Here is a 55,402-nt window from a genome sequence, read left to right as displayed (position 1 = left end):
GATATGGACACGTCGTCGTACCTGGGGAAATGGTTCGGCCGCTTTTTTGTGGATGGCGCGCAGAGCGCGCATCCACAAAAAGCCATAGTGTCGCGGGCCACGGCGGCGAAGCCCGTTCCTGCCCGTGCGGGAGCGCGCGCGCAGGCAACCCCCTTGCCGAACTGGGCCCGCGTGCAGTCCGTGGCAGAACTGCCCGCCATTCACCGCATCTACACGGCTGCAAAAGCGGACTTCGAAGTACCGGAATCGCTGAGGGCTGTGCTCGTTGTCACCGGGCACGAAGGCGGGACGGCCAGCATCCTGATTGACCCGGCTTCGTACAGGCAGGCGTCCATGCACGTGGACAGTCTGCGTGAGCGCTTGCGCAAGGCTCAGATCCGTGTCGTGAAATCGGCGTTCGCGGACCGAGACCTCATAGCTGCCATCTACAAGACCGAACATCATGAGGCGCTTGTAGATGACATCGCAACGAGTTCGTCGGAAGAGAGTCGCTTATTCGATACTTTCATTCGATACGGGATCGAGAACGGAGCAACCGACCTTCACGTCATCGTCAAGGGGCAGCATGGCGTCGTCAAGTACCGTATCGACGGCGAAATGGAAGTCATGAAGGGGCCGACGAAGGGTGTCTATACGCGCGAGCAGTTGCATGGTGCATTCGGCTACGCCTACAACAAGTTGATGGCAGATCGCACCGGTTCGCACTCCTCGTTCACCAGCGAGGATTATCAGTCATGCACGATTCCTTATCGTGTTGGCGAGAAAGCGATGAACCTGCGCTGGCAGTCGTCGCGCGGATTTGAGGGCTTCACGGTCTATATCCGATTCCTGATGAAGGACAAGACGTTCAAAGCGGACCGCTTCCAGGACTTCGGATACGAAGATGATCAGGCGGAGATGTTCGCTCGCGTCGCCCGCACGCGTAAAGGGATGATCCTTATCGTAGGAGAGACAAACTCGGGGAAGTCAACGGCGCTCACGCACTACATTGAGACGCTTCCCGATCGCGACAAACTCAACATCATCATGGTCGAAGATCCGACCGAGAAAGCTGTTGATGGAACGTCGCTACAGATCTCGTTGCAACGCACTTTGTCGGCCGAGTCTGAAAAGACGCCGTTCAGGGAAGTGCAGGGCGTGTTGATGCGTAGCGACCCTTGCATCATCGCGCAGGGCGAGATCCGCGACATCGACTCGGGAACCTGTGCAAAGACGCTTCTGGAATCCGGCCACCAGGTGCTCGCGACCTCTCACGCGCCGGGCGTAATGGACGCTTTTGTGCGGCTCACAAGCAGCGAAATCGGCTTTTCGATGGGGACGCTGACTCGCCCGCGTTTCTGGTCTCTTGTCGTTGCTCAGTCGCTCGTGCCGAAGCTTTGCTCCTGTTCGCGTGACCAGTATGCGGACGAAACGATTCCGCACATCACCGCATTCATCCGTGAGCGATTCCAGATCGACACGTCCAACATGCGCACGAAAAAAGAAGGCGGGTGCTCCTTGTGCGGTGGGCGTGGCACGAAGGGTTTGACGGTCGTTGCCGAGATGTATCAGCCGACTCGCAACTTCCTTCAGGCGATGCGCGGTAACGACGATTACGGGGCCGAGCGCATCTGGAGATCGGAGAGCGACAAGCGTTTCGACTCGCCCAATATGCGTGGGAAAACCATGTTCGAGCACGCACTGTACAAGGCGTACACGGGTCTGATCGACCCGCGCCATGTGGAGACGTTCGAACTGTTCGATCAATACGAAATCATGTTTGAGGCTGCTTAATGAGCATCGATCTGAAACGGCTAAAACGCGACGCACGCGAACATTTTGATCGTGTGAAGCTGGCCTTCACCATTCGTCGCTTCCGCAGCACGCGGGAGAAGTTCTACATCGATCTGGCGGAGGCAATCAAGGATAAGGAACCGACCGCGAAGTTTCTTTCTATCCGCCTCACCCGCGCTATCAAACAGAAAGACCCATACGGCCGCCTGTACCAGATCTTCCTCGAGCGGCTCGACCAGAAGGGCGGTTCACTGTCGCACATGATGAGCGGAATCGTGCCCGACAGCGATCTTCTGGTGATTGCTTCGATCGAGGCGCGCGGCGATCTCGATGAAGGGCTGCGCTTCCTTGCGACGACGATCAAGAGCCAACGCGCGATGACGGCAGAAATGGCCGCAGCCATGCTCGTGCCGGCGCTGGTGACGACCGTTTGCCTTGGCTTCATCGGCATGCTGAGCTTCTTCGTGATCCCGGTGTACGTGACGATCGTGCCGCCAGAAAAGTGGAATTCGATGGGCAAGTCCATTTATGCGGTCTCCTATGTCGCGCGGCACTACGGTTTGGCGATTTTCATCGCGGCCGGTACGCTTCTGTGGTGGTTCAAGTGGTCGATCCCGAACTGGCGCGGACGCCGACGTGCGAAAGCGGACAACTACATCCCTTATCGCGTTTTCCGTGACTACCACGGTTCCATTTTTATGGTGGCACTGGCGTCGTTGATGGTGTCAGGCGAAACGTTGGTGCGTTCGCTGGAGAAGCTGAAGCGTCGCGGCAAGCCGTGGTTGCGATGGCACATCAACACGATCCTGAATCGCCTTCTCACGAAAAACCTCAGCTATGGCGAGGCGTTCGCTACGGGAATCTTCGGACAGGAGTTGTCGAACCGGCTAATCGACCAGAGTCGCCGCAGTTCGGATTTCAACCAAGTCATCAAGAAGATGGGCGTCGAGGGGATCGAGGAGGCGCGTGAGGAGGTCAGGAAGTCTGCCAAGAGCCTGAATATTGCGCTGGTATTCGTTCTCGGTGGCGTCGTGGCCTACCTGCTGCTCGGCACGCTCTACACGGCGCAGGGCTTGAGTTCTGGACTTCGAGAATCCATTCGTCACCATCAGGTGCCAAAGAAATGACCTTCACAAAACATGATACTCGCGTGCGATCGAATGCGTATAATTGCATCGATACGCAACACAACGACGGATTTACACACCAAGGGGGCTTCATGGCTGCTCATTCGAACGGGAAACTCAAGCGTCTGCACAAGCAGAAAGGTTACACGCTGATCGAACTCTCGATTGCGGGGGCGATTATCGCGCTGCTGATTTACGGGACCGTCAAGCTGGTCAACGGCGTCATCGCCGATCATCGCGCGAACGCTGAATTGCAGGAGGTGCCGACGATCATCACGAAGATCCAGAAGATCTATGGAAACCGACCGAACTTCTCGGGGGCTACCCAGGCGATTCTGGTCAACAACGGGGCTTTTCCGGCTGATTGGGTGGTGACAGGTTCGACCAACCTTGTGAACCGCTGGAGCGGTGCGGTGACGCTCGGCGTGACCACGATCGGCGGTGTCTCTAACAATGCAATCACGTTCGCGACGGCGGGCGTGCCCGACTCCGAATGTCAGTCGATCGTACCAGGCATGGATGACTCGGTGCGCACGACGACAGTGAATGGCACGCTCGTGAAGCAGGACGGACAGCCGAGCGATCCGGGGCTGACCGGCACGTCTTGCACGAGTGGCCAGAACTCCATCACCTACGTTTTCAGCAAATAAGCGGAGCCGTCGCCATGCAACCGACCGAACTTGACGACATGCTTCTGCTGGAGGCTGCAACGTACTCCGACTGGCACGTGGACATTGCGAAGCCGGAGACCTCTGTGGTGTTTCGCGAGGTGAACGAAGACGGCGAGCGGCTGGCAGAGGCGAAGCCGTCGAAGGTGCCGCAGAGCATGCTGCCGGTGCTCTTTCATATGGCGACGTGGCTCAAGGAGCATCGCGACAATGGCGACCAGGACGCCTTCGCGCTCGATATCGGCAATTTGCGCTATCGCGGTCAACGCATGCGTGCAGATCGCTACGCCTTGCGGCGCAGTCGCAAGGAAGTGGAGAAGGTCAAGGAATTGGGCCTTGGTCGGGCGGCTGAAGAATTGCTGCTTGACCCGGAATTCCGTTCGGGCGGGTTGATCCTCGTGTGCGGTGAAACCGGCGCGGGCAAGTCCACGACGATCCGATCGGCTGTGAAGGCGCGACTCGAAACCTATGGTGGTTATGCGCTTGGCGTCGAGTCGCCTGTCGAGGTCGAATTCGAAGGCTTTCACGGCGAGGGCTACTTCGAACAGGTGGACGCGACTGCGATGGGCTACAAGTACGAAGTCGAGACCGCTATGCGGAAATTCCCTGCTGCCACGCGGAGCATGTTCATGTTCGGCGAGGTGCTCGGTCAGGACGCCGCTGCTGAGCTTGTACGCCTCGCGCCTCGGGGGCATCTCGTGCTGACGACCATCCATGCTGATTCCCCCGAGTCAGGAATCAGGATGCTTCTCACGCTCGCAGAGCGCGGTGGCGAGTCCTACGCTCGCCAATTGCTCGGCTCGTCGCTGCGCGCCGTCGTGCATCAGAAGCTGCAACGCGGAAAGCCCGTTGTTCAGTGCTTCAAGGCGGATGACGTGATCAGGAACGTCATTGGCAATCCCGAGACGTCGCTTTCCAACCTTGCCTCGGCCATCGATCAGGCCAAACGCCAACTCGCCTCGCAGGCGCTGCGTGCAGGCGCAGCGACGCAACCGCGTATGCATCTGTAAGGGACGTGTATATGGCTTTCCGTCTTCGTTCGGTTCTCGCTGGCACGCGCACGCGCCAGCGCGGTTTCTATGATCTGGTGTCGATTGGCATCGGCGCGACGATCGCAATCGCGTTCGCGACCGTTGGCCTGTGGGAAAAGCGACAAGAGATGCTCTCGGACCAGATGGCCGCGCAAGGCGGTGTCGTGCTGGATATCGGGAATCTGATCAACAGCAAGTATCTGTCTCTCTACTACTCGAACCTCGTTAGCGGCAACGCGATCGCGGGTGTTGCCAACGAATATGCGCCGACGATGGCGGAGCTTCAGGCGATCAACGTCATTCCGTCAGGTTTCTCAACGACTAGTGCATACGGCACGCCGTATCAGGTCGCGCTCGCCAAGATTCCTGCTGGTTGCATTGCGCCGGCATGCGATATCGCCGGGAAGGTGTACATCGGTGGGGCGATCACCGATCCCTCCACGGGAAAGCCGCTGACGCTTGAGGATGCGGCGGCGGCAATCGGAGGCGACGGCGGCTACTCCGACACCATCACCCCTGGCACGCTCACGGGGATGAACGGTTCTTGGACGGACACGAACCCCTTGGGGAACGTCGCGGGGGTTCTGGCGATGCGGGTTGGCTACGGATCGAGCGGATGGTCAGCCTACGTTCGTCGTGATGGGTCGCTTCCGATGGAGGGCGATCTGAATTTCCAGGGCACGACGGGGACGCTGCACAACATCGCGAATGCTGCGACGGTCAACGCGCAGAAGCTCGTCACGCCGTCTGGTAACAGTGTGCAGGTTGGCAATTCCTTCCTGTACGGTGACGGCACGAATTCAGCTATCCGGCAAAACGGCGCGCTGTACGTGCAGAACTCGGCCGGGACGGCAGCCGCTGACGTGAACGCGGGCAACGTCAATGCGTCGGCGAGCGTGAATGCGACAGGAAACGTCAACGCAAGCGGGAGTATGTGGTCGAACGGCCAGATCACGACGAACAGCAACGTTTCTCTGGCCACGAACGGTGCCTCGGTTACGGGCGGAGGGCAGTTGCAGATCAATGCAAATGGTCCCCTTTATCTGAACCCATGGTCGGGCGGACAGACGATCGTCGGCGGCGGCGGGGGCAGCGGTCAACTCGTCGTCGCTGGACGGCTCTACGCGAACGAATATATCCAGCCGAACGGGTATGCGACCCCCGGTGGAGGCTGTTCTCCCAACGGTCTGATAGCCAATTCTGGCAGTGGCCCACTGTTTTGCCAACGCGGCGCATCGGGGTGAGATCTTGTGCGAAGGGCTAGTGGCTAGAGAGGATCGATCAGCACGACGTGGGCGCTGTCCGCGTATTCGAGCGGTGGGGTAGGCACGGGCGCTTTTTTCGAATGGCGTACAAGGTTCACCAACTCGCGTAACAGCGCATCGCGTGCGCGTGTAGCGACATCTTCGAGGTCGTTGCCTTGCAGTCGAAGATGCTCGAAGTCCATGAACTGGAGGGTCACTTCGCCTTCGCCTTCAGAAAGCGCGGCGGGATACGGGACGATCGTCTGAGAGATTACCTGCTTGCCCTTGTTCAAGGTCTTGCGTCCATCGAGCTTTGCAACGAGGTTTGATGCCTTCAGATGCGTGTAGCGTTTCAGCATCTGCATCGACTTGTGCCCGCTGATCGTTGCGACTTCCATCATGTCGAGCGTGCCGAGTTCGAAGAGGCGCGAGACGGCTTCGTGCCGGAGATCGTGGAAGTGAAGATCCTGAATCGCGAGCCGCTTGATCATCGTGCGCCACGCGCTCTTGAAGCCGTCAGACGTGTAGTTGAATACAGGCCCTTGCGTGCCGACGCCTAGTCTCGTCAGGGCATCGACTGCGCGAAGTGACAGTGGTACGTCGCGTTTCGATCCGTTCTTGGTGATGGGCAGGTGTGCGATGCGTACCCGCAAATCGATATTTTCCCATTGAAGGCTCAAGATCTCGCCCTGGCGCATCGCGGTCTCCAGCGCGAGCACGACGATGGAGTAGATCTCGTGATTCCTGTGTTTTGAGGCCGCCCGCAATATGCGACGCTCTTCGCCCCAGGTGATCCGTCTATCGCGACCAGGGGGAATCTTGGGCTTGCGCACACGACTCACGGGATTGTCGGTGCAAGAACCCCATTCCACGATGGCGATGTTGAAAAGGTCGCTCAACAGCGCGAGTTCGAGTCGCACTGTGTTGGGGGAGACGGGGCGGTTTGTGTTGCGCGATATCGACGCCAGCCGCATGTCACGGTAATCCGCGACGTTGACCGTCGTGACCTGAGACAGCGACAGCTTCCCCAGGAAGGTCTTGCTGATCGTTGAAGCCCGATATTTTTCCTGCTTGCTGCCGCGTTTGTTGACTGAGATCCGCTCGTTGTACTTTTTCAGTGCCTGTCGGACAGTGAGGGAAGGGAGCGGTTGTTCGGCATCAGACAATTTGGTGTCACGCGTTTGGAGGCCCGGCCAGCAGGGATGCTTCTACCGCAGCGGAGATTTCGACTAGGGAGACATTCAGGCCGCGAGCAAGGGCGAGCATTGTGTCAAGGCTCGGTGAGCGTAGCCCGCGCTCGAGAAGCGAAATATAGGTGCGGTCAAGGTCAGTCACCCTCGCCAAGGTGTACTGCGACATGCCTCGTTCGTTTCGAAGCTTGCGCAGTGTGGCAGCAAATGCGGTGTTGGCTTGACTGTTCAAATTCCCGGCCCGGTCATCTGGGCCAGAATTTTGAGTTTGATGACAATAGTCATCAGCAGACTATTGTCCGATTTTTGTAACGGGTAAGGCACGGCAGCGCATTTTTAAGGGGCCAGGACGGTTTTTCGTCATCCAGACGCCGACTCTTGAGGCTCTGACAGGGTGGCCACATCCAGCAATTGAACTCTGGCGCATATTCGAATCCCAACAATATTGTTCCCTATGACAATCTATTGCGCTATATCGCAACAATAAGTGATTGTCTGGCACGGTCCTTGCCTTGGCGGATAATGTATGTATCATTACTACGATACGCAATTAATCGCGTATCTAGCGCGACGCCCTCCGGGCATTGCGTCCCTATCCGAGCCAGGCGTTGCGCCGGCTTCCCAATGAAGGAGTATGGAATGTCGAAACTGAGTGCAATTCAGGAACGTATCGGCGGCTCGAAGGGCGATCTGCCGGCGACCGAAAATTTCGCCCTCCAAGTGGCGGGTTACACGAAGGACTCGAAGGATCGTGATGCGATCATCGGCACCCGCCTCGATACCGGCGAGGAAGTGACCGTCGTTCTGCGCCCGTACAAGAGCGAAAAGCCGCTCAAGGCACCGCGCGCGGAAGTGAAAGATTTCATCGCCAAGGAAGGCGAGATCTCCACGCTGATGAGCGCTCTCCCGAGCGACGAAATGCGCAAGTCGGTGCTGAAGGGCATGAAAGCCAAGACCGAGCCGGGCGGCACGATCATCGTCCAGCGCGCATTCACCGAATCGGATACCGGTGTCGTCAACGCTGGTTGGCTCCAGTCGGCCGCCAAGTACGCCGAGCACTGCAAGGTCGTCAGCGATGTGCTGCTGCGTATCGATCCGGTCGGCTACGTCGAGCGTGACGGCCGTCAGATCGGCTACGCGAATGCTACGGCGCTGATGCCGTCCGCTGCCAAGCAGGTCACGTCTGCCGAGCAACTGAAAACGGCGTTGCAGGATGCATTCGCGGGCGTCGGCGGCATTCAGGGTCGTCCGCTCGCGCTCGTGCGTCTGTCGGACGGCGAGGTCAGCAAGGCCGTCGAATTCGCTCTTCCGGTCAAGAAAAACAAGGAAACCGGCGAGTACAAGCACGCGACGGCCGCCGAGGCCGTCGAGGCATTCCTGGCCTCGCAGTCGGGCAAACAGGTGGCGCAACTCGTCGGCGATCCCGATCTGTCGATCGAAGTCGTTCCGGGCCAGCGCGTGAGCCTCGGCACGCAGGCGAAGGCATCGTTCGAAAAGAGCGCGACCGGCCTGGAACAGGTCAACCGCGCATATCGGTTCAAGAAGGCTGAGCAGGATCAGACGGGCTTCGCGCAGTCGTACATGGTGCTGCACGCGGTCGAAGGCGGCCAGATCTTCTCGTCGGCCGAACCGTTGTCGAACAAGCCGTCGCTGTTCCATCCCCGCGACGTGCCCACGCCGTTCTTCAACGGCAAACCGACCGCGATCGCCGAGAACAAGGAAATCGCGCACACCGACGCAGCCGTCGTTCCGGCCAGCGTCGCCGACGATGCGGACGACGACGAGCCGTTCGAAATCGACGATGTTGTGCAGAACGCCATTCCGGCCGAAGCGATGGCATCCAGCGCGCCGCGCATGCGCATGTAAGCAAATGCCACGGCAGTTTCACGCAACCACGAAAAAGACCGCCTCGCGCGGTCTTTTTCGTTGGTGATGATGACTATAGTCTGCGACCCACGATCAAGGATAGAAGCGATGGCTGCGCCCGAAACAATGAAATGGCTTGACCTGTCGGCACACGGCGTCAAGTTGCGTCTTTTCCAACTCAACGACAAGACCGTCAACCTCGTCCTGACCGGCGTTATACCGGCATCCGCTGAGTGGACTGCTGTGCAGGCCCTCGGCTTCGAGCCTTCGCGATCGGGAAAGACGCTCATACGCAGCGGCACTGATATCCAGACGGGCGCGCTGCGCAAGCTCTTTCCTTCGAACGTCATCCGGGATCTGCCGCTCTCGGATGTCTGGATTCGGGTCACGGGGCAGGCCGCCGATACATCGGAGCAGCGCCAGCAGGACCGTGCAGTCATCGGGCGCAATGCGTTGGGGCATGTCGTGCGCCGCGATGACGACGGCACCCGTTTTGTGACGTTCGCTGATGGAACCGTGTCTCGCGAGCGCGACTTGCAGGCGGGCGCTATGGCGCGCGACGACGCTGCGTCAGCGGCCCTTGCGGCATCGTACCTTCGTGCAACGTCGCCGCAGGCATTGGCGCTTTGTGCGGACGCGTTCGTTGACGAAATGCTGGCTGGCAAAAACATGGATTCCGGCGATCTGAGGCACTTCGGTGGCTTGGTCTATGGCGAAGCTCGCTCGCTCGAAATATCGGATACGCGGCTCAGGACGGTGCAGGAAGCCGTCGAGGCGGCGATGCATCGCTGTCTGTTTGCCCGCCATCAGCAGGCGGACGCAGAAGCGTTCAAGCTCGCTGTCGCGCTCGCAGAGCATCAGCCGACGTTCGCATACCGGACTTCTACGTCGGTCGAGAACCAGCAATATTCGACGCCGCTCCCGATGTCGATTGCAGTTCAACACATCCTCGGCGACACAGCGGGGGCGAAGCTGTTCGAACCAACGATCGGGAATGGAAGCCTTGTTACGGCGCTTCCGCGTGGCACGGAGATTACGGGCGTCGAGATCGACCCGGCGAGATCTGCCCAAGTCGGCGTGCTGCGGAATGACATTCGTCTCGTGACGGGCGACGTGCTTGATATCGCGGGTACGCTCGATTCCGACTTCACGTTCGTTGCGGCCAATCCACCGTTCGGCGGTCTTTCAACGCCAGTGGCATTTGAAAACCTGCGTTGCAACCGCGTCGATCATCTGATCGTCCTCAAGGCGCTTCGCCAGCGCAAGGACATTGGTCGTGGCGTGTTCATCATTGCGGCGGATCGGGAAAGCCTGATCGAGCAAGGAAAGATCGCAGGCGGCAGCAAGAGCTTCTTCGCGTGGCTCGCAGACCACTACGAAATCGAAGATGCGATCGAACTTGACGGAGCGCTCTATCGCAAGCAAGGGGCTGAGTACCCAGTTCGGATGGTGACGGTTGGGCGGCGCAGATCGCCCGAGGAAGCCGCAGCAGCGCTGCATTCCAAGCAATACAGGCTTGGCGAGCGCCTACCGGTAATCAGTACATGGGATGCCCTCTGGAGGCACACTGAAGCGCTTACGCATCGTCTGCGCCAAGGGCCTTCCGTCAAGGCAGAGCAGACATCCTCGCCTCGACGGAACGATGGCATTAAGCGCATTCCACTCTTTATTTCACAGGCGCAGGATCTCGCTCAGGAGCGCAACCTGAGCCCCGTGACGGCAGATGGGATTGAAGGCGGGGAGTGGGAGCGCGGCACGCCGCAAACGGACTCTTTCGTGTCGTTGCGCGCCTATCGTCACGAAGGCGGCGATCCACGTTTTGTTGTCCAGCGCGTCTTCGGTGGCCAGCACGTAAGCGGCACGTATGAGTCCGACGAACTGGCTGACCTCGCTCTCGGTGTAGCAACCCGCGAAGAATTTGTGGCTGTGCCAGCGATCGAGCGCCAGGACGCGATCGCTGCGATCGGCGCGCAAGACGGCGAACCGACCGCAGCGCAGGCCGCCCCCGTTGCTGCTGATGAGCACGAGGCCGTCATCAACGACTACCAGGCCCCGTATATCCCCGCGTCGAAGCTCAACGAACCGAGCGCGATGATCCCTCGCAACCTCGAAGAGCCGGTGCGCCGCGCACTGGCGAAGCTGGTCGAGGAAATCGGCATGGACGTTGATAGCTACGTTGCCGAGAAGCTGCAACTAACCGTCGAGGAAATGGAACTCGCCTTTTCTGCCGAACAGGTCGATGCGATTGCGCTTGCTATCAAGCGTGCTGAGGAAGGTCGAGGGTTTATCAATGGGGATCAGACCGGACAAGGGAAGGGGCGTGTGCTCGCCGCGTTGGCTCGCTATGCCGTTCTCAATAATCAACCGGTCGTTTTCAACACCGAGAAAGCGAACCTGTTCTCCGACTTCTGGAGGGATCTAAAGGACATCGACTCGCACACGCTGTTCCGGCCGTTAATCCTCAACGACGGCGAGCCGGTGCGCAACATGGACACCAACAAGATCGAGATCCCTGCGACCAAGGCGACCGTCATCAAGCAATTGATGGACAACGATGTCTCGTTGCAGGATTCGGGCTACAACCTCATGTTCTCGACATACTCGCAGTTCAACCGCGAGCGCACCGCAAGCAAAAAAGCGGCATGGCTTCCCGCAGCAGCGAAGGGCGCGATGTTGCTGCTGGATGAGTCTCATGTTGCCGCAGGCGAGTCGAACACCTCAGACAACATCGGTCTCGCAGTCGAGCATGCAGGATCGTGCATGTATTCGAGTGCCACGTTTGCGAAGAACGCGAAGAACATGCGCGCCTATGCAAAGGTGTTTCCGTCCAGCGTTGCCATCGAATCACTTGCGGACACGCTGCAAGCCGGTGGTGAGCCGCTACAGGAGATCCTGTCGGCGATGCTCGCCGAAGAGGGAGTATTCATTCGGCGCGAACATGACCTTTCGAAGCTCGAATTCTCGACGGTCGTCACCGAAGAGACGCGCGAGCGCGATGAGCAATGGGCGGATGCGCTTAGCGCAGCACTACGATCGATGTCTTACCTGTCGGGTGATGTGAGCCGCGTCATGAGGCGAATGGACAAGGAGATCAAGAAGCGCCTCGAAGACTTGCCGGAGTCCGCGCGCGCGGGCAACCGCATGGGAGTGTCGTATCAGGGATTCGGTTCACGCCTGTACAACATCCTTCGCCAGTTTTCGCTCGCCATAAAGATCGACAAGGTTGCAGATCAGGCTGTCGTCGCACTAAATGAGGGACGCAAACCCGTCATCGTGCTCGAACAGACTTTCGAGTCGTTGCTGAAAGAGGCGATCACGGAAAGCCAGAAGATCGATTTGGAAGAGGGCGAATTGAGCGAAGACGGGGCTAAGAACCTCACTGCGACGCTCGACGGGCGCACCGTTGATGCACTCACGTTCCGCGACCTTATGCAACGCGTCGCCAGCAAGCTCGAATACATCTACGTGCGCGACGACTATGGCAACGGTCACTATGAGCACGTCACCGCGCAGGCGAAGTCGAAGGAAGAAGCAGAGGCCATTGACGATGCCATCAATGATATAGCCGCGAAAATCGCTCAACTTCCCGACATCGCGGTTTCGCCGCTCGACACCCTGCGTCAGAAACTTAACGAAGCTGGATTCTCATACGGTGAGATATCGGGGCGTTCGTTCCAGACCCGTCCATCTCCAGACGATCCCAACAAGATCATCGTCAGTATCCGGCCCGACCAACGCCTGCAAACACTTTCCGACTTCAACAGCGGCCGTCTCGACTCGACTGCTCTGACGCGGGCAGGTTCTACAGGTCTTTCGGCGCATTCGAGCGCCAAGTTCGCGGATCGACGGCAGCGCGAATTGATCGAGGCGCAGATCGCGAACAACGTCGCGGAGCGCGTTCAATTCTTTGGTCGGGTGAATCGACGTGGACAGGTGAACACTCCGCGCATTACATCGGTCGTGACGCCACTTCCATCGGAAGCGCGCTCACTCGCGATGCAGAATGCCAAGCTCAGAAAGCTGTCGGCTAACACGCAATCCAACCGGAACAACCAGGCGGAAATGCGTGACGTGCCTGACATTCTCAACCCGGTTGGTAATGAGATCTGCCGTAGATACCTGGAAGAAAACCCGGATATTGCCGCGCTACTCGATATCAATCCAGAGCATGAGACGCCGAGCGACGATGAGGCATATTTCGCGAACAAGTTGACTGGCCGCATTGCATTGCTGCCTGTCGCCAAACAGAAGGAGGCATACGCGGACCTGTCGCGCGTTTTCAACGAAACCGTGAAGGAAATGGAGTCGAAAGGTATCAATCCGTTCCAGACCTCCGTTTGGGACTGGCGAGGCAAGATCGTGGACCAGAAGGTCTTTCGCGCCGGCAAGCGAAATGGGTCGGTGTTCGATCTGCCTGTCTACATCTCGCGCGTCGAGTGGGAAGAAGAAGTTATTCCGTACTCCTCTGAAGACATGATGCGGATGATCGAGCGAGGTCGCCAGTTTCTGACGGAGCAAGATAACCGGTTCAAACTGGTCGAACATCGCTACGCGATCGGGCAGCATGACAAATGGCGCGTCAACTGCGAGGGCATGTTGAAAGATGTCGATCAGTGCTTTGAAAAAGTGCAGCAGCAGGCGTTGAAATCGCTTCCTCAGTTCAAATCGGTTGAAGAGGCGATTGCATCGGCGGAGGCGAACCCGGTCAAGAGTTCATCTGTTCGGCACCAATGGATTCGCCGTGTGTTGTCCACGGTCGTGCCGGGATGCATCATCAATTACACCGGCATGGAAGAGCAGGCCGAGAAGGGAATGATCATCTCGCTGTTTCCGCCCGAGAAGCGCACTCAGGCGCACCTCCTTGGTCAGTACAGCGTCCGTGTCATCACTCCGGGTAGCGACAAATGGCAGGAGTTCACCCTGAACCAGCTTATCGGCGATCCGTTGTTTTCGACCGATCATCTCCTCGGCAACGACTACACCAATCCGCTGAAAGCCTACGACGCTGCGAAGCCGGGCACGATCCGTTTCTCGCGGAACGTTCTGACCGGCAATATGTTCGCTGCCTCACAGTTCGTCGCGGAGCATCGTCTCGGCAACGCGGCAATCTTCACCGACGAAACGGGTGCTCGGCATCGGGCGGTTGTGCTGTACGCGAGGGTGACTCAGGAGGACGTGCTGAACATGCCAGTTGCGCTGCCGAGAAATCTTGCCTCGACCGTGCTGGAAAAAGCGTACACAGAAGGGTTTAGCGTCAAGCTGATCGCGTCGCCGTCATTGAACGACAAGCAGTGCCAGGTCATCTTCGATCGCAGCAGGCCCGCATCCTTGACGATCTCGACCAGTGGAACGAAGGCTGTAGGCGGCGTCGTCTTTGGCAACAAGGATCTCACGAAGATTACAGGCGACTTTGCAGGCAACCGGACCACGATGAGCGTGTCGGTGGACTTCCACAAGATGGATGCCATCCTGGATGTTCTGATGAACCGATGCGGGCAAGCGTTCTACATCGATTCCCAATCCGCCAAGCGACTTCTGCCGGAATTTGCGGGAGATGACGCGGACGAAAACGACCTGATCGAGGACGAGCCGGACGACCAGAAAAAGAGGCCAGGGATGCCGCCGCGCTTCGCCGCATGAGTGCATTGAAGTCGAGCACTTCAATACGTATCATAATATGGATACAGACAAATCGGAGTTGTCAACCATGACGCAAGAAAACGACAAACCGTCGCTGTCGCAATTGTCTCCCGATCTCCTTGGGGCACTCGTGAAGTTTCGATCTGAAAACGGTCGGACATGGAAGCATAAGCTGCTCTCCGGCTGGCTGCGAGCCGCATTTCCCGGTGAGCTGCAACGGTTGCGCAACGAGTTCGGGCCGGAATGGCTCACGCGCGTGAAGGACTCGGAGTTCGACAAGCTGGCCGAGGCCGCCCGCAAGCCGGAACCCGGCGTCGGAATTCGCGGTCACGAGGCCCCTGTGATGCTCTCCGAGGCCACCTACGAAGGCGAATTCGGCAACAAACGTCATTTGACGCGCAAGGAGACCGTCATCATCCCTGTGTCCGCGCTCGCGCAGATGCGTGGAGTGCGGGGCGAGCGTCGCGAATTTACCGAGGACGAGTCGGGCAAGCAGAGGTTTGGGAATTACGGCATCGCCGAGTGGGAGAAGTTCAAGGCGGATCTCGCGCAAAACGGCATGGCCGAGCCGGTGACGATCAACATCGATGTCGGTGAAGAGGTCTGCGTCTACGAAGGCAACCATCGTATCCAGGCCGCGTTGCAAAGCGACTGGAATGTCATTGCTGCCGATATCCGTTATTACGGGCATGCGGAGACGACTTTCGAGGGAGGGTCGTTTTTCCGGCAGATCATGGCTCGCCTCGAGGAAGGCAACGCACCCAAGGTGTCGTCAGCGCGTCCGCGCATGTAGGGAGTGTCGAAAATGTTCGTATCGGAATTCATGGCCGAAATCGGCCTGGCGGGGACTGACATTCCGCCGCGTGTCACCTGGTCCATGGAGACCTCCGACTCAACGGCCATCGCGAGACTGGACCGGGACGGCGCGCAGGTTGAATTCGGCGTGTATGAGACGTTGGAAGGTGAATCCACCGTGGCAACCGGCATCGCGCTGCTGCAATCGGGATCTGACGAGATACTTTTTCGTGACGAGGCCGACGAGGTTTTCTTCGAGCGGTTTGCTGAAACTGTCCGGCTCATGCGCCTGGAGCAACCGGAATGAGCGAACAACAGGTGAGTGAACTAAACGCCTCCACCGTACTGGTCGAGCCGGCGCAGATGGTGGCATTCGAAAAGCGGCTGGAATCGCTCAACAAGAAGGCGGTGAAGTTCGGTCTGTCGCCCATCAAGATAGTCAGCGCTACGGACGCGCTCTATGAGCGAAAAAGTGAAAACGTCGGCCGCGATTCGGACAAGCTGCTGACCTACCTCGTCCCTGTTTCACGAGTGCAGGATGTGGAGCAACCTGTGCTCATCAAGCGCTTGCAGATCGAATACCCGGAGATCAAGCTCGGGCACTGGCGCGTGGTCGGCAAGATCGAAGCTGTCGAAGGCGGGAATCTTGTTTTCGCCGTCTCCCGAGGCGCGTCCGACGTGGCGGCGCTCACCGCGCGCGCCGATTGTCCGATCGAGTGCGAGCACTGCAACACCAATCGTCGCAGGAAAGACGGCTACCTCCTGCGTGATGACGAGAGCGGCGACTACAAAGAGGTCGGAAGCAACTGCCTGGAGGACTTCACTGGTATCGATCCCGCTGCCGCTCTCTTTATGGCTCAGATGTGGAGCGTCATCAGACTCGCCGAGGACGAGTTTGCCGAGTTCGGCCGCTCGGGTCGAGTCAACGCGGTCAGAACGGACCAGTATCTCGCCGACGTGAGCTTCATGGCTGAAAACTTTGGCTTCGTGTCCGCATCGAAGGCGCGGGAAACGGACCTGTCTCCGACGTACAGTGACGCTCTTTCCTTGCCTGGTCTGCTTATACGAACGAAAAACACGGAGCTTCGCGAGAAATACCTTACACAACACGAGCGACACGTTGAGACGGCAAACGCAGTCCGCGCGTGGATTGAGGGCAAAGAAGAAGAATCGACCTTCGATCGCAATGTGAAGCTGCTGTTGATGCAGGATGCAATATCGCTCAAGAGCAATCATCTGGCGTTCGCGGCCGCGACGGTGCCGCTGTATCAGCGCGCGCATGCAGCGAAGGCTGAAAATCGTAAGCGAAGCGAACACATCGGCCAGCCGGGCCAGAAGGTGACCGGTTCGCTTGTCGTGGAGCGGGTGGTTCCGATCGATACGATCTATGGATCATCTGATCTCGTGTTGTTTCGCGATAACGATGGCAACCGGATCAAGTGGAAAACCTCGGCCTGCCCGCTTGAAATCAAGGAAGGCATCGGCCGGTCGCTAGAGGCGACTTTCAAGATCAAGGAGCATGGCGAATACAACGGAGCAGCGCAGACCGCCATTACACACCTCAAGGTGCTGCGCTGGATTGATGCTGTGGAAATTGGCGCGAACGACGCCAGGGCCGCGCCGGTCATCAGCGAGGGCGATTCGCCGGCGTTCAAATCCGCTAAGGCACGCTTTCTTTCCGAGCATGGGGCGGGTGACGTTGACGCGTCAGCCCCGCCGAGGGCGCGCTACCGTCCGTGAGCCGCAGGTTTTGGTGTATCCTGAAAAATGCGTATCATAACAACGATACACAAATTAAGGAGCTTGAAATGTCACTTGCAGCAATTGCTCAGAAAGAACGCGCCAAGCGTTTGATTCCGCGCCTCGACGCCTGCACCGGGCGGATTGACGAGGGAAGCATCGTCAGATCGCACGCAATGGTCTACGCAGCCTTCCTGTCGGACTACGTGGCTGGCCGGATCGACGCGGCCAACCCCGAGACGGTCGGCATGTTGAGCCTGGCCGACGAGTTCTGCGAACTGGTCGAACACGAATATCCCGTCATCAACTGAGGCCAGTCCATGAGCGAATTCCAGAAAAAGGCAGAAGGTATCTTCGCGCGTTTCGCTGAAAAGTTGTCGAAGGTCGATCTCAAGCTGGCCGTCAGCATTCCGGCAGTGATTGGCGCGACGGTCGCTGTCGCAGGCTGTGCGCTCGAAGCACACGGTGAGCTTGGCGTTCTCAAGCACGGCGGCATCGCTGCTGTGAATGCGTACAAGGACACACTCGTTCAATACCCGTTCGGTGAGTTTCTTCGCCGTGGCCTCGAAGGCAAGCTTCCTTCGTTCGGCGGTAACACCCAGGCGCGCGGCTTTGCCTTCATGGTCGCTGCGCCGATTGTCAGCGCGGCTTCGGTGTCGCTTGCTCGCGGATTCACCGGGCTGAAGAAAATGCTCGCGGAGCGCGGCGAGCGCCTGCGCGAAGACGCTCGCGAATCGCTCCATTCACAGGATCGGCTGGATGACTCGGGTCGGTATGAGTGGGCGCACGCGCGCGCGGCCGACACGACGGAAGGTTCGTGGCGAGAGCCGCCGCCTGTCGATCGTGCGATACCCGATCGCATCGGCACTGTAGAAATGCTTCGGCGGCTAGCACTGGCGCATCGTGTCAAGGTCGATGACCTCGTGCTGGAGAGCGGCGAGGTACGGCTCTATGGGGGCGCGGAGAACCCCTCTCGACCGATTTGCAAGGTCGGATCGCCGTTCTGGGTCGAAACCGAGCGAAATGCGATGGTACTGCATCGCTTTGCCCAAGAGCACCGTCTTGATCCGTCGCAGTTGTACATTCGGGAAGACGTTGTTTATGAGGAAAACAAAGAAGCATTCATCGATCGCACCGTGTGCAAAATCGGTTCGAAAGAGTGGGAAATTGCACAACGCGAACAGTTGTCGCACGAACTGGACAAGCTGTTCGACGTGAAGTCACCGGCCGCCACGGCGAATGTAGAACCCCATGCGGCAAACGATGAGCAGCCGCGCGCCCGATTCCGTCCCGCGTGAGGATGACCATGGCCGACCAAACCAATCTGAGTATGACCGGAGAACCGGTCCAGTTCGTTGACGACTACGGTATGCCGACTACGCGACTCGCGCTCGCGCAGGACTACTGGCTCAACGTCATGTCGTTGGGCGATCGTGTCAAGGTCATGAGCGCAATTCCGCAAGGCGGCGTGAGCGTTGAAGCACGCCATAAGGCAATCATTAGCCACGTGGCGGATAACCTGCTGGACTTCGCGGTGACGGACGGAAATGTCCTTTCCGCGCGCACGCGGCAAATTGCGAGTTCGGAGCCGACGCAGAGGCCAGCCTGGACAGTCTTCGAAGCCTTGGAGCAGGTTCAAGCTGCGCTGCCCGATCCTGGCTTTGCCGAGCGGTGTGGTCTGCCACGCGCGGCGGTAGCACTTGTGTCGGAGACCGTTGAGCGAGCCAAGGCCGGTCCTGCGCTGGAGGCGGACATGCTCGCTGTGTTGCGCCAGGGGAAAGATCTGCTTCCCGCTGCCTGGGCCGCGCACGGAGGCGTTTCAAAGGAACTCGCAGACCGGCTCGACGCGGCGATCGCCGCCGCTGAGCAACGGACGCAACAGGCCGCGCCGCAGGCCGCGCGGGAGCGTCCGTCGCTGACGTTCAAGGAGCAGGTCATCAAGGTTGCGTATGCAGGGAAGGGCATTGAACCCATGATGTCTGAGGGTTTTCTCGCGGCAAAGGTCGCAAAAACCGGCCGAGGCATCTTTGTCGTGCCAGCAACTCTAAATCGTGCGGTCTATCTGGACATCCTCGCGGAAGCCAGGAGTGCCGGTCTTCAAACGGACCGCGTGTATGTCTTCGCTGAAAGGGCGACGTATACGGGGCACGGGATCGAGATCATGAAGTTCGATGATCTTCCATCGCTTCACGACACGGATGCAGCGTCAGATCGCGCCGCGCCCCGTCGCATGAAGCTCGCGTGAGGTAGACCATGCCAAAGCGTACCTATCTCACTGAAAAGCCGGACGTTGCCAAGCACGTTGCAGAATTCCTCGGCATCGAGAAGCGCCTGAGCGGTGCATACCTGCTGAAGAACGGCGATTACGTTACGAATAACATCGGGCATCTGCTCGACCTCGGATCGCCCGAGGACTACATGGCCGACGCGCAGAAGAGCGCGCGTGGATTCGACCAACTGCCGATCCTGCCGCCGAAATTTCGGCACTTCGCTGACAAGGATAAGGCCGACCAGCTTCGAACGGTCGTGAAGCTGCTCAAAGAGGCCGACATCATCGTCAACGCAGGCGATATCGACCGCGAGGGGCAGTTGATTGCCGACGAAGTGATTGCGTATGCAGGGATCAACCCTGACGGCAGCGCAAAGCCCGTCGAACGCGTGCTGATCACGGCAAACAACGAGGCATCGCTTCGCACCGCCTTTGCTCCGCAGAATCGCCGTAAAAATGGCGAGCCGCAGTTTGTAAATCGGCGCTATGCAGGCGAGGCGCGCTCCGAGGCGGACTGGCTCATCGGTATGAACGGTTCGCGCGGCGTGCGCGCGGCGATCGGCGTGCGGCTCGAAGAGGCCCTATCGGTCGGTCGGGTCCAGACGCCGACGCTCGGTCTCGTCGTCATCCGTGAACTGGAGATCCGCAATTTCAAGGCGGTCACCTACTACGTGCCGGAGATCGAGTTGCCGGACGGTCGCGTGCTCGAATGGGCAGGGCGGCTGGAAGGCGCGGATCAGGCTGGCATCGACAGCGAAGGCCGGATCATCGATCGGCGCGTTGCAGAGGCGATTGTTGCGCGTATCAAGGCAGGATTGGCGGGCGTTGTCACGCACTACACGGCGATCGAGCGTGAGCAGGAGCCGCCGCTACCGTTCAACCTGGCGAAGCTGCAATCGGAAATGTCGGCCCGGCACGCCATGTCGGCTAAGGAAACGTCCAAAGCCACGCAGTCGTTGTATCAGACCCGCAAGATGGTGACCTATGTGGGCACCGATTGTCAGTACCTCCCTCAGTCCATGCATGAAGAAGCGCCCGACGTACTGAAGGGCATTTCCGGGCAGTACATGAAGCTCGCGAGTGGGACGAATCCGGGCTTCAAGTATTCGTGCTGGAACGATTCCAAGGTCTCTGCGCACCACGCAATCATTCCAACCGGCGAACTAGCCGGCGGCCTTACGACGGACGAGCAGCGCGTGTTCGATGCCGTCGCGCGTCGGTACATGGCGCAGTTCTATCCGAAGCACAAGTACGTCGAGAACAAACTGGAGGCCGAGTACGGACAGGACGTTTTCGCCTCTGGTTGGCGCAAGACGCTTGTGGATGGATGGAAAGTCGTGGATCAACAGGCGGACGAAGACGTGAAAGATGCCGAATCGTTGGAGAACAAGCCAGCGATGAGGATGCGAAACAAGTGACCAGTCAGTACGCATTCTTGAATAGGAGGAGAAAGTGAAAGAGCGATCGGATGCCGTCCGTATGGCCGTACAAGCGAATGTCTTTGTGGATGACGATGGCCGCAAGTCTGTCGAGGGCTACTGGGTCGTCGAAACCGAGGACGACGGAAGTGTGTGCGGAATTGCTTCCGGCACGCTGCATGACACGCGAGAAGGCGCTGAGGAGGAGATGGCTAAGCTGAAAGGCGAGAATATGGCGACTAATATCGTGGTCAACTTACCGGACGGCTACAACGGACACACCGCGAATTTTATCGGCGAGCCGGTCCAGCGGGACGGCCACCTCGTGAAGCTCAGATGTGCCGGGCGCGGCCGGGAGCACCTGATCCGCTGGATTGATGAGTCAGATCTTCAGGCGGCGATCGCCGCGCAGATTGCGAGTGCAAAGGCGTGGGAATACCGCGACGAGCGGGAAGGCGTCGAGTTCCTGTCGCTCGATCGGCTTCCTGCGGAAAAGCGCGGCCAGTGGACGAGCGAACGTCCGCTCGCTTCAGTGCCCGCCTCGTTGGTCGGCCTCGACGCCGACGTAGCCGACCAACCGCGTCAGTCCCAGGCGATGCAGCTAATTGCCCTGGCAGGCGAAAATCCGCAGAAGATGCGTGCTCTGGCTGAACTCCTTATCGTCAAAAAGGGTAGTCTGCTCTTTGGCCGGATTGCCGCAAGCCGGAGCAGCGGCGATGCATTGAAGGCGATAGGCATTCAGGTCGGTGGTTACGATGACGATGCCGAAAGCTTCTTTGTATGTATCGAGCCGGCGACGCTGAATCGGGACGCAGCGAGCGCCAGTGATTTCGATCTGTCCGGCCTCCACGTGCGCAACAGTGCGCGTATGGGCGCTGATGACTACCCGGCGACCGTCGATGAGATCGACGCGGAGATTGCGTGGTGCGAGTACATGCTGAGCACGCCGAAAGAGTTTCCGGTCGAGTCGGTTTCTCGCATCCAGCAGATCGAGAGTGATCTTGCCCCCCATCGGAATGGATGGGTGGGTTTGGATCGGCAGCACATTCAGGATCTGCAACGCGAGCGGGCTGGCCTTCTCAAGGCGCAGAGTGCGGTTCTCAAGCCAGAGGATCGCGCGGATCTTGAAAATGCCCTTTTTTCGCTTCGTTGGGACCGGCTGGAGCGTCACACGGGCGGCTCGCCGGCCCCCGTGACTGTCGTTGCATCACACGCATGCTATCCGGTTGAGTGTTCCGCCAAGGGACTGCTGTTGTCCGGTGGTCGCGTCGTGATCAACTATCCCTTCAAGTGGCAGGATGGCACCGATCCTTCGTTCGATACCGATGCACAGATCGACATCTCGCATGTCGTCCTTGCGACCGGCAACGAGTTGCCCCAAGGTTGGCGCGATATCGGTGTCGAAGACGTGACGCGAGACGATTACCGCGTGCTGGACGAGCGCCGACAAGCGCTGGAATTGTCCTTCGCGAAGGGCGAGGATCTGCCGGACACGATCGATCTTCACGAGCGGATCATTCGTGTGATGGACAGTTCACCGTGGATGATCGACAACGATACGGGCCAGGTCGCGGACAGGGCGGCACTTCTAGACGCTCACAAGCCGCGTATGCGGCTGTAGCGGGGTCGCGCCATGTCGAGTGTACTGGTAGCCGTCTCAGACCCGCTACGGTGCTTTGGGATCGAGGCGCTCGTGACAGCCGCTGGCGTCGCTGACGTGTGCGTTTTTGCCGTCTCTGCAAGAGACCTCGCCGAGGAAATGCGCCGTCTGCAAAACCACGCGGCCGTCGTTATTGATCTGGATCTAAAAGATGCGCCAGCGTTCGATCTGATCGGTCGCGCGCGGGCGCACTCGCCCACGATGGGCGTTCTCGCGCTCGATCTTGCCGAGGGCGCCGATCGCACGTTGCGGGCGCTGCGCAGTGGCGCGACTGGCGTCGTTGGGGCTATGGCGACGCGTCAGGAAATGCTGGACGCTTTGCGCGCGGTGGCCGCTGGCCGCAGATTCGTCCAGGCGAGTTCGCTCACTTCGCTGATCGACCAGATCTCGGGGCAGGCTTCCGAGCCTTCCCACGAAGATCTGTCGAATCGCGAGTACCAGACGCTTTGTCTGCTTGCGCGGGGAATGAGGTTGGTGGATGTGGCCGACGAACTGTCGATCAGCGTGAAGACGGCCAGCACCTACCGCGCGCGCCTGCTCGACAAGCTACAGCTTCGCACCAACGCAGACCTGATTCACTACGCGCTCATGAACGGCGTTGGTGTGACCGGGGCGGCGGCCCGTCTGCGCGGCGGCCCACCAACCGAAAGACAGTAGATGTTGCGCGCGATACCATGCCGAGGAGTATAATGTCAACCAGAAGGTGTCCAATGGAGTGGATCATGCCTGCTGACAAACTCGGCCGTTATATGACCAGCGACGTGTTTCTGGCGCGCGCCAATGCGGCGGTGAAGAAGGCCGTTCGTAACCTTGAAGAAAAGGGCATCGAACCCGCCTACGTCGTGCGTGAGCCGAAAGAGGCGGCAACGGAGGTGTCCGGCGATGTCGTCAAGGTGAGCGTCGGCGCGTCCAGCGCGAAGCGTAAAACCCTTAAAGTTGCATGACCATCACGAACGAAGAAGAAAAAGGCATTCCCGCAGTCATCATCTTCGCCGGGCCAAACGGCTCGGGGAAATCCACCATTACAGAGGCAGTCGTCGGTGACCCGGATCAGTTTTCGGGAGAATACATCAACGCCGACGACATCGCCCGCAGTCTCCAAGACCAGATTCCCGACTACCGCGAGCGTAACCTCAAGGCTGCGCAGATCGCGGAAGAGCGCCGTCTTCAGGCGCTGCAAGACGGTCGCGACTTCGCCTTTGAAACCGTTATGTCCACGCCTGAGAAGGTCGCGCTGATGACGCAGGCGAGGGCGCTTGGCTACCGCGTCTCTCTGTTCTTCGTTACGACGGAAGATCCTGAAATCAACGTGCTCCGCGTCGCCGGCCGCGTCGCGGACGGCGGCCACGCCGTCGAGCCGGACGCAATCCGCCGTCGCTATGCTGCGGCGATGGATCTGCTGCCGGCCGCGTTCGAGCATGCAGACCAGGCGACTGTGCTCGACAACTCGGAAGAGCCGGGCAACTTGCGCATCGTTGCGATCAAGGCGGACGAAGACGTGGAGTTCCCGGTGGAGGATGCGGTCCTGCCGTGGGTGGCCGAGAAGCTGACCGATCCCTACATGCGGCGGCTCGCATCACGCAAGCTGCTGTCGGCCGCGCTATCGGATGGTCGGCCTGTTCGCGTTGCCGAGGCCGCGCACGGCAAGGATTACACCGGCCTGGTGGTTCGAGTCACCGAGCACCACGCGTTGCAGGACGTGGCGGGCGAATTGCTACTGCACGATCGGCAACTCACCGCGACGACGGCGTATATGGTAGGTCGCGAGCAAACCGTGAGCTATCGATATGAGCACGGCAAGATTGTGCCCGTCGATGCGGTCTCGCCAGCAGCCCGACCGCAGACACCAAAGCAGAGTTAGGAATCGACGGCGCGGGCGCGCTTACCGGCCGCGCCGTATCGATAATTGTTGTCGATCCACTGCTTGGCCCATTCGATACCGCGCTCATACGCTTGCCATCGATAAACGCGGTTGCCAAGGTCGCAGAAGATAAAGCGCTCGCCGTCTTCGCGATGAATAACTACGCCAGATTGAAAAAGTCGCTGCTTGGCCAGAATGATCGGGGACGCCTCGATTTTCCAGCCTTCGTATTCTGCGAACCGATTCACACGTCTCATGGCAACCTCTAACGAAGCGGCACCCTTCCGATCTCCCTAGCCGAGCAGCGCTATGCGCAGCCACGAAGGACATTGTGTAGTTGACATGATAGTCAACACAGCAAGCGCGAAAAACATCGCGGTCAAGAAAATCCTATCAGACGTACTGAGCATTCAAGCCCCCTAGTGAGTGTGGAATGAGTATTTAAGCTGTATCTCTAGCTTCGTGCCACACTCAAACGCGCGCTATTCCGGGGGGCTTTCGTTACGTTAGTCGGTGGGATCGACAATCTTCAATTACTGTGCGTCGGATCAGCGCCCACAAATACGTTTTCGGGCGCATCGGGCCAGTCGCGTCGGATTGCCGAGAAATCGCCGTGCAACCAGGCGCGGAGAAATTCCAGCCCTTCTTCAGTTTCGAGTGCGAACTTGATCGCACCAATGGCCGCATTCGGCATGGTCGCGTCGCCGCTGGCCAGAGGCGGCCGAGGCATCAGTATCGAGATATTCTTCGCGCGACTCAGGCGCTGAAGCTCTGCCAGTTCAGTGCTTGCGACGGATTCAACGACGAAGTGCCTCGTAAGACCGTTGAACAGATCTTCGAGCGTCGGCCAAAGAGGTGCTTCGCGGACGTCGAACGACTGCTGAGAAAGGACGACCACGCGGTCAGCACACATATGCGAGATCGAACGATGCATTTCCTGAAGATCTGCGGCCGTACTCGCTTCGGTCACGACGAATCCGACCGTCTTTTCGTTGTCGGGGAAATTCATGCTAGGCAATCTCTCATATCCGGCTACCGGCCGTTGCGGAGCGCGAGGTGCGCAAAGTGTGTTTTCCGTGCCGGTTCGACATGACGCCGACACAGTAGCGATGGGCATTGCGTCGCTCAATGCGGCTTAAACACCCGGACGTTCGAATTCGCGAGAAGCGAGGCGTGTGCATCCTCGCTGCCGTATGCCTCACGAAGCTGTCGCATATCCGAACTGGCGACGACCACGCGAACCTCTTGAGAAAAAGCCTCATCAAAGCGTTCGCGTGCGTGCGTAATGCACTCTTGCGGGCTGGCATCACCCGCGCTTGCCGCTGCTTGCGCAACGGCCTTCGAAGCCAGTCCAAACGCAGCAACCGCGTCGTCCCACGCAAGTCCTGTTGTCATGGCTTGCTGGACCAGCATGCCAGCCACAAGGCCAATTCTTTCCTTCAGTTCGCTCATCTGCATTTCCCTGTCATGTTGTCTCACGACGCGCCTTCAGGATGGTCACGTAGGAGTAGATTTTCGCGGCTGAGATGCCGATCACGACCACCGCCAGTATCCATGGCAGACCTAACGCCAAATACGACGCAATTTGCCCCATGGCGTCGTGCATTCGGTCGAATGAATTGCCATCATGCGTTCCGCTATCAGCCGCTGCCTCCAGCATCGCTCGGTTGATCTGGACGAGGCCAGCCGCGAGCAGCAGCAACAGGGCCGATACGGGTGCATGGGCAATGCCCTTTATCCGCCCGAGGATGCACGCCATCGTTCCGGCTACCAGTGCGGCTGCTGTGATGCCGAGCACCCACGCCGGAAGACTCAGAAACGACTGCATACCACTAGCCAAGCTGTAGCCAATGACGCCGATCAGAACCGGCAAGCCGAGGTATACAAAGGGAAGGACCGGCGCGAGCAGTGCAGCAGTGCCAATCGCTTCTTTTTCGTCTTTGTTCACGTCTATCTCTCTCGATCGACCCTAGTGTTGGCAGTAAGCATCACGACGAGCTTTCCACAGGACCGTAATGGCGTCGAGATTGGTGGCAAAGCGTCCGACTTGCCGGCAGTCGCTGTCCGACACTTCGTCATATGGGGCGTTAATCGATGCACGCCATTCGCCGGATGCACAGCGCTCGTACCCACCGACGCACTCATATCCGCCTGGCGTCGAGAGAGAAGTAGGGCACCGGCGCAGCAGAAAGCCGTTTGCCGTGTCCGCGTCGCCGTTACAGTTACGCTCGATGAAGAACTCGCCGTCATCGAGCAGTATCAGGTGCTTGTCCATTGCCGCCTGGTTAGCCATTGCCACGATGCGCCTTGGGGCTGACAGGAATCCAGCGCAGCGGATCACTGCGTTTGCGGTCCAATGAACCGTCAGAGGCGGTCATATGGATGCCAGCTTCTTCGCAGACGAGACCGTCACGAACCGAGCCGAGCGAATAAGCCTCGTTCTTGAAGTAGCAGAACGAGAAGGGATCTTGCGAGGGCTGATGAGCCGACAGTTCGCCCGCGACCTGCTGCAAATCCTGGTGCAGCATGGCTAGTTGGGTTTGCGTCATCTGTTGTGCGGCGTCCGGCGCGGACGCGGATTGAGCGAACGCGAAGCTCGACGTAACGAGTGCCGCGACGGCGAAAATCATCTTCTTCATTGGCTATCCTAAACCGGCTACCGGCCGGTATGCGGGGCGCATGCGCGCCATTGGATTCCATTTGCTCGATTCGATACGGTTAGCCGCGCGCACGCGGTGCTCATTTTTCGTGCGCAACGAAATGGCATTTGCCCGGCCGCCGCAACGGGGGCACTCCCATTCAATGCTATCGCTCAGCCCTTGACCATCCGGGCCGATGTAGAAGCCGCCTTGACGCACTTTGTAGGTGATCGGCTTCGCATGACCAAAGATCCGGCACCACACGCTTTTAAGCATCGCTTCTCTCCGCGCTATTTGTTCGAGTAGTGGGCTTGCAGCACACTCAGATCCTGCGTCACCTCAATGACATGCGGGCGATAACGGCGTGCCGGCGAGGCGATGCTCGCAATGCCAGGCAGTTCGCCTGTGTCCATCGAAAGGGCCATGCGAAGCCGCGCCATCGCTGCGGAACGGCGATGACTCGCCAGTGAGGCGCGCTTAGCGCGTTGGGAAATCTTAGTCACGTCATTTCCTCTCGGACGCGTCGCGCATCGCGACCGTCACGCGTTCCATCAAGCCAGCGCGCATTGCAAGATGCAGAACCGCACGGGTATACGCCTGCACGTTCGTGCCCGCTTCCGTCACCTGAGCCTTAATAAATCGGTTCATCGACTCGGGTGCTCCGATCACCACCGATACCAGTTGGTCTAGGGGATCAATGTTGCTGTTGCCTGCTTTGGCGCGCTTGCGTGGCTGAGCAGCTACCACCGCTTCCGTCACGAGTGCATCGAGGTTGAGTTCCTCAGCGATTGCTCGCGTATTCCCCTCGTGAACCGGAATGGCGGATTTCAGCAATGCATCGAGTGCCTCTTTTTCGACCAGGACTTTCATATACCTTTTTCCTAACGTTAGCCGTCGAGCAGTGCTCACTTCCTAGCCGTTCACGTTGGCATCGGTTGCCACCGCTACAGCACCGAAGGCGACCAATCCAGCCAACGCGTAGTTAAGCAAATGCATTTCAGGATCGGCATGCAAAAACACGAACAGCAAGACTTCGAAGAACACTGTAAAAACGGTCGCAAAGAAAACCGGCGTGAAGTTGTCTTGCCGCTTTGCTTCAGTTTTGCTTCGTCGCAGTCGAAATCCAGTGATGCTTTTCATAGTCTCGTCTTCCCGCGCATTAAGCAGCAACAGCTTTTGCTATCTTCACCTCGTAAAGCTCTACAACCTTGCGGCCATAACCAGTGTTCGCGTCGTTATCCATGATCTCGCCGCGCACCAAGGCAAGCCAATGACCGTTCACGCCGACGATGTAGGTTCGGTCCGTGGGCAACTCGGAAATCAGCCTTTTCAACGTCGGCGCTTTACCAGAGCCGATGCCTTTCAGGCTGCGTAATTCAAGTTCAAACCCCAGTTCACGTGCAGCGTTGATCGCCTTCGACTGAGCCATGCCGCCGTGGCTCCAACCATGCCGCTGACACACATGCAAGACAGTGGAAAATTCGACTCCGCACGCCTTGCTAATGGAGAATGGAACGCAACCGCCTTGCACGTCGCGCCCATCATCGTCAAGCATCGGCTTCGTTGAATCGTTCGCGACTTCGGTATGCCCCCATTCGTGCCCGCATTCTGTACAGCGTTTGAATTCCGTTATGCGGTTCAGGCTTTTGCGAACTGCACCGTACTCTGGCTCGCCGCGCCCATTGGCACATTCAGGACACTCGGGCCAATGCTTCGGCACGAACGGATCTTCTAGGGACGCTCGGATATCGATATAAACGTCCGTCGTCTCGATAGACACGAGCGTCCCGTTGCTCAATAACCATGAGATGAAGTCGCCCTCGTCCACGTAACAAGAGTCTTTGCAAGCGGCTTCGGCAGCAGCATATCGATCATGGCGATACTTGACCGCAAGCACAGAAAAGTCCAAACCAGTAGCGCCGATGAATGGACCGCTCGTCGCTTTATCCGCGTACTCGCCCCAATGCAAGAGGTAGATCGAACGATTAGTGCCGGTGAGTTTGATCTGTGACGCAGCAACAGTCATTGCTCTGTCCTCGTTTTTCCATCAGATGCGGTTTTGACGTGGGCAAGCAGTGGGATCTGCCTCACGCATCGCGGCCGTCACGTTCCCTTAACGTTCGCCATCGAGCAGTGCTCGCCAGCGGCGTCCAATGTCCTCCATTTGGCGCAATAGCGCATATGCCGCAGGCGCAAACAGAAATACGAACGGAAGAATTAGGGCGACGGCCATGCCGACGCTGCCGCCAGGGAAATGCTCAGCGCCCGCGCCAAACGCAATCCCGGATTCTTTCGGGACTTGAACTCGAACATCCGGCCTGCCTTCCGGCGTCAGCCATCGAGTTCCGACGACAGAGTAAGAGAGTTTTCCGATTGCGTTGCAGTAGCCCCCATCGACTCTCTTTGCTGCTGCCGCATCGCACGATACGCCTTCCAGAACGACATGCGCAGGGTCAATGGTTTGGAGAGAGAATGCCAGTCGCACGATCGCGTAATACGCGAGCAATGCAGGGCCGATGTACCACCACGATCCGAAGAAACTACCTTTCATTGCACGCCTCAACATTCAACTCCTGCTGACTATTTTGAGCCGGAATTCCGGCGATTTAACCTCTCCATCGAGCGTCACAGCCTGTCCAACAAACTCCACTATGCGTTCGACAGCAGCGTCGATCTGGTTATCCAACGGACGCACTTGAAGGCGATCGCGCCAGTGGTCGATCGTGATACTCAGCCGACTCGGCCATCCGTCTTCCTCGTAGATCCGCATGGCGAATTCACTGCCAGATGCCCGAATTTTTACAGGATCGCGCGCTGATGCGGGCTGAACGACTTCAGCGCCGAACCGGCCGCAAATCGCTCCAAGGATTCGCTCGAAGGCAGCGGCTTCGCGTGCTTGGGATGGAGTGCTGTGTTTCGCAGCCATGCGTTTTCCTATACCGGCCTGAACCGTTGCGCTTCCATTTCTTCCCGTTCGTGCAATGCGCGAAGCGGATCATCAGGCCACGAAAAGGTATCCGCACCGCCTAGATTCCTGAACGCGTCGTAGTCGTACCCGGCACGAATCATCTCTCCGCATCGAACGCACTTGGCGCGTCGCAGCGACTTTGTGACCGTGAAGTGGCCGCACTCCAAGGCAACCAACCTTCCAACACGCAGGTTCGGATGCGCGCCGGTCTTCCAGACCATTGCGTTGCAGAGAAGCGCGCTGCCCTGGTTCGTCGCGATCTTTTCGACTGGATCGGACTCGCCCGCGAACAACCTGGCAAGCGCATCATCCACAACCGGAGCAGAGGTAGCCATGCGTTTTCCGGTGTATCAGCCGTTGGCTTCGCGTGCGCTCAGGACGACCGCGACAATCACCGCGCCGAATGCAAAAATTGAGCAGAGCAGCGGCACGCCCATTTTCGGACCAACCGACAGCGCCGCTTCTACAGAGAACCCAAACCCGAACGCCGTAAACGCGAGCGCGACGACCGGGATCAATCCGACCGAAATTTTCTTGCTCACATGCTTTCCCTGAATAGCTTCCATTGATGTCCCCCGTTTTCCGACGTTCCGACAGCGTTACAGGTTGCGATGGTTGTAGTCGTAGCCGGTGACAACACCGCGCGAATTGAAGCGGATGGTCAACTCGGTGTTCTTCTCCGAGTGACCGAGCAGGTTCAGGCCGGGCAGGAAGCCAAGCGCCGAGTTCTCGACGCGCTGGTAATGCCACGATGCGTTGCCCTTGTCGTCGCTCGTTTGGTCGCTCGGCTGGCCGAACTTGGCGAGCACGTCCTGTTTCGTCGTGTGACCCGCCTGAATGGTCGATACGGTTGCGTCATTCGTGACGGCGGGGGAAGCGCCAACGGCGCAGCCGTTGAGCAAAGCCGCTGCGAGGAGCATCGTCGCCGTGGTGTTCAGGATTCGTTTCATCTTGTTCTCCGTGCTGTGGTTGGGCTTCCGACGCTGTTTGCGCAGGACTATCCGGTTGGTCTGATTCATCGGGCATTTCGCCCTTGGACTTCTTGATGCCGTTCTCGGCGGCAATCTTCATTGCGTCAATAACGAACAGATCGCGCTTTTCCTTGAGCACTTTCCTGATCCACGAGTGCGGCACAAAGGCTTCGCCGTTGTACACGCCGATCACTTCCGGGGGATCGGAGAGAGAGCGCTTCTCTGCGCCGTCAGAGCCGTCAGGGTGAAGTAGGGCGGGGATCATTGCCTCGCTGATGGCTTCGCAGTAGCCCACCCAACCCATGTCAACGCCGCCATTGCTGACGATATGGAAGAACGCCACGGGCGTTCGACCACTCCTTGTTCGCATGGCCGCCATCGGTCAGAACGGTGCGTCGTCTTCGGGACCGGCCGTGCCCGATGCGGGCGCGGCACTACCAGCCGAGGCATCGGGCCGGGAGGAGGCCGGCGCGGACCGCGACACGCTGCGCTCACGCCCGGACTCGGCACCGGTCGCGAAAAGGACGTTGGCGACGACTTCCGTGATGTAGCGGTCCTGCCCGTTCTGTTGATACTTGCGAGTGCGGGTGCGCCCCTCGACGTACACTTCCGTGCCTTCCTTCAGCTCGCGAGCCTCTTCGGCTAGTTGGCCGAAGACCGAGACGCGGTGATAGTCGGAAAACTCTTTCCACTCGCCGCTAACCTTGTCCGGATAGCGCTCGTGGGTCACGATTTTGAGGTTCGCCACCGTGCCGCCGCCGTTCGGGATGCTGCGCCCCTCTGCGTCAGCAGTGAGGCGGCCAAGAAGGATCTGCTTGTTGATGCTACCCATGTTACCCACGGTTAAATTCCGTATCGTATATATGATGCGTGAAAATTGCCTGCCACGCAATAACGGTTTTTAGTTCGGTTGTTCGCCCGTATCGGACCACCGGACGCGATGCTTATCGTTGAGATCGCGGTGCAGCTTCAGGTCTTCGGTGTGCGAGTAGATGGAGGTCGTGGAGATGCTTTCGTGACCAAGGACAGCCTGCACGGTGCGTAGATCCGCTCCGGCATTCAGCATGTCCGTTGCGGCTGTGTGGCGCATCCAGTGCGTCGAAGCCGCCTGGAGGCGCGATGCGCTCTCAGGATCGTTTCGGCCAAGCACCAACTCGGCATGCTTGAAGATTTCCTTGAACAAGACCCAAACCGACTGGCGCGTCAGCGGCCGATAGGCGCTTTTGGTTCGAAGCGAAAATACGAGCGGAGTCGTCTCGCCTGGCGCGGGCCACGACGAAAGACCGAAAGCCTCACGATAGCGGGAGATTTCAGGCAAGAAATGGTCCGGGATTGGAATCGCCCGCTCCTTGTCGCCTTTGCCGATCACGGTCAGGAAATAGCGTTTGCGGCCATCCTCACGGTCCTGAATGGCGGAGAAGGCTCCCATGGCTCCGTTGATCGCTTCTGCGGTTCGGATGCCCGTCATATAGAACAGTGTCGCCATCCAACGCCAGCGGGCGTAATGCTGCCGCTGAAAAGCGGTTTGGCGGGGTAGCTCCTCGATCGCGGCGAGCACCGCGTGCCACTGATCTTCGGTCAGAAAGCGCGATTGCGAACGCTCGGGCCTCTTCAGGCGTCGGCGATTTCGGATGATCGGATTTCCAGCCAGATAGCCGACGCTGCGCAACCATTCGAACATCGACCAGATGATGCCTTGCGCGTAGCGGATGCTCGACGGCCGTAGAGGTCCGGCGAACGGACGGTAGTCTTTCGACACTCCACCGTCCTTGTCACGCCGGCCGCGTTTCGTGCCGACCCACATGGAGCGCGGCTGAGGATCAGCAAGGAATGCAAGATACGCCTCCCAATCCTCGTAGACGACGGACGACAACGGCTTGCCACGACTTGCCAGTATCCACACGTAGAGGCGCACGACTTCCTTTTCGTAGGCGTCGTAGGTCTTCTGCTGGTCTGTGAACTGGCCTAGCCAGAGGCGAATGGCCTCCCAATCGGTATTGGCTGCGATCTGCTGCCTGCCCGCGCCCCGGTTCTCGCCCAAACTGCCGTCTAGCGAGGGCGGAAGCGTGGCGTTGAGCGCGAGCGCGAATGCCTGGTTGGGGGTGGTCGTGAGGGCGGTCATCGTTACACTGCGGCCTGGGTCATGTGTTGCGTTACCACGTCGTCCACGCTGAATTCGGCATCGGCATCGGCATCGGCGTCGGCATCGCCGTCCTCGGCATTCCCTTCGGCCGACGCAGCGGTTGCTGCCCGTGCCCGCTTGTTTTCCGCGCGCTTCTCGGCTTTCGCGTACACCTGCTGGACCTCGTGGTGCGCGTCGAAAAGCGCCTTCAGACTCACGGCCGACAGCGTGACAGTCTTGCCTTCCAGTTCGGCTTCGTTCCCGTTCAGGAGCGTCTGAAGGTTCTCGCGATCACCTTCCGACAGTCGAGTGTAGAAGGTATCGAGCGAGGAAACTACCTTGCTCACGATGGGACGCGGGATTGCCGGGCCGTACAGGGACTTGGCCGTGACCTTCTTGCCACCGTTGGCCCGCTCATGCTGGAGCCTGTCGATCAGGATTTCGAGTGTCTTTTTGCTGCCGTGCTTACGAAGCAGCGGAATTACCACGTCGGCCGATACTTCGTCCCGCACGAGCATTTCCTGAAGCGCAGTGTCCGACTCTGCGAGCATGATGCACTGCTCGACGTGCGTATCGGAACGGCGCGCGTGCGCGGCGATGCGGTGGATCGGCCAGCCCCAATTCGCGAGGCGGCGAAAGCCGTGACCCGCCTCTAGCGGCGTCAGTTGCAAGCCCTGTTGGCCAGTTGCGACCATATGCGCCGTCCGCTCGGCGTCGTTCCCGCGAAAGTGGCGACATTCCACAAACTGGATGTCGTGACCTTCGTCAATGAGTTCCAGATCCATCAACAGCCGGTTCTCGCCGTCGATAAGAAGCACTTCGCCGTCTTCCACCCGAACGTCCAGCGGCGGGAACACGGCACCAGCCAGTTTGGCGGCCTTCAGGCCATCGATGTACTGGCGACGGGCAGGGGTCATTTGCCCGAAGAGCCTCGAACGGACGTTGAAACCTTCCTCGATCTTGATGATGCGCGGGTCAACCTTGAAGTGGGTGACCTTGCCAACGGCTTCGATGCTTTTGTCCTCGGCCATCGCCTTGAGGGAAATGTGGTTTGCCATGCTGCTTCTCTCCAGTTCGAAGGGGCGTCGAAGCCCCAAAAGCGAGGATTTCCCTCGAAAAGCGCGTATCACTGTAACGATACGCAATTTCCGGGATGTTTCACGGCAAAACTGCATACCCGCTGCATCCCTTACGCAGCAAAGCATTCCCGGCGAAATGAGGCGAATGTTTCACGGAAATGCGATGATCGATACTGCTTCCCTGCTGCTGAGTGACATAATAGCAGTTATGTCAGATAAGAGCAATAGAGGATCATAAAAATGACGTTATACGTAATCATGAGTTGACGCCGCAACGGCGCTTTTCTATGCTTCATGATGTGCAGCAGGCGTTTCAACTGCCCTTGCTCGCGCTGGCGAGCCCTAATTAGACCCTGGAGGAAGCGGATATGCGGAAGGCACCAGACGGACAGCCAATCGACGCCGCCGCCGTCGAGCGCGAGATCGAGCGGATTAACGCGGCAATCGATGGCTTTGCGGCGGCCATGAAGGCGGCCATGGCGAGGAAGGCTGCGGAGGGCCGCACGGGATGGGACGACCCTTCCCTGCGCGCAGCGATCGTCGGCGATCTGATTGCGCATGCGATCTGCGCCGACAAGGCTCCTGGACAGGAGGTTCACGTCGCGAACTTCGCGATGATGCTGCACTACATTAGCGTATCGAAGCCTGCGATGGCGTAGCATTCGCGTCGATTTGATTCGATTCGATACACACCGATATCAAATGCTATCATATGAGTGCATTTGATATTGCATCATCAAGGTTATCAACAGTTTCTGTTGATAGACCTGTTGATATGCTGCACAATCCCGCCGCAAAGGGTTGATTTCGCTGAAATAGTTGGGCGATGACCGCCACTATACGAGATCAAACCATTTGCTTTGCTATCGCATGCAATCAAATGATTGCGAATGATAGCGACTGATATCAAATCGAAGCGGAGCGGCATGAAATCTGGCACGAGCAGGCCACGCGACCTTGACCTTGACGATCAGATCCGTGCAGAGGTTGAGCGCATCCGGGAAGAACACGCCTATCGTGGCGACTACCGGAAGCAGCTTCGAGCGCTGGTCGAAACCCTTTTCTTCAAGTTCGGCGAGCGAGCGGGCGCTTCGCGACTGGTTTCCCTACTCGCGGAAGACGGCCGGTCACCAAGCACGAGTACAGCCCAGGACGAGATCAATCAATTCTGGAAACGCCTTCAGGAAACGGCAAAGGTCAAGATTGAACGCCCTGACCTTCCCGATTTCCTGTTGGATGTATTTGGTCAGGCCGCAGCAACTGTTTGGGAGAACGCTCTTGCGCAGGCAGATGCTGCGTTGGCCGCCTTTCGCGCGGAAGCCGAGGAATCGATAAGCGCCGCTGAGACTCGTGCGAGCGATGCGGATCGCCGCGCAAACGTGGCCGAAGCTGCCGCCCAACAGGCGGCCGTCAGGGCGTCCGCCGCTGACGCCCTCCGCGAGGAGTTGGCCGTCCAGCTTGCTGCCGAACAGGCCGCGCGCCATGCAGCAGAGCATTCGCTCGGTCAGGTTCGGGCGGAGAGCGACGAACGTGAGCGCAAGCGCACCGAAGAAGCTGCCGACTTGCAGCGCACTATCCAGGAACTCCGGGCAGCATCCGATCGGATCGAGCGCGAGCAACGACGTTTGCTGGTGGTCACCGACGACTATAAGACTGCCGCTGCTCGCGATCGCGACGCTAGGAAGGAGGCGGAGGAAAACAATCGCGCGCTCACCATCACCATGCAAAGCATGCAGGGGAACATCAATCGCCTCTCCAACGAGCGGGGAATTCTCGAAGGGCGAGCCGAGGCGGCCGAAAAGCTGGCAGACCGCCTCCAGGAGGATCGCGACGCGGCGCTCACGAAATTGGCAGAGGCAACGACGCGCGCGGCGTCAGCCGAAACCCGCGTTCGCGAACTAGAAGCCGCGCTGTCCGCACAACGCAGCAGTGGTGGCAACGCTAACACCGAGCAAGTCGCCTAGTAGCTATCAAATGATAGCATTTGATATGATTCGATACAGTTATAAAGGGGCATTCGAATGAGCGTGAATCCGGTCGTCAACGGAGACGATGGCGCGGTCTTCGCAGTCGCCAGCGAGAAAGGTGGCACGGGCAAGAGCACGACGGCGACCAATCTCGGCGCTTACCTCGCAGGCGAAGGCCACGATGTAATGATCGTGGACTGTGACCCGCAGTCCACCGCGTCGAACTGGATCGACCGCAGAAACAAGAAGATCCTCGATGGCGCTTCGATCGCGAAGATCCACTGCACGCAGAAATCGGGAAACGTCTATGAGACCGTTCGAGATCTCGCGACCCGATACAAGTATGTGATCGTTGACGTGGGCGGTCACGACAGTAAAGAACTTCGAACGGCACTTGCCGCAGTGGACAAAGTGTATGTTCCTTTCGCTGCAAGTCAGGCCGATCTCGAAACGCTTGACCACATGAACGAGGTTATCAGCCTAGCGAAGGGACTCAACCCCGAACTGCGTGCGTTCGGTCTGTTGACCATGACCCCGCACGACCCATCGCCGCGCGAAGTGCTCGACGCAAAGGCATTCCTGAAAGAGTTCGACCAGATCGGATTGGCCGACACAACCATCGGCTACCGGAAAGTCTACAAACAGGCGCTTCTCGAAGGCTTGGGCGTGGTCGAGATGAGCAACTCCAAGGCGAAGGCTGAGATTCAGTTGTTCGCATACGAGGTACTGGCATGAGCAGTGGATTTGTCCGTCCCAACAGGAAGGCCCCTGTAGACCCTGCTGCACTGGAGCGCTTCGCGTCCGGCGCGGACGAACGACGTGCCGCAGTTGGCTCTACGGAAGAAGTACCACCGGCCGCGACGCCTGCGGAGGCACCGTCACCTACCCTCGCTGCCGAGGCTACGGCCGCACCGGTTGCAGCCCCCGCACCCACGCCGGCCGCCACGTCTGCGCCGCCCCCTGTTGCCGCAGCGGCCACCGCCCCTGCCGCCGTTGAGCGGAGCGTTGCTGCTGTCCAGCCGAAGCCGCCTGTTGACGGACCCGAGAAAGCTTCTGAACAGGTGCTCTGGCGCGTCTCACCTTCGACGCTGGCCCTCTACAACTTCGTGTTCGAGAACACCAACGTCAAGAGCAAACAGAAGCTGCTTGACGCGATCCTGCTCCCGGAGCTTGAGCGCCGCGCCGAGGAAATCCGCAAGGGACGCTAACGTGAAGAAAATGCCCGTCGAGCCAACCATCAGCAGCCTCGTCCGTTGCGAAGAATGCCGCAACTTCACCGGCACCTCTTTCACCTGGGGTTGCTCGAAGGGGTATGAGGCACCGCACAAGTACGTCTACATCAAAGATGCGTGCGCAGACTTCGCAGCGATGACGCGTGACGAACTGATCTACAAGCGTTTTCGTCTCAACGCGGAATGGGTCGGCGATGCGGACATCAAAAAACATCGCAGCACTGTGCGACGCACGGTTGGATCGTTGCGCAGTGCGCTCGACCAGTTCGGCCAGTATCTGTCGTCTGATCAGATCGAAGCGATCAAGCAGGCTCGACACGCTCTCGACGTATTGGGTGACGATCTGGAACGCGCAGAGAAGATCGCGCGAAAGGTGAAGCAGGACGCCGATGCGCGACGCGAACGCGAAACTGCGGAGCGCCGCACCAAACTCGTTCTCGCACAGCTTGGCGTCGATTCGATCGGTGCGGCGGCCACCGACGATGTACTGAAACTGGCCGAAGACGTCTCCGAGTTCGCGGGAAAGGCGGCAAGAGCATGGTGGGCTAAAACCACCGGAAGGACTGAAAGCTCATTCGACTTTTACATCAACTACAACCTCGATGAACTCGTCAAGCAGGTGCGACACAGCACCGAGGCTGATAGGCGCGCGAAAAGGCAGCGACTGATTCTGTCGATCGGCGAGCATCTCGACAAGCTCAACGATGCGTGGGCGAGCAGCCCGAAGATCGGGGACTTCCAGAGGTTTCGCGTGTTCCAGTCCGACCGCCGCAAAATTGCAGCGATGGCCCGGCCTTCGGCCGAGTAGCCTGCATGACAGATGCGGTGTTGGACATCGCGCTGTATACAGATATATCTGAATACAGCATTTGACGTGGTGCTGGCTGGATTCGCAAGCTAGATTTCATCCGCCCACACATTGAACGGCATCAGCAGGATGCGCCAACGATAGCCGGGCGTCTTTGCCCGGCCTCGCCTCATTACCTTTTGCACGAACGAGAATTCGTACTGGTCGGCATCATACGATCGGACGGTCTTCCATGGGCCACCACGCTGAAGCACAAAGCGGAGTTCTCTTGACTGCGCGCCGTCAGTGTTCGCAGTTGGCTTCGAGTGCCTTGCCATTTCGCTCTGTAGCTACTGTGGGTGCATCACGGCGCAGATCGCGCAGCATACCGATACCCCGGTGCAAAGCCAGTCCGCAAAACTCCCCTTCGGGCATCTTGGCGTTCTCGGCCGCCTCGCGCATGCGCCGATAGTCTTCAGGGTGCAGATCGAGCACGACGGATACTTTTTGGACGGATTCCATGTCGATCACCTCACATGCGGAGTCGTGCCGGCGCGGGGCGGCTTGCTGCGCTCTCCGCTTGCGCAACGTAGTCATGAATCGGCCATCCATGGGTCTCAGAAAGGGCATTTGCATACGCCGAGGCGAGATCGTGCGAACCGTGGTCGCCGACACACGCTACGCCCCCCGTCCGATGATGGACATAGACGGAGAAGAACTCTGGACTGTCGTTATCGACCTCGCAGCAACCAGCCCCCGGATTAGACGGGTCCATGATTTCTCTGACGCCCTGGATTTCGAGACCGTCGAAGCGATCGGGACGGTTCCCGATAATGGCGTCCGCATAGCGATCGTCCATGGTCGCGCTGACGTTTCGAGGCTCGACATCCTTCGCGGCCAGCGACCGCCTGAACATCGCGACGCACTCCCTGCCGAAGGCGCTCACGTTCGCGCTGTTCATCGCCTCCGTCTCGAGCGCGAATCCGATGGATGAGGCCGTTTCCCACGGAGACACGCCCCAGGATGCGGGCCATGTAAGGTGTTTCGTTTCCAGCCAAAACCGTTTCAGCGCATCTTCCGTCGCCCCGGCGCGGATAAGGGCGGCAATCTGATGCTCGCGAGGTTGCGCGGCACCGCCGATTTCCCTGTCGAAAAAGTGCTTCCACTTGACCACTGCTACCGCTTTCGGTAGCGGTCGCACGACCTTCGGCTCTTGAGACATTTGAAACCCTCAGAATATGCGTATCGATATAACGATACACATATTATCGCGCTCGTCAAATGACCGCTTTCAGTGCAGGAGATCGACAGACTGGAGAGCGAGGATTGCAAACGCATACATCAGAACTTCCTTCCCCGCGTAGATCACCCGATCGACAGCCACCGCGCCTTCGGCCATCGAAACGCGCCAGGCGTGCTTCGCCATGGTCACGGCCAGAATCGCCGTGAAGAACCAAGGCGTCACAACGTCCGGCAACAGTGCCGCCCCGACGCCGAGCAGAAAGCCATCACGGATACCCGTCGTCACAGCGTGCAGTGGCGCAGGGAACAGGCCAACGCTCAGCACGAACGGCTGGCCGGGCGCGGTTGGCAGGTAAGACGGGCGCGCTCGATCTATGCTCCGCGCGAGCGACGGCCACCGATTCGCGAGCACCGGGCCGATCATGTGCTGCCACAGCACACCGGCAAAAAACGGGTAGAACACGGCGAGCAGCACCAGGCTCAGCGCGTAGACGCCCCCGCAAAATAGGGCCGTCGAAAACAGATCTGCGCGACTTACCAAGCCCTCGGGCTTGGGGACCACCGCGACAGCATGCGAGATCGCAGGCTGGATCACGCTCTGCCTCGCCACTAACTCAAGATGCAAGATCGCCGCCTCGATGCAGACTACGACCAGAATCCCGATAGCCGCCGAAAGAATGAGTTTTCCAACCTTCATGTTCACCGCTCCACTCGTGGTTTAGTCATCGTTCGGGTCTGGATACGCATGTCGCAAGAGAAAAGCTGCCTCGTCTTCCGGCGACATGGTGCAATCCGTCTCGCCCCTGGTAAGCAACCGTGCCTTGCCGGGCCGCAGCCAATATTCCATCTGCTTGGTCGGTTCACCGAAATACTCCTTATGCGTGCCTCGCATCTCAGAGTGCAGAACACCATACCTTACGAGGCATCTGACGACCTTGGTCAGCTTGTTGTGAAATGACTTCGTGAAGCCTGCCCGCAGTCGATCAGCTACGTCCTTCATAAATTCTGCGTCATCGTCGTAGAAGCCAAACAGAGAAAATTTGGACAACCCTGACTCGGCAAATTCGAGCACCAGCGCAATCGCCATCTCGCGTTCAGAAACGTGCCGCACTAAACGCTCCGCCGTAGTTGCGATCTCGGTCATTCTCTTTCCTCTTCGTCGGCACTTACTACAATGCCAATGGCAGGCCCGCAAACAGCGTGAAGACGCCGGCAAGCGCGATAAATGGTCCGAATGGCATCGCGTCGTCGCTCGATGCTTTGCCGCGCACCACCAGCGACGCGCCGTGCGCTGCGGCCAGTACAAACGAGACGAGGAATACCTGGCTTACAGACGCCACGCCGAACCAGGCGCCTATCGCGGCGAAAAGCTTCAGATCGCCAAATCCGAGACCGTCCCGACCACCGAGCGCACGCGCGGCGTACAACACCGCAGCCAGCATTGCGTAACCCGCAACCGCACCTATCACGGCTGCTCGGAATGTCGTGAAAACGCCCGCGAAATTGATGACAAGTCCAGCCGCTATCATCGGAAGAGTAATCGCGTCCGGTAGCAACCCCGTCTCTGCGTCGATGCACGCCAACGTCAGCAGACTCGCTGCGAACAGGTAGCCAGCCAGTGCTTTCCCGCATACGCCGAAGCGCAACATAACGAACACTGCGAGCATCGCGGACAGCATCTCGATCAGCGGGTAACGCCAATGGATCGCAGCGCGACACTGGCTGCATCGCCCACGCAAGAATAGATAGCTCAGTACAGGAACGTTCTCCCACGCTCGAAGCTGATGCCCGCACACTGGACATCCCGAACGAGGCACGAGCAAGTTGTAGCGGCCGGACGCCTCCGCTTCGACTTGCTGATCCTGACCCGCCCACTCGCGGACGAGCATGATAGGCAGTCGGTGAATTACGACCGTGAGGAAGCTGCCGATCACGAGGCCGACAAGGGCAACTAGGCCGGAGCGGATCGCCATCGGCACGGCGGCAAACTCCACCATCATGTGTTGCATTCGTCCGCCTTAGCTTCTGCCGCTGGAAACAATGCCAATGCCTCATCGCACTGCGCCAGTATCGCTGCCGCGCGCTTTTTGACGCCTTCGATACCGCCCCATGTTTCGAGAACGCCGCTGGTCAGGACCGCCCTGACCGCACGGCCGATCTGCTCGCTTTTTCCCCAATGACTGATCTCCACGCCGCTGATTGCCTCGATCTCGGCGATTGCTTCTTGCGTTTCTTTGAAGCGCCGAGTGCGTGCATCAATTTCCTTGGCCACGCGTTGCTCATCAGCTTGACGCAAGCGCTGGATCTCTGCGGATACAGCAGCCTTCACGAGATCCTCATCCGTCGCGCTGGCGCGCCGCAGCATTGCGGCAACGAAAGCGCGATTGATCTCATTTGGCTCCAGCTTCGGCGCAGCAACAACCTGACGCAGCTTTCCGCTCGCTTGCGCCTCGTAACGCCCCCACGTGGGCGGCAACTCGCCATCGAGGATCACTCCGTCAGGAGCAACCACCCACCATCGATCGCAGAATTGCTGCACGGGTGCGGACTTGGCCGGATTCTTGAGTTCTCGCAACCAGTCCGATCTACTCACCTTGATCTCGAAGCCATGGATTTCCAGCCCGCGCGACGGATACAGGTTTATTGCAACTGCATCCGCCCACCGATTATGCTGAACACCGGTCGCGTCTCCCACTTCGAAGAAGAGCGCCCATTCTGGCGAGCAGAAACGAGAACGAAGAGCCACCCTTACGTCAGCCGTTTTCATGCGACTGCCCCTGAAGGCACGCCGTCTATCGGCTCGACATCGGTGCCGTGTACGCGGGAGATATTGACCGATATGCCGCAATGCGGGCATGGATCGATTTTCAGCCACAAGCCGTTTCCAGTACCTGTCACGATCGCAAGCGAACCGGCCGGAATGGTCGCGTAACCATTCTCCATATCGCACTTGGTGCGGACACGCATATTGAGCCACTCGCCGATCCGCTTTTTCCCAGGCGGAGGGACATTCTTGATCTTGAATGCGGTGACGCTCATTGCGTGCCCCCGTGAACCAACATCGCAGCATCACCGATCAACGCGTGGGCCTCATTGGCGGCCGTAGCGTGATGGACGTTGTAGTTGCCCTCGCCCTTCAGCTTGCGATGCCAGTTCGCACACAATGCAGCCGTAGTAATGACGTGATGCTTTGCCTTCTCCATGTCGCCGCGCAACCACGAGTACAGCGCCTTGCCTGCGAGATAGCCGACTACCCAATACCACTGCGCCGGATCTTTTCGCGCATCCTCGTCGCCGTGTTTTTGCCGCTGGAACTCGGCTTCGATAGCCACACCTTGAATGAAATCGTCGTTATACGGCGTGTGGATAATCGCGTTCAGGCGGTCGATCTCATGCTGAAGTGCGGAAGCGCGCTGATTCGACTCATCGAGCAGCCGTGAAGCCGCTTCCATGTTTACGGCAATCTTGACGTACTGTTCATCGTCCCGCAGCGTGGCCGTGTCGTCGCCGAGGCACGCGACCACCTGTTCACACTCGGCCGGCTCGATAGCGTCGCTGTCTACGCCGACCCTGCGCTGTGCGCCGTTCAACTCCGCGAAGGCGCGCTCGACCCCGTCGTTGTCAACCGGTTCACAAGCGCCACGCAACGTCACTCGCTTTTCCCTGCTACGTCGGCTCATACGCCCTCCGTTGCGCGTTGCTGCTTGTTCACCGCGCCCAACGGGTTGACGGCCTCAAGAGCAACGCACCCCGAAACGCCTTCTACCATCACAACGGCGGTATGCCCGCTCAGCACCCACGCTTCGCTACGTGTCTTCGTCGCGACGCCTTCACCTTCACCGATGATCCGGTGATACTTCACAAGCGCGCCGACGCCGTGCCGCCGATTCCAATCAGCCACTGCGCGCTCAAGTTTTACGGAAGTCTTTTTCATGATATTCCCCGCGTTTTTTGCGACTAGCTGCCCGCCGCGCTAACTTCTTCTTCCCATGCGTCCGTAGGCGACTCGCCTCTGAGATACGGCTCGATCCACGGGTCACCCGGATTGTTTGCACCAGAGTTCGCTGTATAGGTGCGCTCGCCCCATTGCTCCCATGCGAGTGCGTCGATTTGCTCCAACCATGCCTGATACGGCATCTCGCGCTCGATTTCCCGCACACAAACGACGGGGTACGCAAGCGATCGGCCTTCTTCTGCGAATGTGATGATGTCGCCCTCTGCAAAGACCTTTGCCGTGAGCGATCGGCCTTCCCATATCAGCCGCTGGAACGGTCCGCAATAGACGATCACACCATCGACTACATGAAGTGTGGTCAGATCTTGCCCTCGGTCCATGAGTTCGACCTTGTAGATCTTCGCCTCGCGCTTGCACATGCCCTCGATAGCTGCCTGCTCTTCCATGACCGCCCTCCACTGATCCTAAATACGGCTCGATAATAGGTCAGTTTATCTGACCTAGCAAGCGCGAATTTCGGTGGAAACCGGGCGGCTCTTCATGATCTTCTCCAGATCTTCGAGATCCGTGAACCGGACGATTTCGCCCTCTCCTACGATCCTGCCTCCCGATCCGTAGATCTGAATCGAGCAGTCCTCTCCCCACACCCTGCGCATGCGCCGGATAACAGCGTCACGCGTCTGATCGTTCGAAAACATCCCTCTCCCCTTGCTCACCAACGAGCTATGCGTCGCCCGGCTTCGTTGACACTTGTCGCCAGTGCGCCCCACTGTCGTGGACAGAACTGGCGAAAGCCTCCGATCAATGTTGTGCCGAGATAGAACGATTGCTGCGCCAGAAATCCGTGTGCGTTGAGATGCCACAGGGCCGCGATCCCTAGCAGGTTCGACAACAACCAGACAGGCCACGTAAGACGCAGCAGACGGCCGCCGACACTGTTCGTTATTGCTCCAAGTATCCCGAGCACTGATGCGCACCACTGAACCTGATCCCACACCATGCTCACCTTCAGGAAAGTTGCAGCGGCTCGCTGGACGCTCCCACGCCGTGATGCAGGCGTGCAGACTGTCCAGCATCCTTGCCTGCGAGAAAATCCATGTAGAGGCTGCGATCGACCTTCCGGTTGGGCGTCCGATCGCGCGGGTTCAGTTCGGGCGAATCGGCCGTCTCAGGGTATTTCAGCCTCAGATACGTTGCGATCGCAGCATCGCGCTTGGTATCGGCGAACTCCGATACCTGCTGCGCCACCGTGCCGACCCATGCGCGACAGAACATATCGGCACGCTCGATCTTCCGACTGCTGGCGCAATGCTTCAGTCGCGCGGCGATGTATTCGGCGCGCGCTTTCCTGCACTGTCGAAACAAGACTTCGAAGGCGTAGGCGGCAATTTCGGCCGACTGGCCGACTCCGACAAACCGCCAGTACCCGTTCTTCCAGTCGCGCTCGAAGATGACGGCGCACCCGAACGTCGTACCGACTATGCCAACCAATGCAGCCTCCCATAGCGGCGGCCGGCGCTTCGCTCCCGCGCTCGTAGCCGCATCACCAACCGACGCGGCTTCGACCTGATCCTCGTTGATTCCATGCAGTCGCATGAGCGCATGCGCCTGCCTCAACGCGGCAGCGGCTTCATGCTCGTTTGAGCTTTTCGACAGCGCAAGGCATTTCCTGATCTTGTCGAAGACTTTGGACTTATCGGTGGTCATTCCTCGCTCCAATCAATAGCTATGCTCTACGACCGCTTTGCGATTTGATAGCCGGATACGTTCTGGTGTACCAGGCATTTCCCGCAGCGTCGTTGCAAACAGTGGCGTCGGGCCGCTCGTCAGTGCAAGCACCCTTCTTTCCAGTGCAACGAGGGCTGAGAGGTGAAAGTGCTCGGTTGCGGGATTTCCAAAATAGATTCCTCCGCGCGAAGGATGATCTGCCCCAAGATGGAGTTGCCCGAAGTGACTGGTGGTTGCGTCATCCACGCGAACAAAATGAGAGCCGCCCATAGAAAGCAGTTCGCGCCCGAGGCGGTAGGAAGTCGGCTGCTCACGCAGCAGCCGGAAAAGTTCAGGGGCGCTTCGCCATGAAACGGTAATTGATCCGTGCGAGCCATCGCGCTCAAGGCTCTTGATACGCACCCAGCCGTCTCTCTGTATGAGGGTGAAATACTCGCCCTGCACCGGCAGGCTTATCCGGTACGCGTGCCGATATTCGGCGCGCACCTCAGACAAAGATCTGTCAAACGGGAGGTTCAGGCCAGTCGCTGCCAGCAACGGAGCCTCGATATCCAGCCCTTCGTCTGCCCGCGCGACACCACCCTTGCGCGCAAGGCGAAGGGCGTCGGAATACAGCCGGAATGGTCCGTCAGAAAAGTGATACGTCGCGACGGCGACGCGAGCGCGAAGCAACAGTGAAAAGCTGCTCGACATTGGCTCGTATCCGAAAAAGAGCCGGATGAACGGGGGTACGTCCATCCGGCATAGGGAGGGCCAAACCGGGGCGGCATCCAGGCAGAGCGGGGTCTCGACCCGGATGCTTTCCCGCTACGGAAATGCCGGTATAATGCGTTGGAAATTCCGTATGATTGTAACGATACATGCAAATCGAGAGGGAGTCAAACCGTGCAAATCCACTTGCCTGACCCCGTAGTACAAGAGGTTGTGACCGAAATCCTCGGCTCGACCGGTGACGCTGATCTCGCGAAAAATCTCCTTCGCCTTTCGGTAAGCGCGCCGAGGCAGATCTGCGACGCAACCGTGGCGGTCGCGAGCGCGCTGCTGCTCGCAAAGACGGCCATGCCACAGGAACAGGGAAAGTTTCTGGAAACGGTCGGGCGGCAATTAGCAGCGATTCGTCAGCATCACGCGCTCGTTGCACTCGCGCTTGCGTTGGTCGAAGCCGAAGCCGCAACGACCGACGATGTATTCCGCGATCGACGGATCATCTCCGACTCGCTCTTCGAGTCACGCCTCGCGGAAATCAAACAACTTCTGCGCCACTGAGGTGACCAAATGAAAAGCCTTCAGCGTCTCCAGCAACACATCCTCGCCACCGACCACACGTTCGGTCAAGGCATTGCGATTACGCCACGGGCCGAGCGGTTGCGCGTTGCGTTTCGGCGCGGCATCGTCGTCGGCGCGACGGCAACCGCGACCCTGATGGGCGCAGCCGCTTACGTGAAGGTCGGGCCTGGTTCCTACGACCCGCACAAGCTATATCTCGGAGATGCGACCGACAGCCGCGTTATGGCCAGCATCTACGATCACCACCGCGAACTGCTGGCCGCTCGCGAACGGGTTCACGATATCAAGCTCGCAATGATCCAGGGCGAAGGGCCGGAAAGCCTTGAAGAGCAAGCCAATCAACTGCGCAAGGCCCGCGCCGATGAACAGCGCGTCGCGCACGAATTCGCACAGCAGACCTACGGCCTTTCCACAGAGCAAATCCGCCATATCGTCGGCGACGACGATTCAGCCCCGGACGAACCTGAAATCGTCGCCCAGGCCACCCCCCGCTTTCGCCCCTAAGAGGCCATCATGCTCGCGCCGCATTCCGTTCGCCTCTTCTTCGATCAAAACGATACCTTCCGCTGCGACGCCGAGGAAAGCGCCCAAGTGGATGCGTACATTCGCGCCATGCGCGTCGTCCAGCAACGCACGGGGGCCACACCTCGATCAGCACTGAGTAACTGCGCTCCGATACATATCGAGTCCTTGTCCGGTCCTCTGTCGGTCATCCGCGTCTCCGGCGTGCCTCATCACCAGAATCCGGCGCACGATCCGGTAGAACTCTCTCCAGCCGAGCATGCGCTTTTCATGAAGCGGGGCGATCACTTCATTTTGAGGACGGAGCGTGACGGCAGCGCGCACGCGGTTTTCATTGCACTTGATTACTCAATTTCACCCCGACTCATCACTTCAGAGCGGCCGATCGTGCTGAACAATCCGGTCGATGCGATGCTCTCGGATCTGAACGCGACGAAGCTGCTCGAACTGGTGCAACGGCGGGAATTGACGCCGACCGAGCAATTTATGGCGTCTCAGACAATGCCCACGATCTGGAAGCGTTACGGAGGGCCGCCTGTCGCAGCCATCCTGAACCCGACCGTGCAGGACGCGGCCGAATGCTTCGAGTTTGCGCAGCACTTCACGGACCCGTATCAGCGAATCCGCTCGATCTCGCAACTCACTTCGGAATGGGCAAGGGTCTTTCTCGGGCCACAGGCCGCCACGAATGCCTCATCGGCCTTCGATATGGAAATCGCGGAACAGGAACTACCCGTCCCGATTCCTGCCGAGTCTGCACCGTCTTCCGCCGAGCACCGACCACGGATGCGCATGTAGGCAACAGGACGATTCACGTGCGCACGCCCAAACCACGCCTCGGCCTGACAGCAGACCACGCGCCTCGAAAGCGCAGCGGCGCGATCACTAGGCTGCGCGCAGAAATCGAAGACGGCCTCGTGCGCGCCGTGCCCAAAGCTCTTTGCCGGGCAACACTCGAGATCTACACGGGGAAGGGAGAAGGCGTCCTCTACCAGCTTGGCACCCAGCATTACGTGTGGGTCCATCTTTTCGGGCATGCCACCTCCCGTAGCCAGTACCGCGCGATCGTCACGACCGCGAGAAAGGTCAGGCTACAGACCTCGAAAGAATGCGTGCTGTGTCAGAACGCCGATGATGTAATCGCGGCGCTACTCGCCGAGATTCGCCGACTTCAGAAAGCTGGAGCGATATAGCATCCGATATCGAGCGATATCAGATGCTATCGTTTGATATCACTGCCCCTCGACAAGGAACTTGTCACGGTTCCGCGCCTTCGCAATCCAACCGGGTGCGCGGCCCTTACCGCTCCACGTCGCGCCCGTCTTGGGATCGCGATACTTGACCGCAGAGGCCGGTTTCACCGGCACTGCTGCCTTGGTGCCCTTTGCCGCACGCTTGCGCCCAAATACGTCCTGCGGGGTCAACCCATAGGCGGCTACCTTTCGGCGCACGTCTTCGAGAACTTCTGCGATCTCCGCTTCGCGCGCCACTTTGGCCTCTTCTTGGAGAGCCTCGATCTGCGATTGGATTTCCGTGTAACTGCGACCCGCCATATTCTTTCCCTTCCTTTCCTTTCGAATACCCAAGGGGATGATCTCATCCCCACCCATTCGAGCGGCCGGACGGCCGCCCATACTGCTTTTATCGTTGCAACGCAACATTACACACTTATCGCTAGCAGCGCCTTATCTGGAGCCGATCCCACGGATTCGAACAAGCAGCTGCAGGACGGTTTTTCCAGAGCCATTTTGCTGCGATCGCACATTGCACTGGCACCCGTTAATACTGTACGTTTACACAGTGTTCTATTGGACGTAGTGCCATGTCTTACCGCCCACCATTGACCGCCGCCAAGCTGGCCGAACTCTACGATCAGAATCCCGCTCCTGAAGTGCTCGATCTGCTTTGGGAGATCCGTCGCCTGCGGGCTACCATCCTGCGCGCGGATCAGATCCGACGAGTGCTTCGGCATTGCCCTGCCGGCGTACCCAACGTGCTATGGGAGGCGTTCCAACACGAACTGGACGCAGAGCCATGCTTGAGCGACCCACCGACGCCTCGCCAGCAACGGATTCGCGCGCACTTCCGTGCGCGCTACGAGGATTCACATCAAGGATCGACAGCACCTGCAAAGACAGGCCGGAGATAACCGCCAAACCCGATATCGAGACTGGCCAGCATTCGTCACAAACGCATCTTCGGCCGTGTGTCGGCTGACTGTTCGTCCTCATCCGAAGTTTCCCAACACCACGAGCCAGCACCGATCGGATAGACAGTAACGGCCTCACCTTCAACCTGAATCGAGACGCCCGCGAAAACATCGTCCTCGCCGGAGGTTTCGTCGTGCGCGATGAAGGCGTCATGCTGCTCGTCATAGCGAATCTCGGGCATGATCTCGACCAGACGCATGGCCGTTTCGCGATCGAAGTACGGCATCGCCCACCCGTTCCATGCAAGGCCATTGCTGTAAGCGGGCAGATTGACGCCTTCAGGCAACCAATCCGCAGTGATCGTCGCCCGCTCGAAAGCGGGCACTGTTGCAGGCACGAAGTTCTTCTCGAAATCGGCTCGCGACATCGAGCGCAGGAAGCCTCCGCCCTGGGGGATGAATTCCACGTTCGGGCCTATGCTCGAAACCTCTATAAGCCGGCCGCTCGCGTCCTGATACAGACCGCGCTCGACGCCGTTTGAGTGCGCTTGAAGCACTGCTTCCGCCTTCCGCTGAAACTCTTCCACTTTTGACACCACTTCCCCCTTTACCCTGGTCTGCCCCACGGGTCACAGACCTCGATATTGAACCCCGTCGATCTGATCGCGGCGCGGATACGCTCGCGCTCCGCGATCGCTTCGGACGCCACATCGATCAGCGGCACGCCCCGTGGCAAAGTAATGAAGTTGTCGGAGCAATGCCCCGTCGTGCGAAACACATGGTAAAGCGGCACGAATCCGACAGTCTTACGGGCGATCTCTTCGACCTGCTGAGCCTGGGCCGTTGCGATGTCCCCATGAAGGCTCTTGGCGTGCCGTATCAGGTCGCAAATGTCGTGAGGAAGAAATTCCAGATAGGCATCGGGCACGGCGGCAAGCTGGCTCGTAATGCTCAAACTTTCCATCGCCTCGATATCGGCATCGTCAGGGGACTCATCTCGATCAAAGCCCGACATTCGCCTAATCCATTGACGCATTCTGATCCAGTTGTTCACCATATTCGTGATCCTATCTACGATCCGGGGGGGCGAATCTCAGACGCATACGGAAGGCCACGAAGCGCATCATCGAAATGCCTTTTGCGTGCCGGGTCGTGGATGATCTTGCTGATATACTCGGCGCGGCATCCCCACCAGTCGGCCAACGCGCGATTGGTCCAGCCTTTCGCCGCGATCGTGGCCTTTGCCTCGTCTGTCGTCAGCAGGCGGCCTCGATCAGCTTCGAATGGTGCCTCTCGCAAGAGACCATCCGTAATTGCTCGCGCCTTGGCCTTCGCCCTCACCATCCTTTTTCCCCGCCCTTGAACAAGATTTCAATGTTAGCGCACGACCGCCCGGCCGCAGACCATTACATCTTCATCTTCGGCGCGTGCTGATACGTCGTCTGCCAGAACTGTTCGAGCCTGTCGATCTTATCGCTCGCCGCTGCGCAGAACTCCTTCATTGACATGGGTCCACGATCCTCCAGTCGCGCAACATCACCGCGCAGCGAGGCAAGCCCATCCGCGTATTCCGTCTTGAGCTTCTTCATGATCGACTCCAGAACGTCGATCGTTGCGCCCTTTACGACCCCACCTGTGCGGGCGGCCTCCAACGATTCGGAGAATGCCTGATATGAGGCGATAAACGCCTTTGTGACGACTTTAGTCGAAACAACCTCCGACTTATCCGTCAGCGCCATATCGACCGCTTCCCGGAACCGCTGCGCGGTCGCCGCGATGCTCGTCACTCCATTATCGACCCGGCCGATGCGAAACATCGCGAGCCGATTAGCCGCAGACGGAATTCCAACTTCCTGCTGAATCATCTCGTCACCTCGCGTTTGTCGCCCGCACACGCTGAAGCTGCGCCTCCAGAGCCGGCCGGTCGCCGGATCGCTCCAATGCGGCCAGGATCTGTCCAAGCATCACGTCAATGTGCTTGCTCTTCTGGAACTGCTGATACTGGATATCCGCCATGAAGGCAGACACAAAAAGCTGCTCGCGTGCCAGCTTGGTCGGGTCAGCCAACGTCGCGAATTCGATCTGCCAGTAAGGATTTCTCCAACGACGCCCTGCCTCGAAATCTTCCAGTTCTGCCAGGCTCATGGTGCCAGTGCTTTTCGCCACGCTCGAAGCCGTTGCGTTGAAATACTGCGCTGCTGCGTCAGACTGGTTGATGTCCTGGATCAGTTGTGCGCTGCCCGGAAACGGCATATGCGAAGCGATCTCGTCGTTCATCGCTTTTTGCGCTGAAGTCATGTTGGCCTGATACGCCTTCTGCATCGCCATATACAGTTTTCCGACTTCGGTGGTCGCCTCTGCCTTCGAAATGTTCTCGGGCGGATTGGGATCGATCGACATACGCGCGTAGGCGCGTGCAACCTCCTCCTGATCCTTCGTGAACGTCAGATCTGCATCCTTGCCAGGCATGCCGGCCCCGGTAAAGAGCGAGTCAGCGTTCGAGTCAGCATCCGGCATTGTGGACGTTGAGCATCCGGGGTAACCAAGCTGCACCTCGACTGCGGAGCAATATTTCGCCTGGTGAATCGCAGTCGAAGCGCGTCGGGAAGCCTCAACAGACGGAGCGGGGCCATTGAGCGCTTTGCTCAATGGCGCGCTGCTCACGCTCGCCCCACCCCCCGGCCGATAGCTCGAAGCCGTAGTATTCGCGCTATGGACGGCCTGCATGGCGTAATTGCTGGACGACGTTGCGCACGGATCGATAGGTAACTCAGTCTCGCGCGCGACCTGATCCATCTCCTGTTGCCGCTGCACTTCGAGCGCCATCTCGCGTTGCGTGTTCGCAGCCTGCACAAGGCTGTCCGATACCTTGGAGCCAATGCTCGCAACGTCGGTATCGATCTCGTTGAGAATGGTTGAGAGCGAAGACCCAAGCGCCGTAATTGCGCCGGTGATAGTCGTGGACGCGAGTTCCACCGCGCTCACCACGCAGCCGTCACAAACGGCATAGGCACTGCTGGACGACATCAGGGTGGCAAGAGACAAGGCCGACAGGGAAACGATCTTCTTCATTGGAAGAGCCTCGACAGGCTGCCAGTGATGGTGGAGATAACGCTACCGGACGACGGCGTGACCTGATTCACCGCGCCGGACAGCAGCCCGCTAGAACCACCTGTCGCACCCGTGACGTTCTTCTCGATGTTATTGATTTGCTGCTGCACTGCGGCCTGCGCTTGTGCCATCGCCTGCGTCGTCGTTGCTCGCGCCTGATTCGCAAGCTGCTGACACGACGCCTGCTTGATCTTGTTGAAAGCGGTGGTTACCGCCACGCTGTTGCCCAACCATTGGGTCGGGAACTGAGGAAAGTTTTCGAGGCACGCGGTCTGCAACTGATTCAGCAATTGAAGCTGCTGAAAATTCGTGGTGATGTTGTTCAAACGACGTTGCTGCTCCTGCGTCTGAGCATTTGTCATTTGCGTTGACATCGTGCAGGTTCCGGCGACCGCTTGTCCTGCGATCGAGGAGACGAGGGCCGCCACTAAAAGCAGCCGGACGGAATGTCGAATCGTCATTGATGGTCTCTCAGATATCGGATGGTTGCCATGCCGCACGTGCGCGTTTCTCTGGTGCCATCCAGCAGTATTCAAAGATCGGATACAACTCGATCGTCTGACCGCGCACCGGTTTGAATACAAGCTCTGCTGCACGAACGAGCAGCAGCAAGATTGGCTGGTCCGCGTCATCCGGGAGGACCACGGATTTACCGAGCAGTGCGCTTTCGTGCGCAACGATCTCGGCCTTGATCGGCTGGTTGAAAGCGCGCTGGCTTCTCGTACTTGCGACTTCCACGATCAACGGGAGAAAGCCCTCACGGTGGAAGACCTCCGACGCGTCGCATTGCTCGCCGCTCAGCACGAAGGAGCATTCGAGCACTTTCTCGTAGTAGCGTGCCAAGGCTCGATGGTGCTCGACCGGTATTCTGAAGCCGTCCATATCTCACCGTGAAAAATACATATCGTTGTAATTATACGTATTAAAGAGGACACGACAAAGCACGCCGACGGCTTGCCTGCTGGCCCCTTTCCGTGTCGCCAACACTCTGGCTGTCGGAGTTCGAGATCGCACGGATCTGCGCGAGCACTCGCCCCGGCGCTGCGAGCGTCGCATCGCGCATCGCTTCAAGTGGCACATTCAGAGCATCGCAGCACAAAGCGAACGTCACCACGCCCCGGTCGCCCTTTCCGCCCAGCCACAACATCGCGCTGTGCCGATCCGCGCGACGTGCAGCCGCCGATGGCGTGCGATCGAGCGAGTCGGGTTCTGGCCGAGACAGATCAAGCGCAGCAAGTTCGAGCATTTCGACCGCGAGGCTTTTGAAAATCTGCGCGGTCGCCGTTCGCTTTTCGTCGGCCTCGAAATCCGCCTGGTTCACGATTGCACCCCGCCCGCACGCAGCTTCCGCAACACCAACTGATGCACCGCCTCGCCGTCGCCCGCGAACGCGGGCACAAGCGCAGCGGAGTCGGCCACACTTTTTCGCTCGATATAACGCGCGCTGAAAAACTTCCACTCGTCCGGGGACAGGCTATCGCGAACGCGCTCGATGAACTGGATGAGATGAGACACGCATACTCCTATGCCGCCTTCGGGCGCGGCGCTACGGGTTGAACATCCTCGATCACCGCTTCGGGTGCAAGCTCCTCTCTCGCGAAAGCCACGAGACCATCAAATGCCACTCGCAAGCTTTCCCGATCGGCCCCAACTGGATATGGAACATTCGCGCTAAGCTCGAAGCGCGACTCTTCGGTCCCATGGACGAGATAGTCGTCCTGCCAGCCTCTCGCGACGCATTGATCCTGCACATACGCCTCGAAGCCCCGCGCGGCCATCTCGCGCACCGATGACCAGTAAGCCTTTGCCTTCTTCTCATCAAACTTTTCCGCGTCCTTGAAGAACTTGGTGTTGACGAGTCTATTCATGTACTCGGACTGCAACAACGTGTCCCTGTCAGTCGCGACCAGATGTATCTCGGGTAACTCCCTGATCGCGGTTGCAAGCCGGATCAGCGTCGCTGCAACGGCCTTGGCTTCGGCGCGCCCCAAAGGCTTTTGTGGGCGTATGTTCGCCAGCCGCTCCACAAGCGGATGGCGCTCGCCGGCTCGCAGCCGCGGCACCCGGTCGTCAGACACTTCCTGAAACACCTCTTCAGTCATGCGCTCAGCAGTGTTGTGCCGGGCGGCATATGACTGATCGGGCATCAGCGCGCCGAGCACACCTGTGACCTGATTGCAGATCTGGTGCCGCGTGGCTTCGAGTCGATGCATCGCGACAGAACGCGCCTCGTCTTCGGTGTATCGGCGAATTGTCAGCGCATTCACGCCGGTCACAAGAGATTGAAGGCGCTCACGGAGGTCCGCAGGAACGTAACCTACCTGAACGATCTCGTTCAGGCGGTACGCACCGCGCACACGCTTCTGCGTCAGGAACACTTCGGATGCGTAGTAGCTGTCGCTTGTCGTGCCTCGATACGACGACCCCTTGACCAACTCCCGAACATGCTCACCCATATAGTCGTCCAGCGCGTGGAAAAACTCATGGGCAAGTGAGCCAGCCCCCTTCAGCCTGGTCAGGTTGATCACCTTTCTCGCCGGCTCATAGTGAGCGAGGGCGCGGCCCACGCCGCGAGAGCCGAATGCAAGGGCAAGCGTCCCTCCGAGGCTGAGAAACGTCTTCTGTACGCCGAGCACGCGCGCGAGCGTAGACAGCGAGTCATACGCACGATTCAGAACGTCCTGGCGTTCAATGTCCGGCAGCCAGTTCCCGAATTCGCACGCGCGGAATCCGAACGTGTCCAGAAAGTCGTCCGGCTTGATGTCGCGACCGTCACGCTCGTCTGGTAGCCCCGCGCGTTTCAGGTGGTCAAGATGTGGCCGTGAGAGGTATTGATTCGCGTCCTCGTCATCACGGGACGCCATCGTTTTGGCACGCTTCTCGTTCGCTCGCGCCTGGCGTTGCTCGATGAAAGAGTACAGTTCATCGGAATCCATCTGCGACGGCGACACCCACTGCTCGCCAATGTAAAAACGGTGCCCGTCGTACAGTGCTTTCGCGCGGCGATACCCGCGCTCCGAATCCAACAGGTAGTTCGACGCGAAACGCCAGCCTTTCGGATCACTGCTGATGACCCCCTCATATTCAGCAGTCACCCGCCTCGACACGGATCTGTCTCGACGCTTGACCTCGATAAGCCCGGCCTCAACGAGACTGCGCTCGAAGGCCGATCCGTCAGCATCGGAGAGTAGTTCATCGCGTGAGCGTAGCGCTTCCGCGCAATCTCTGACCTTGGACACAAATTCTATGTAAGCGTCCGAGTGCTCCGGGTCCGTGATCTTTGCCTGTATGTCCTTGCGAAGCGCATTCACGAAGAGGGCAATGCGACAGTCAATGCCGTCCTCGCGGAATTGATCCAATG

At 58.9% G+C, this 55,402-nt stretch carries 71 protein-coding genes; 27 read left to right on the top strand and 44 right to left on the bottom strand.

Translation table 11 applies throughout. The features are described from left to right. Positions 1–3 precede the first annotated feature (3 nt). The 5 genes from BVER_RS01080 to BVER_RS01060 all read left to right on the top strand — a co-directional run bounded on the left by BVER_RS01080 (position 4) and on the right by BVER_RS01060 (position 5,843). Positions 4–1,773, top strand: a complete 1,770-nt coding sequence (locus BVER_RS01080) for an ATPase, T2SS/T4P/T4SS family (RefSeq protein ID WP_050451652.1) — start codon at positions 4–6, stop codon at positions 1,771–1,773. Next, the gene (locus tag BVER_RS01075) at positions 1,773–2,900 is read left to right on the top strand and encodes a type II secretion system F family protein (protein WP_050451650.1); all 1,128 of its coding nucleotides are present in this window, start codon (positions 1,773–1,775) and stop codon (positions 2,898–2,900) included. The genes BVER_RS01080 and BVER_RS01075 overlap by 1 nt, the downstream gene beginning before the upstream one ends. 92 nt (positions 2,901–2,992) lie before the next feature. Then, positions 2,993–3,550, top strand: a complete 558-nt coding sequence (locus tag BVER_RS01070; RefSeq protein ID WP_050451648.1) for a type 4 pilus major pilin — start codon at positions 2,993–2,995, stop codon at positions 3,548–3,550. A 14-nt stretch (positions 3,551–3,564) separates the two neighbouring features. Next, complete coding sequence (locus BVER_RS01065) at positions 3,565–4,578, top strand: ATPase, T2SS/T4P/T4SS family (RefSeq protein ID WP_050451647.1); 1,014 nt, start codon at positions 3,565–3,567, stop codon at positions 4,576–4,578. 11 nt (positions 4,579–4,589) lie between these two features. Beyond that, complete coding sequence (locus tag BVER_RS01060) at positions 4,590–5,843, top strand: hypothetical protein (RefSeq protein WP_050451645.1); 1,254 nt, start codon at positions 4,590–4,592, stop codon at positions 5,841–5,843. A 23-nt stretch (positions 5,844–5,866) separates the two neighbouring features. On the opposite strand, the gene BVER_RS01055 is transcribed toward BVER_RS01060, so the two are convergent. Beyond that, positions 5,867–7,009, bottom strand: coding sequence for a site-specific integrase (locus BVER_RS01055; protein WP_050451644.1), 1,143 nt, complete (start codon positions 7,007–7,009; stop codon positions 5,867–5,869). 7 nt (positions 7,010–7,016) lie between these two features. Then, positions 7,017–7,265: a helix-turn-helix domain-containing protein gene (locus tag BVER_RS01050; protein ID WP_050451643.1), complete on the bottom strand. Its 249-nt coding sequence runs from the start codon at positions 7,263–7,265 to the stop codon at positions 7,017–7,019. A gap of 407 nt (positions 7,266–7,672) precedes the next feature. On the opposite strand from BVER_RS01050, the gene BVER_RS01045 reads away from it, so the two are divergent. The 13 genes from BVER_RS01045 to BVER_RS00985 all read left to right on the top strand — a co-directional run bounded on the left by BVER_RS01045 (position 7,673) and on the right by BVER_RS00985 (position 24,282). Continuing rightward, positions 7,673–8,899: a hypothetical protein gene (locus tag BVER_RS01045; protein WP_050451642.1), complete on the top strand. Its 1,227-nt coding sequence runs from the start codon at positions 7,673–7,675 to the stop codon at positions 8,897–8,899. Positions 8,900–9,007: 108 nt separating this feature from the next. Beyond that, positions 9,008–14,539, top strand: a complete 5,532-nt coding sequence (locus tag BVER_RS01040) for a strawberry notch C-terminal domain-containing protein (protein WP_050451641.1) — start codon at positions 9,008–9,010, stop codon at positions 14,537–14,539. Between the two features lie 67 nt (positions 14,540–14,606). After that, positions 14,607–15,332: a hypothetical protein gene (locus tag BVER_RS01035; protein WP_050451639.1), complete on the top strand. Its 726-nt coding sequence runs from the start codon at positions 14,607–14,609 to the stop codon at positions 15,330–15,332. A 12-nt stretch (positions 15,333–15,344) separates the two neighbouring features. After that, the gene (locus tag BVER_RS01030) at positions 15,345–15,641 is read left to right on the top strand and encodes a hypothetical protein (RefSeq protein WP_050451638.1); all 297 of its coding nucleotides are present in this window, start codon (positions 15,345–15,347) and stop codon (positions 15,639–15,641) included. Then, positions 15,638–17,074, top strand: a complete 1,437-nt coding sequence (locus BVER_RS01025; RefSeq protein WP_050451637.1) for a hypothetical protein — start codon at positions 15,638–15,640, stop codon at positions 17,072–17,074. The genes BVER_RS01030 and BVER_RS01025 overlap by 4 nt, the downstream gene beginning before the upstream one ends. Positions 17,075–17,142: 68 nt before the next feature. Further along, positions 17,143–17,385: a hypothetical protein gene (locus BVER_RS01020; protein ID WP_050451636.1), complete on the top strand. Its 243-nt coding sequence runs from the start codon at positions 17,143–17,145 to the stop codon at positions 17,383–17,385. A 9-nt stretch (positions 17,386–17,394) separates the two neighbouring features. Further along, entirely contained in the window at positions 17,395–18,372 is a 978-nt protein-coding gene (locus BVER_RS01015) for a hypothetical protein (protein ID WP_050451635.1), read from the top strand. Positions 18,373–18,380: 8 nt separating this feature from the next. Then, complete coding sequence (locus BVER_RS01010; protein WP_157055872.1) at positions 18,381–19,319, top strand: hypothetical protein; 939 nt, start codon at positions 18,381–18,383, stop codon at positions 19,317–19,319. 8 nt (positions 19,320–19,327) lie between these two features. Next, entirely contained in the window at positions 19,328–20,761 is a 1,434-nt protein-coding gene (locus BVER_RS01005; protein ID WP_050451632.1) for a DNA topoisomerase, read from the top strand. A gap of 34 nt (positions 20,762–20,795) precedes the next feature. After that, positions 20,796–22,382: a hypothetical protein gene (locus tag BVER_RS32195; protein ID WP_198155109.1), complete on the top strand. Its 1,587-nt coding sequence runs from the start codon at positions 20,796–20,798 to the stop codon at positions 22,380–22,382. Positions 22,383–22,454: 72 nt separating this feature from the next. Further along, complete coding sequence (locus BVER_RS00995) at positions 22,455–23,078, top strand: LuxR C-terminal-related transcriptional regulator (RefSeq protein ID WP_198155108.1); 624 nt, start codon at positions 22,455–22,457, stop codon at positions 23,076–23,078. A 53-nt stretch (positions 23,079–23,131) separates the two neighbouring features. Then, positions 23,132–23,365 (top strand): hypothetical protein, encoded by a 234-nt coding sequence (locus BVER_RS00990; protein WP_157055871.1) that lies wholly within the window; start codon positions 23,132–23,134, stop codon positions 23,363–23,365. Beyond that, positions 23,362–24,282, top strand: a complete 921-nt coding sequence (locus BVER_RS00985) for an ATPase (protein WP_050451627.1) — start codon at positions 23,362–23,364, stop codon at positions 24,280–24,282. The genes BVER_RS00990 and BVER_RS00985 overlap by 4 nt, the downstream gene beginning before the upstream one ends. Here BVER_RS00985 and BVER_RS00980 read toward each other — a convergent pair. The 20 genes from BVER_RS00980 to BVER_RS00895 form a co-directional block, all read right to left on the bottom strand. Further along, positions 24,279–24,539 (bottom strand): hypothetical protein, encoded by a 261-nt coding sequence (locus BVER_RS00980; protein WP_050451626.1) that lies wholly within the window; start codon positions 24,537–24,539, stop codon positions 24,279–24,281. The two genes, BVER_RS00985 and BVER_RS00980, sit on opposite strands and share 4 nt — an antisense overlap. Before the next feature lie 272 nt (positions 24,540–24,811). Continuing rightward, a complete protein-coding gene (locus BVER_RS00975; RefSeq protein ID WP_050451624.1) occupies positions 24,812–25,291 on the bottom strand; it encodes a hypothetical protein in 480 nt (159 codons plus the stop codon). 116 nt (positions 25,292–25,407) lie between these two features. Then, the gene (locus BVER_RS00970; protein ID WP_157055870.1) at positions 25,408–25,734 is read right to left on the bottom strand and encodes a DEAD/DEAH box helicase family protein; all 327 of its coding nucleotides are present in this window, start codon (positions 25,732–25,734) and stop codon (positions 25,408–25,410) included. 13 nt (positions 25,735–25,747) lie between these two features. Further along, the gene (locus BVER_RS00965) at positions 25,748–26,230 is read right to left on the bottom strand and encodes a hypothetical protein (protein ID WP_050451621.1); all 483 of its coding nucleotides are present in this window, start codon (positions 26,228–26,230) and stop codon (positions 25,748–25,750) included. Between the two features lie 21 nt (positions 26,231–26,251). Further along, positions 26,252–26,557 (bottom strand): hypothetical protein, encoded by a 306-nt coding sequence (locus tag BVER_RS00960; RefSeq protein ID WP_050451746.1) that lies wholly within the window; start codon positions 26,555–26,557, stop codon positions 26,252–26,254. A gap of 10 nt (positions 26,558–26,567) precedes the next feature. After that, positions 26,568–26,921, bottom strand: a complete 354-nt coding sequence (locus tag BVER_RS00955) for a hypothetical protein (protein WP_050451619.1) — start codon at positions 26,919–26,921, stop codon at positions 26,568–26,570. A gap of 3 nt (positions 26,922–26,924) precedes the next feature. Then, positions 26,925–27,197 carry a hypothetical protein gene (locus BVER_RS31100; protein WP_157055869.1) on the bottom strand — a complete coding sequence of 91 codons (273 nt, stop codon included), beginning with the start codon at positions 27,195–27,197 and terminating at the stop codon, positions 26,925–26,927. Positions 27,198–27,211: 14 nt separating this feature from the next. Next, a complete protein-coding gene (locus BVER_RS31095) occupies positions 27,212–27,424 on the bottom strand; it encodes a hypothetical protein (RefSeq protein WP_157055868.1) in 213 nt (70 codons plus the stop codon). A gap of 1 nt (position 27,425) precedes the next feature. Beyond that, positions 27,426–27,791 carry a hypothetical protein gene (locus tag BVER_RS00950; RefSeq protein ID WP_050451616.1) on the bottom strand — a complete coding sequence of 122 codons (366 nt, stop codon included), beginning with the start codon at positions 27,789–27,791 and terminating at the stop codon, positions 27,426–27,428. A 42-nt stretch (positions 27,792–27,833) separates the two neighbouring features. Beyond that, positions 27,834–28,061: a hypothetical protein gene (locus BVER_RS00945; protein WP_157055867.1), complete on the bottom strand. Its 228-nt coding sequence runs from the start codon at positions 28,059–28,061 to the stop codon at positions 27,834–27,836. A gap of 19 nt (positions 28,062–28,080) precedes the next feature. Further along, complete coding sequence (locus BVER_RS00940; protein WP_050451614.1) at positions 28,081–28,947, bottom strand: zinc ribbon domain-containing protein; 867 nt, start codon at positions 28,945–28,947, stop codon at positions 28,081–28,083. An 87-nt stretch (positions 28,948–29,034) separates the two neighbouring features. Continuing rightward, on the bottom strand, positions 29,035–29,487 hold the full coding sequence (locus BVER_RS00935; protein ID WP_050451613.1) for a hypothetical protein: 453 nt from the start codon (positions 29,485–29,487) through the stop codon (positions 29,035–29,037). Further along, positions 29,488–29,847 carry a hypothetical protein gene (locus BVER_RS31090; RefSeq protein ID WP_157055866.1) on the bottom strand — a complete coding sequence of 120 codons (360 nt, stop codon included), beginning with the start codon at positions 29,845–29,847 and terminating at the stop codon, positions 29,488–29,490. A gap of 8 nt (positions 29,848–29,855) precedes the next feature. After that, positions 29,856–30,224 (bottom strand): hypothetical protein, encoded by a 369-nt coding sequence (locus BVER_RS00925; protein WP_050451610.1) that lies wholly within the window; start codon positions 30,222–30,224, stop codon positions 29,856–29,858. A gap of 15 nt (positions 30,225–30,239) precedes the next feature. Continuing rightward, on the bottom strand, positions 30,240–30,455 hold the full coding sequence (locus BVER_RS00920) for a hypothetical protein (RefSeq protein ID WP_050451609.1): 216 nt from the start codon (positions 30,453–30,455) through the stop codon (positions 30,240–30,242). Between the two features lie 33 nt (positions 30,456–30,488). After that, entirely contained in the window at positions 30,489–30,698 is a 210-nt protein-coding gene (locus BVER_RS00915; RefSeq protein ID WP_050451607.1) for a hypothetical protein, read from the bottom strand. Positions 30,699–30,744: 46 nt separating this feature from the next. Next, a complete protein-coding gene (locus BVER_RS00910; RefSeq protein WP_050451606.1) occupies positions 30,745–31,203 on the bottom strand; it encodes a hypothetical protein in 459 nt (152 codons plus the stop codon). Positions 31,204–31,242: 39 nt separating this feature from the next. After that, positions 31,243–31,692 (bottom strand): single-stranded DNA-binding protein, encoded by a 450-nt coding sequence (locus tag BVER_RS00905; protein WP_050451605.1) that lies wholly within the window; start codon positions 31,690–31,692, stop codon positions 31,243–31,245. Between the two features lie 69 nt (positions 31,693–31,761). After that, on the bottom strand, positions 31,762–32,982 hold the full coding sequence (locus BVER_RS00900; protein ID WP_050451603.1) for a tyrosine-type recombinase/integrase: 1,221 nt from the start codon (positions 32,980–32,982) through the stop codon (positions 31,762–31,764). A gap of 2 nt (positions 32,983–32,984) precedes the next feature. After that, a complete protein-coding gene (locus tag BVER_RS00895; RefSeq protein WP_050451602.1) occupies positions 32,985–34,040 on the bottom strand; it encodes a hypothetical protein in 1,056 nt (351 codons plus the stop codon). 389 nt (positions 34,041–34,429) lie between these two features. Between BVER_RS00895 and BVER_RS00890 the strand changes: the two genes are divergently transcribed. From BVER_RS00890 to BVER_RS00870, 5 genes are all read left to right on the top strand, one after another. Then, entirely contained in the window at positions 34,430–34,720 is a 291-nt protein-coding gene (locus BVER_RS00890) for a hypothetical protein (protein ID WP_050451600.1), read from the top strand. A gap of 267 nt (positions 34,721–34,987) precedes the next feature. Then, positions 34,988–36,025, top strand: a complete 1,038-nt coding sequence (locus BVER_RS00885; RefSeq protein ID WP_198155107.1) for a DNA-binding protein — start codon at positions 34,988–34,990, stop codon at positions 36,023–36,025. Between the two features lie 57 nt (positions 36,026–36,082). Beyond that, complete coding sequence (locus tag BVER_RS00880; RefSeq protein ID WP_050451596.1) at positions 36,083–36,763, top strand: AAA family ATPase; 681 nt, start codon at positions 36,083–36,085, stop codon at positions 36,761–36,763. Between the two features lie 326 nt (positions 36,764–37,089). Then, entirely contained in the window at positions 37,090–37,236 is a 147-nt protein-coding gene (locus BVER_RS32190; protein ID WP_198155106.1) for a hypothetical protein, read from the top strand. Between the two features lies 1 nt (position 37,237). Then, entirely contained in the window at positions 37,238–38,068 is an 831-nt protein-coding gene (locus BVER_RS00870) for a hypothetical protein (protein WP_050451593.1), read from the top strand. A 282-nt stretch (positions 38,069–38,350) separates the two neighbouring features. Here BVER_RS00870 and BVER_RS00865 read toward each other — a convergent pair whose 3' ends face one another. The 12 genes from BVER_RS00865 to BVER_RS31085 all read right to left on the bottom strand — a co-directional run bounded on the left by BVER_RS00865 (position 38,351) and on the right by BVER_RS31085 (position 45,665). Next, a complete protein-coding gene (locus BVER_RS00865) occupies positions 38,351–38,569 on the bottom strand; it encodes a hypothetical protein (RefSeq protein WP_050451592.1) in 219 nt (72 codons plus the stop codon). Between the two features lie 10 nt (positions 38,570–38,579). After that, the gene (locus BVER_RS00860) at positions 38,580–39,269 is read right to left on the bottom strand and encodes a hypothetical protein (protein WP_050451590.1); all 690 of its coding nucleotides are present in this window, start codon (positions 39,267–39,269) and stop codon (positions 38,580–38,582) included. Positions 39,270–39,338: 69 nt separating this feature from the next. Continuing rightward, on the bottom strand, positions 39,339–39,992 hold the full coding sequence (locus BVER_RS00855) for a hypothetical protein (protein WP_157055865.1): 654 nt from the start codon (positions 39,990–39,992) through the stop codon (positions 39,339–39,341). Between the two features lie 15 nt (positions 39,993–40,007). After that, positions 40,008–40,433, bottom strand: a complete 426-nt coding sequence (locus tag BVER_RS00850) for a hypothetical protein (protein WP_050451587.1) — start codon at positions 40,431–40,433, stop codon at positions 40,008–40,010. A 25-nt stretch (positions 40,434–40,458) separates the two neighbouring features. Further along, positions 40,459–41,298: a prepilin peptidase gene (locus tag BVER_RS00845; protein ID WP_083451988.1), complete on the bottom strand. Its 840-nt coding sequence runs from the start codon at positions 41,296–41,298 to the stop codon at positions 40,459–40,461. Beyond that, positions 41,286–42,056 (bottom strand): hypothetical protein, encoded by a 771-nt coding sequence (locus BVER_RS00840; RefSeq protein WP_050451586.1) that lies wholly within the window; start codon positions 42,054–42,056, stop codon positions 41,286–41,288. The genes BVER_RS00845 and BVER_RS00840 overlap by 13 nt, the downstream gene beginning before the upstream one ends. Next, the gene (locus BVER_RS00835; RefSeq protein WP_050451585.1) at positions 42,053–42,328 is read right to left on the bottom strand and encodes a hypothetical protein; all 276 of its coding nucleotides are present in this window, start codon (positions 42,326–42,328) and stop codon (positions 42,053–42,055) included. Before BVER_RS00835 ends, BVER_RS00840 begins: the two co-directional genes overlap by 4 nt. After that, positions 42,325–42,942 (bottom strand): hypothetical protein, encoded by a 618-nt coding sequence (locus tag BVER_RS00830; RefSeq protein WP_157055864.1) that lies wholly within the window; start codon positions 42,940–42,942, stop codon positions 42,325–42,327. The genes BVER_RS00835 and BVER_RS00830 overlap by 4 nt, the downstream gene beginning before the upstream one ends. 23 nt (positions 42,943–42,965) lie before the next feature. Then, a complete protein-coding gene (locus BVER_RS00825; protein ID WP_050451582.1) occupies positions 42,966–43,223 on the bottom strand; it encodes a hypothetical protein in 258 nt (85 codons plus the stop codon). 23 nt (positions 43,224–43,246) lie between these two features. Further along, a complete protein-coding gene (locus BVER_RS00820) occupies positions 43,247–43,690 on the bottom strand; it encodes a hypothetical protein (protein WP_050451580.1) in 444 nt (147 codons plus the stop codon). Between the two features lie 562 nt (positions 43,691–44,252). Beyond that, on the bottom strand, positions 44,253–44,951 hold the full coding sequence (locus BVER_RS00815; protein ID WP_050451577.1) for a DUF2786 domain-containing protein: 699 nt from the start codon (positions 44,949–44,951) through the stop codon (positions 44,253–44,255). Between the two features lie 12 nt (positions 44,952–44,963). Further along, positions 44,964–45,665, bottom strand: a complete 702-nt coding sequence (locus tag BVER_RS31085; RefSeq protein WP_157055863.1) for a hypothetical protein — start codon at positions 45,663–45,665, stop codon at positions 44,964–44,966. A 192-nt stretch (positions 45,666–45,857) separates the two neighbouring features. On the opposite strand from BVER_RS31085, the gene BVER_RS00805 reads away from it, so the two are divergent. Genes BVER_RS00805 through BVER_RS00790 form a run of 4 tightly spaced genes read left to right on the top strand, consistent with a single transcriptional unit; the run spans position 45,858 to position 47,974 of the window. Continuing rightward, positions 45,858–46,238, top strand: a complete 381-nt coding sequence (locus tag BVER_RS00805) for a hypothetical protein (protein ID WP_157055862.1) — start codon at positions 45,858–45,860, stop codon at positions 46,236–46,238. Between the two features lie 9 nt (positions 46,239–46,247). Further along, positions 46,248–46,763 carry a hypothetical protein gene (locus tag BVER_RS00800; RefSeq protein WP_050451572.1) on the top strand — a complete coding sequence of 172 codons (516 nt, stop codon included), beginning with the start codon at positions 46,248–46,250 and terminating at the stop codon, positions 46,761–46,763. 9 nt (positions 46,764–46,772) lie between these two features. Continuing rightward, entirely contained in the window at positions 46,773–47,579 is an 807-nt protein-coding gene (locus BVER_RS00795; RefSeq protein ID WP_050451570.1) for a hypothetical protein, read from the top strand. A gap of 17 nt (positions 47,580–47,596) precedes the next feature. Continuing rightward, positions 47,597–47,974 carry a hypothetical protein gene (locus tag BVER_RS00790; protein WP_157055861.1) on the top strand — a complete coding sequence of 126 codons (378 nt, stop codon included), beginning with the start codon at positions 47,597–47,599 and terminating at the stop codon, positions 47,972–47,974. Between the two features lie 39 nt (positions 47,975–48,013). On the opposite strand, the gene BVER_RS00785 is transcribed toward BVER_RS00790, so the two are convergent. From BVER_RS00785 to BVER_RS32185, 10 genes are all read right to left on the bottom strand, one after another. Continuing rightward, positions 48,014–48,334, bottom strand: coding sequence for an H-NS histone family protein (locus tag BVER_RS00785; protein WP_050451742.1), 321 nt, complete (start codon positions 48,332–48,334; stop codon positions 48,014–48,016). A 631-nt stretch (positions 48,335–48,965) separates the two neighbouring features. Next, a complete protein-coding gene (locus BVER_RS00780) occupies positions 48,966–49,526 on the bottom strand; it encodes a hypothetical protein (RefSeq protein WP_232316326.1) in 561 nt (186 codons plus the stop codon). A gap of 11 nt (positions 49,527–49,537) precedes the next feature. Next, on the bottom strand, positions 49,538–49,945 hold the full coding sequence (locus BVER_RS00775; RefSeq protein ID WP_198155105.1) for a hypothetical protein: 408 nt from the start codon (positions 49,943–49,945) through the stop codon (positions 49,538–49,540). Between the two features lie 391 nt (positions 49,946–50,336). Further along, entirely contained in the window at positions 50,337–50,795 is a 459-nt protein-coding gene (locus tag BVER_RS00765) for a hypothetical protein (RefSeq protein WP_050451560.1), read from the bottom strand. A gap of 4 nt (positions 50,796–50,799) precedes the next feature. Further along, on the bottom strand, positions 50,800–52,002 hold the full coding sequence (gene traW, locus BVER_RS00760; protein ID WP_050451558.1) for a conjugal transfer protein TraW: 1,203 nt from the start codon (positions 52,000–52,002) through the stop codon (positions 50,800–50,802). Beyond that, positions 51,999–52,502 (bottom strand): hypothetical protein, encoded by a 504-nt coding sequence (locus tag BVER_RS00755; RefSeq protein WP_157055860.1) that lies wholly within the window; start codon positions 52,500–52,502, stop codon positions 51,999–52,001. The genes traW and BVER_RS00755 overlap by 4 nt, the downstream gene beginning before the upstream one ends. A gap of 10 nt (positions 52,503–52,512) precedes the next feature. Continuing rightward, the gene (locus BVER_RS00750) at positions 52,513–52,923 is read right to left on the bottom strand and encodes a hypothetical protein (protein ID WP_050451554.1); all 411 of its coding nucleotides are present in this window, start codon (positions 52,921–52,923) and stop codon (positions 52,513–52,515) included. 40 nt (positions 52,924–52,963) lie between these two features. After that, positions 52,964–53,362: a hypothetical protein gene (locus BVER_RS00745; RefSeq protein WP_050451553.1), complete on the bottom strand. Its 399-nt coding sequence runs from the start codon at positions 53,360–53,362 to the stop codon at positions 52,964–52,966. Next, positions 53,359–53,556 (bottom strand): hypothetical protein, encoded by a 198-nt coding sequence (locus BVER_RS00740; RefSeq protein WP_050451551.1) that lies wholly within the window; start codon positions 53,554–53,556, stop codon positions 53,359–53,361. Before BVER_RS00740 ends, BVER_RS00745 begins: the two co-directional genes overlap by 4 nt. Before the next feature lie 8 nt (positions 53,557–53,564). Continuing rightward, a partial coding sequence (locus tag BVER_RS32185) for an LPD1 domain-containing protein (protein WP_332309052.1) occupies positions 53,565–55,402 on the bottom strand: 1,838 nt, incomplete at its 5' end.

It is taken from the genome of Candidatus Burkholderia verschuerenii (genome assembly GCF_001189365.1).
Taxonomy (GTDB): Bacteria; Pseudomonadota; Gammaproteobacteria; order Burkholderiales; family Burkholderiaceae; genus Caballeronia; species Caballeronia verschuerenii.
This window is presented reverse-complemented; position numbering and strand designations above follow the sequence as displayed.

Bases quoted from the DNA above. Each gene is read 5' to 3' on its own strand.
- traW (WP_050451558.1), bottom strand. From the start codon at position 52,002: ATGAAGAAGATCGTTTCCCTGTCGGCCTTGTCTCTTGCCACCCTGATG.
- BVER_RS00890 (WP_050451600.1), top strand. From the start codon at position 34,430: ATGCGGAAGGCACCAGACGGACAGCCAATCGACGCCGCCGCCGTCGAG.
- BVER_RS01040 (WP_050451641.1), top strand. From the start codon at position 9,008: ATGGCTGCGCCCGAAACAATGAAATGGCTTGACCTGTCGGCACACGGC.
- BVER_RS00755 (WP_157055860.1), bottom strand. From the start codon at position 52,502: ATGACGATTCGACATTCCGTCCGGCTGCTTTTAGTGGCGGCCCTCGTC.
- BVER_RS00850 (WP_050451587.1), bottom strand. From the start codon at position 40,433: ATGACCGAGATCGCAACTACGGCGGAGCGTTTAGTGCGGCACGTTTCT.
- BVER_RS00905 (WP_050451605.1), bottom strand. From the start codon at position 31,692: ATGGGTAGCATCAACAAGCAGATCCTTCTTGGCCGCCTCACTGCTGAC.
- BVER_RS00825 (WP_050451582.1), bottom strand. From the start codon at position 43,223: ATGAAAAAGACTTCCGTAAAACTTGAGCGCGCAGTGGCTGATTGGAAT.
- BVER_RS00945 (WP_157055867.1), bottom strand. From the start codon at position 28,061: ATGAAAAGCATCACTGGATTTCGACTGCGACGAAGCAAAACTGAAGCA.
- BVER_RS00925 (WP_050451610.1), bottom strand. From the start codon at position 30,224: ATGGCTACCTCTGCTCCGGTTGTGGATGATGCGCTTGCCAGGTTGTTC.
- BVER_RS00935 (WP_050451613.1), bottom strand. From the start codon at position 29,487: ATGTTGAGGCGTGCAATGAAAGGTAGTTTCTTCGGATCGTGGTGGTAC.
- BVER_RS00960 (WP_050451746.1), bottom strand. From the start codon at position 26,557: ATGGACAAGCACCTGATACTGCTCGATGACGGCGAGTTCTTCATCGAG.
- BVER_RS31085 (WP_157055863.1), bottom strand. From the start codon at position 45,665: ATGTCGAGCAGCTTTTCACTGTTGCTTCGCGCTCGCGTCGCCGTCGCG.
- BVER_RS01075 (WP_050451650.1), top strand. From the start codon at position 1,773: ATGAGCATCGATCTGAAACGGCTAAAACGCGACGCACGCGAACATTTT.
- BVER_RS01065 (WP_050451647.1), top strand. From the start codon at position 3,565: ATGCAACCGACCGAACTTGACGACATGCTTCTGCTGGAGGCTGCAACG.
- BVER_RS01030 (WP_050451638.1), top strand. From the start codon at position 15,345: ATGTTCGTATCGGAATTCATGGCCGAAATCGGCCTGGCGGGGACTGAC.
- BVER_RS00920 (WP_050451609.1), bottom strand. From the start codon at position 30,455: ATGGAAGCTATTCAGGGAAAGCATGTGAGCAAGAAAATTTCGGTCGGA.
- BVER_RS00900 (WP_050451603.1), bottom strand. From the start codon at position 32,982: ATGACCGCCCTCACGACCACCCCCAACCAGGCATTCGCGCTCGCGCTC.
- BVER_RS00775 (WP_198155105.1), bottom strand. From the start codon at position 49,945: ATGTCGGGCTTTGATCGAGATGAGTCCCCTGACGATGCCGATATCGAG.
- BVER_RS00940 (WP_050451614.1), bottom strand. From the start codon at position 28,947: ATGACTGTTGCTGCGTCACAGATCAAACTCACCGGCACTAATCGTTCG.
- BVER_RS00950 (WP_050451616.1), bottom strand. From the start codon at position 27,791: ATGAAAGTCCTGGTCGAAAAAGAGGCACTCGATGCATTGCTGAAATCC.
- BVER_RS01005 (WP_050451632.1), top strand. From the start codon at position 19,328: ATGCCAAAGCGTACCTATCTCACTGAAAAGCCGGACGTTGCCAAGCAC.
- BVER_RS00750 (WP_050451554.1), bottom strand. From the start codon at position 52,923: ATGGACGGCTTCAGAATACCGGTCGAGCACCATCGAGCCTTGGCACGC.
- BVER_RS00990 (WP_157055871.1), top strand. From the start codon at position 23,132: ATGGAGTGGATCATGCCTGCTGACAAACTCGGCCGTTATATGACCAGC.
- BVER_RS01070 (WP_050451648.1), top strand. From the start codon at position 2,993: ATGGCTGCTCATTCGAACGGGAAACTCAAGCGTCTGCACAAGCAGAAA.
- BVER_RS00785 (WP_050451742.1), bottom strand. From the start codon at position 48,334: ATGGCGGGTCGCAGTTACACGGAAATCCAATCGCAGATCGAGGCTCTC.
- BVER_RS00815 (WP_050451577.1), bottom strand. From the start codon at position 44,951: ATGACCACCGATAAGTCCAAAGTCTTCGACAAGATCAGGAAATGCCTT.
- BVER_RS00975 (WP_050451624.1), bottom strand. From the start codon at position 25,291: ATGAATTTCCCCGACAACGAAAAGACGGTCGGATTCGTCGTGACCGAA.
- BVER_RS00765 (WP_050451560.1), bottom strand. From the start codon at position 50,795: ATGATTCAGCAGGAAGTTGGAATTCCGTCTGCGGCTAATCGGCTCGCG.
- BVER_RS00865 (WP_050451592.1), bottom strand. From the start codon at position 38,569: ATGGAATCCGTCCAAAAAGTATCCGTCGTGCTCGATCTGCACCCTGAA.
- BVER_RS00840 (WP_050451586.1), bottom strand. From the start codon at position 42,056: ATGAAAACGGCTGACGTAAGGGTGGCTCTTCGTTCTCGTTTCTGCTCG.
- BVER_RS01025 (WP_050451637.1), top strand. From the start codon at position 15,638: ATGAGCGAACAACAGGTGAGTGAACTAAACGCCTCCACCGTACTGGTC.
- BVER_RS01060 (WP_050451645.1), top strand. From the start codon at position 4,590: ATGGCTTTCCGTCTTCGTTCGGTTCTCGCTGGCACGCGCACGCGCCAG.
- BVER_RS01015 (WP_050451635.1), top strand. From the start codon at position 17,395: ATGAGCGAATTCCAGAAAAAGGCAGAAGGTATCTTCGCGCGTTTCGCT.
- BVER_RS00880 (WP_050451596.1), top strand. From the start codon at position 36,083: ATGAGCGTGAATCCGGTCGTCAACGGAGACGATGGCGCGGTCTTCGCA.
- BVER_RS00820 (WP_050451580.1), bottom strand. From the start codon at position 43,690: ATGGAAGAGCAGGCAGCTATCGAGGGCATGTGCAAGCGCGAGGCGAAG.
- BVER_RS00835 (WP_050451585.1), bottom strand. From the start codon at position 42,328: ATGAGCGTCACCGCATTCAAGATCAAGAATGTCCCTCCGCCTGGGAAA.
- BVER_RS00845 (WP_083451988.1), bottom strand. From the start codon at position 41,298: ATGCAACACATGATGGTGGAGTTTGCCGCCGTGCCGATGGCGATCCGC.
- BVER_RS01080 (WP_050451652.1), top strand. From the start codon at position 4: ATGGACACGTCGTCGTACCTGGGGAAATGGTTCGGCCGCTTTTTTGTG.
- BVER_RS31090 (WP_157055866.1), bottom strand. From the start codon at position 29,847: ATGGCTGCGAAACACAGCACTCCATCCCAAGCACGCGAAGCCGCTGCC.
- BVER_RS00895 (WP_050451602.1), bottom strand. From the start codon at position 34,040: ATGGCAAACCACATTTCCCTCAAGGCGATGGCCGAGGACAAAAGCATC.
- BVER_RS00795 (WP_050451570.1), top strand. From the start codon at position 46,773: ATGCTCGCGCCGCATTCCGTTCGCCTCTTCTTCGATCAAAACGATACC.
- BVER_RS01010 (WP_157055872.1), top strand. From the start codon at position 18,381: ATGGCCGACCAAACCAATCTGAGTATGACCGGAGAACCGGTCCAGTTC.
- BVER_RS00800 (WP_050451572.1), top strand. From the start codon at position 46,248: ATGAAAAGCCTTCAGCGTCTCCAGCAACACATCCTCGCCACCGACCAC.
- BVER_RS01045 (WP_050451642.1), top strand. From the start codon at position 7,673: ATGTCGAAACTGAGTGCAATTCAGGAACGTATCGGCGGCTCGAAGGGC.
- BVER_RS00980 (WP_050451626.1), bottom strand. From the start codon at position 24,539: ATGAGACGTGTGAATCGGTTCGCAGAATACGAAGGCTGGAAAATCGAG.
- BVER_RS01035 (WP_050451639.1), top strand. From the start codon at position 14,607: ATGACGCAAGAAAACGACAAACCGTCGCTGTCGCAATTGTCTCCCGAT.
- BVER_RS00970 (WP_157055870.1), bottom strand. From the start codon at position 25,734: ATGAGCGAACTGAAGGAAAGAATTGGCCTTGTGGCTGGCATGCTGGTC.
- BVER_RS00885 (WP_198155107.1), top strand. From the start codon at position 34,988: ATGAAATCTGGCACGAGCAGGCCACGCGACCTTGACCTTGACGATCAG.
- BVER_RS00955 (WP_050451619.1), bottom strand. From the start codon at position 26,921: ATGAAGAAGATGATTTTCGCCGTCGCGGCACTCGTTACGTCGAGCTTC.
- BVER_RS01020 (WP_050451636.1), top strand. From the start codon at position 17,143: ATGTCACTTGCAGCAATTGCTCAGAAAGAACGCGCCAAGCGTTTGATT.
- BVER_RS31100 (WP_157055869.1), bottom strand. From the start codon at position 27,197: ATGCTTAAAAGCGTGTGGTGCCGGATCTTTGGTCATGCGAAGCCGATC.
- BVER_RS00860 (WP_050451590.1), bottom strand. From the start codon at position 39,269: ATGTCTCAAGAGCCGAAGGTCGTGCGACCGCTACCGAAAGCGGTAGCA.
- BVER_RS00985 (WP_050451627.1), top strand. From the start codon at position 23,362: ATGACCATCACGAACGAAGAAGAAAAAGGCATTCCCGCAGTCATCATC.